Here is a 57,671-nt window from a genome sequence, read left to right on the forward strand (position 1 = left end):
GCCGAACTGCCGCATCGACAACCCCGTGAAGGTCGGCACCCAGACCCTGTCCTCAGCGTTGATCGCTTGATCCACACCAAGATCATCGATCAAGATCCACAACCGTTACGGGACAGGCTCTAGGGTAGCCAAGAGGCCTCCAGCTATGGGTTCTTCCTGGCCGATGAACCATCTACCGGAAACCTCACTGCGTCCGGCTCATGGAACGCTGTGCCAGCAGCGTTTGCCGAAACAATACACATCAAGATGGCGGCTGGCCTTTGTTCTGTTCGAGGGCCTCCGCCATGGCGTTGAACTCAGCGAGGGCGGCCGTCAGGTCCTCCACAATCTCGCGAGCGATGACCTCGGGCGGTAGGAGGCTGTCGGCGTCCGCCAGGCTCGGGTCCTTGAGCCACGTGATATCGAGATTGACCTTGTCCCGCGCGATCAGTTCGTCATAGGTGAAGGGCTTGAACCGCTCGGTCTCGATGCGGCTCTCGCTCGGCTCGCCGGGCCGGTAGCACTTGACGAAGTCGTCCAGGTGCTCACGAGTGAGCCGGTTCTGTTTGAGCGTGAAGTGCTGGCCGGTCCGGAAGTCGTAAACCCACAGCTTGGAGGTCCAAGGGGCATCGGGCCGGGCCGGCTTCTTGTCGAAGAAGAGCACGTTGGCCTTGACGCCGCCCGCGTAGAAGATGCCAGTCGGAAGCCGCAGCAGGGTGTGTACATCGAACTGCTTGAGCAGCCGCCGCCGGATCGTCTCGCCGGCCCCGCCCTCGAACAACACGTTGTCGGGCAGGACGACGGCTGCACGACCGGGAATGCCGAGCATGGACGCGATGTGCTGGACGAAGTTGAGCTGCTTGTTCTTGGTGGTGACCCAGAAGTCCTGCCGGGAGTACTCGATGTCCTCCCGGCCGACCCGCCCGTCCTCCCCGACGACTGTGATGGAGGACTTGCGGCCGAAAGGCGGGTTGGCGAGAACCACGCTGGGATACATGTGGGACGGCTCGGCCAGTGCGTCCTTGACATCGATCAGCGACTGGCCGTTGGGTTTGCCGATTCCGTGGAGCAGCATGTTCATCGCTGCCAACCGGGCCGTGCCGTCCACCAGCTCAACTCCACGAATGCCTCCACCGACGAGCCGGTCGCGCTGCTCAGGTGTCAGGCTGTCGCCGTGGTGCCGCTGGATGTAGTCGTGAGCCGCCAGCAGGAAGCCGCCGGTGCCGCAGGACGGGTCGCAGACCACGTCATCTGGTCCAGGCTGGACGCAGTCGACCATGGCGGCGATGAGTTCGCGGGGGGTGAAGTACTGCCCGGCCCCCGACTTGATGTCCTCGGCTCCCTTGGCCAGCAGTTCTTCGTAGGCGTCGCCCTTAACGTCGACGCCCTGGCTGGACCACTGCTCCTTGTCGATCAGGTCGACGATCAGCTTCTTGAGCTTGGCTGGATCCTGGATCCGGTTCTGTGCCTTGCGGAAGATGACCCCGAGCGTGTCCTTGCGCTGCCCGAACTCCCGAAGAACGTGGTTGTAGGTGTCCTCCAACGCTTGGCCGTCGGAGTCAAGCAGCGATTGCCAGGCATCCCCCACCGGGCTGAGCGCCAGATCTGGAAAGCTCACGCGGCTGGACCGCTCGTGCCCCATCTTCAGGAACAGCAGAAATGTGAGCTGCTCGACGTAGTCGATCGTAGATACACCGTCGTCTCGCAGCACATCGCAGTAGTTCCACAGCTTCGCGACCAGCCGCCGCGTCTCCGAGGTACTCACAACAGCGTCTCTTTCTGAGGTGCCTTCTCGCCCTTGCCTCGCCGCGTCCGCCGCACTGGCCCCTGCACCACTCGCTCCGCCCGGATCCGTTCGAGCAGTACCGAGGCAGGCTCATCCGCTGGATCCTGCTCCACCAAACGCCCCGCGAACGCCTCGGTTAGCAGCGACTTCCGCAACTCGTAAGCGCGGGATAGGGAGGCTCGAGCCGTCCGCTCCGCGTTATCAAGGAGCGTTAGGTATTGTTCCGCCTCGGCGACCAACTGTTTCTGTTCCTCGATAGGCGGCAGAGGAAGTGGCAGCATCTTGATCTTGGCGAGGCTGATTGAAGCGAGGTTCACACTCTGCTTTCCGTTGACCTCACACCAGCGTTTACCGAAGCCGTTGGCGTGCCAGGCCAGCAGCTTGGGATGGAGAACACTATCCAATACGCGAGCACGGAACACATGATTTTGGTGGATGCAGCCGGGAATCTGCCCCTCCCAAATCCAGCCACGGCCAAGCTTGTCCCGGTCCCCGCCTTCATTGAGAAGGACATCGCCGGGGCGAAGCTCCAACTGCCTTGCCTTCTGTGGGGGCACACGAATGTAGGATACATTCGCGAGATCAAGCCGCCCCCTTTGAACGTTGGCGACCCGGAGGTAGGGCACTTCGGGTAGCGCAGGGTCACTCTGCTTCTTGCTGTCTTTGGTTACACCGCCAACCACCTCGGCTATCTCACTCAGCCGAGCCCAACTCCAGTGGCTCGGGATATCCGGTAGATCACCATCAATTGAATCCGCTGACGCAAGCTTGACAGCGGCAAAATCGTAATATGAGTCACCCTTAAGTCGCCCCGTGCAGGCAGCAGCCATCAGCGCATCACGGAACCGATCGATACGCCGAATCAGCTTCGCAACTTGCTCTGTTCCTCGTTCAAGGCGAGAGAGAAGCCCCTCCAGGGCAGCGACGATACGGCATTGTTCGGGGGTCGGCGGTATCACGATCGGCAGGCGACGAAGTTGCTGTTGAGAAAGATGCTTGATGGTACTCCCCGTAGAATATGGAACAAGCATCCTTGACAGGCTCATGTATTCCATTAGATAGCGCAAGTACTTAACTTCGATTCCCGCGTGCGGTCGAACTCGATGGAGCGCTTTTTGGAATGCCATGTATTCGGCGTCGCCTGCCCATATGGCACAACGGCCCACTTCGCCGCCCTCGCATACAAGAAGGTCACGGGGCTCCAACTTAAAGAAATCCTGCTCCTCGGGCGGGATCTCCATGGTCAGGACGTCGTCGAGATCGATCCGTCCCCACTGGACGTTCACGTTCCTCAGGTAGGGAACGGTATGTTTACCGGTGGCCTTGCCTCGGTCGAGCATCTTCCCGAGGGATGTATCGGCGATCTCTCCAAGAGATGCTTCAGCCCAGCCGGGGGGAAGGTCGTTCATGCGGTGAGGTTCCGGTTCAGGTCGGTGAGGAGGTTTTCAGCTTTGTCGTCGCCGAAGGTGCGCAGGAAGCCGTCGATGCCGCCGCGGTTGGTGAAGGGGGGCTTGTCGAGTTCGGTGTGGTCGACGGCGGCGTGGGTGATGACCACGTCGCGGATGTGGTCCAGCCACCACCGCTGATCAGCGGTGAACGCGGCTCCGGCCTGCTGTTGCTTCACAAGCCAGGCAGCGTACCGCTCCTCTACGACGCTGCGGTGCGGTTTGGGCTCTGTGTCCAGGCCGAGCTCGTAGCGGATGAGGCTGATGAGATCGACGGGTCCGTGCTTGGCGCCGCGCTTGTCAGCCGCGAGGTTGAGGCGTTCGTAGGACGTCCACAGCTCCTCGGGCGTCCACTCGTGCGGGGGACGGGCGATACGTGCCGCCAGTTCCTTGAGCTTGGCGTAGGCGGCGCGGCCAGGCTGCCCGCTGCGGTAAGCGGCCTCGATCGCCGTGATCTCGTCGCTGTGCTCGGCCAGGTAGGAGCGCCAGGAGGTGACGACCTCTTGAGCGCGCAGTTTGGGGTCCCGGCCCGCAGCGTCGATGAGGGTGTCGCGGTTGACCTCGTCCCAGTAGATGTCGTGGGCGCGGCGGATCTCCAAGAGGCGACGGCGCAGCTCGGCGTTCTCAGCCAGCGGCCGGACGGCCCGGACGACTAGAGCATGGACGGCGGCCTTCCCCTCCGGCCCGCCTTCACCGTACGCCTTTTGCAGTGCGTCGGGGTCGGCGCAGCTGGACACGGACGCGATCACCTCGGCGAGCGGGCGGCCGGCCAGGTTCTCCAGTTCGGCGCGCTCGTCGGGGGTGATCTGCTTGTTCAGGCGGGCAAGCCGTCCGGCCAGGGTGGATGCCTCGTCTGGGCTGATGGTCAGGTTGCCGGCCTTCTTCAGCAGAGCCTCGAAGCTGATCTGTTTCTCGCTGTGCTGCACCAGCGGGGTCGCCTCCACGCGCGGGGAGTCGGTGACACCGACGGCGTCGATGATGACGAACCTGGTCTTCTCCTCCACGTCTGGGGTGACCTGCTTGAGCTCGGCCGAGTCGACGGTTCGGGCACCTCGGCCCTTCATCTGCTCGAACAGGGCCCAGCTCTTGACCTCGTTGAGGAAGAACACGCACTCCAGCGGCCGGATGTCGGTGCCGGTGGCGATCATGTTAACAGTGACGGCGATCCGCAGGTCCGGGGAGTTTCGGAACTCTGCGATCAGCGCGTCCGGGTCGGCGGCCTTGTAAGTGATCTTCTTGCAGAAGTCGTTGCCCTGGCCGAACACGATGCGGGTCATGTTCACGATCTCTTCGGCGTGGTTGTCGTCCACAGCGAAGATCAACGTCTTGGGGACGTAGCTGCGGCCCGGGAAGATCTCGGTGAACAGCCGGTCCCTGAAGGTCTCCAGCACGAGGCGGAGCTGACCTGTGCTGATGACTTTGCGCCCCAGTTGGGTGCCGGTCCAGGTGAGGTCGTCGTCGAGTTCCTCGTAGCGTTTGCGGCGGGTGGGGCGGCTCATGATGGGGACCACGGTGCCGCGGTCGATGATGGCGCCTTGCTCGGCGTGCTCGGTCCGGATCCGGTAGACGTCGAAGTCGACGTTGACGGCGTCGGCGATCGACTCGCGGTAGGTGTACTCGCTGACCAGGTTCTGGCCGAAGAATCCGAAGGTCTGCTTGACCGGCGTCGCGGTGAGGCCGACCAGGTAGGCGTCGAAGTACTCCAGCACCTGGCGCCACACGCCGTAGATCGACCGGTGGCACTCGTCCACGATGATGAGGTCGAACGTCTCCGGTGGCATGTCGGCGCTGTAGCTGACTTCGACGACGTCGTCGGCGTCGTAGCTGTCGTAGCTTTCGTCCTCGGCCTCGGGGTCGACCGGTTCGCCGCGCAGCCGGGCGTACAGGCGCTGGACGGTGGAGATGACGACCTTGGTCGAGTCCTTCATGGCCGCACCGCCGAGTCGCTCGACGTTGTACAGCTCTGTGAACTTGCGGCCGTCATCGGGCGTGAGGAAGTTGTCGAACTCGGTGTAGGCCTGCTTGCCGAGGTTGTTGCGGTCGACCAGGAACAGCACCCGCCGCGCTTTGGCGTAGTTCAGCAGCCGGTAGGTCTGTGTGACTGCCATGTAGGTCTTGCCGGCCCCGGTGGCCATCTGGACGAGCCCGCGTGGCTCGTCCCGCACCAATGACTCCTCCAAGCCCGTGATGGCGCGGATCTGTGCCGTGCGCAAGCCCCGCGTGTCGAGGGGCGGCAGGGCGCGGAGCCGTCCGCGCAACGTGGGGGTGTCGGGTTCGGCGTCGGCTTCGCGCATCCAGCGGGCCAGCGTTTCGGGCCGGTGGAAGGAGAAGACCGAGCGGGCGCGCGGCGCCGGGTCGAGGGTGTTGGTGAAGTGGGTTTCGTTCGCGGTGGTCTCATACCGGAACGGCAGCGGAATCCGCCAGGCAGCGAACTGCTGTGAGGCGGTGAGGGTGTCGGCGTAGCGGGCCGACTGCGTCTCGACCGGGGTGAGGATGACGCCTTCACGCTTGGCCTCGATCACTCCGACGATCTTCTGATCCACCCACAGGAGGTAATCGGCAACGCCCTTGGCCGTGGGTACCTCGCGTACGGCCACTCCTTGGGCGGCGAACAGGTTCGTTTCGCTGGCGTCCTGGACCGCCCAGCCGGCGAGGCGCAGCATCTCGTCTACTCGCTGGCGGACCTCGGCCTCGGTCAGCGGTTCGGTGGCCGCGTGCTGGGCGCGCGCGATGAACGCATCGCGTTGGGCGGCGCTGACTCTGGGTGCGTTGGCGTTATCGGCTGCGAACCGGGCTTCGGCGGCAGCCAAGTCCTGCTGGCTCTGCTCAACTAGCGCGAGAAGGTCGTCGCGCTGCTCCAACACTCGGGCGAGTTCTTCTTGGGCTTGGAGGCGCGCTTGGGTCTCCGCCTCCAGTTTGGTCAGCTGGCCATCCCGGCTTACCTTGACGGCGGCCAGCCGTTCACGGAGGCGTTCCAGCTCTCGGCGTAGTTCCTTTAGTTCGGCGCGCTCGTTCGCCGACTCCGGAGCTTCCGTCGTCGGATCGGGCGGTGGCACGAAGCCCAGTGGCGGAGGATCTTTTGGAGCATTGGTCTTGTGGAACCAGACTCCGAGGTCAAAGCATGTCCGCACGCACGCCAGCGCCGCTCGTACGTTGCCCCAGTGAGTGTGGACAGCCCGGTTCCCCGATTTACGGACGTCATCAAAATCCTGCCGGACCTTGAGAGGAATCACTCCGGCCTGAGCGAGCGCATTGATCCTGACGGCGTGCGACGCAGAGGCGGCCACGCCGGTCTGTGTCTGTCTGACCAGCAGCTTCACCATCGTCTCGGTAAACTTTCGTGCCTTGAACATCGCCGCGTCCGGATCGCTGTAGACGTACGCCTCGGCAGAGGAACCGTCCAGTACGAGCAACGGCTCGTGCTGGAACAGGTAGCCGAAGTTGCGCGACTGTCCTGCCAGCTCTTCGATCGGGTCGACCATGTACCCTCATTCCGCATCTGGACGTTGCGAAGAACATCGCAGAATATCTAATTCTGCCGCCTCTTCCCAGAGGTTTGCGGGAGCCAGTCGAACAAGGTTGCAGCATGCGAGAGCACGCGACAGGTCAACGGCTCTGTGAGCCACCTGCCGCCGTTCCCTTGGAAGGAGGAGGCAGGAGATCCGAGCAGCGGCGCCGCCCTCCCCTCGGCGCCCGTACGATGCTCGCAAAGAGCTTGGAGGGAAGGTTGAAGATCGGTGCTGGTGACAGCCTGTCGGCAAGTGTGGTCATCCCTGACTCAGCCCAGGACCCGATCGAGGTCTACATCGATCACGTCGCCCTGTGCGTAGCCGTCGTGGAGCGCAACGGCGTCAGATCGCTCGGCTCCGACTGGGACGTACCGGGCGTCTACGTGCTTCTTGACCCTGCAAGCCAGGACGGGACGTGGGGTGGCTACGTCGGCAAGGCTCCCGCAGGCATCAAGTCTCGGCTGTCGACTCACCTCAGCCAGAAAGATCATTGGTCCCGCGCGGTACTTGTCCGCAGGGACACCAAGTACGGGTTCCACTCGGCTCAAGTCGGGTGGCTGGAAGGACGCCTGTACGACCTGTTGCAGGCGGCCACGAACGCCCGCCTCCACAACATCCGGCGCCCGATCGACGAGACGCTGCCGCCACACGATCGCCAGATGCTCGAATCCTGCGTCATGCCGTTCGTCCGCGTCCTGCGCCTTCTCGGCTACGACCCGACGCACCCAACGCCGCCACGAGGACACGAGTCGGCAGTCCCGCCCGCCCGAACACCGGCTGCGGCCAGCAAACCTGCGAGACGAGTGATTCGAGGCACGGTGCAAGATCTTCTAAGCGCTGGCCTGCTTCAAGCACACGCGAAACTGGTCTCCACCAGCAGCGCTTGGCCAGCCGAGGCGACGGTCCTGCCGGACGGCCGCATCGAGTATGACGAACGCTCCTTCAACAGCCCGTCGGGCGCGGCGGACTATGTCACCAGCGGGTCCGTAAACGGTTGGTCCTTCTGGGCGGCAGAGACCGAAACCGGCAGAGTCACCCTCGCTACCCTCCGCCAGCGCCTCAACACGTCATCCACAGACTGACCCTTTTTCTTCCTCGGGTGGTTTCGTGGTTCTCCAGCACGGCAATCACCTTGACCAGGTGGCCGGCCTTGCTGGGACTGAAGCGCGCCGGTTCGGTGGAGGCTCTGATGTGCCTCGCCGCCCGGAGCGACATCCGGGCCACCAGCTTTTACCACTCAGCAAAACCAAACAACGATCAGGCCGCTACATAACCCCGTCGGCGCCGTGAAAATCGAGGCTAAGGTTTTCTGCTGCGCCTCTTTTGCTTTTGCTTAAAAATGTCACTCCAGAGATTTCGCCCAGCCCAGCGAATTCCTATGGAAGTTGCCACTATGGCCGATGCTGCAAGCATGAGGTCGAGGGGAAGTTGAACAAGAAGAACTGGCCACGGATTGCTGCTCTTGGCGTTAAGTATCTGGGATATCAGGAGTAGGCATACTGCCCCTACGATCACTTTGATCGCAAGCTCAATGGGAACCTTAGTTGAATACTCTCTAAGTGCCGCTCCCTTGAGAGTGCTGTGACACTCGATGGTTGCTTCGCCATCAACCATGGCGGTTATCACGATACCCTGCCTCTTGCCGATTAGATCGGGCCCGAGCAAGACGCGCGTCCCGTCGGCGGTCACGTTCTGCGGAGGTGGAGAAGAGGGGGACCGCACTTCGATGCCAATGATGGAAATTACTCGAGTATTAAGCTCAAAGACGATCGGTCGATCATTATCATACGAGTCACTGGGAAAATCAGCGTCACCGGACATTAGTCCGATTTTTATTATTCGAGGGTCCTCGATTTCTTGATCCTGAAATAAGACCTTGAGTTCTCCTTTGTCTTTCACTTCCTCTGCTATCAGCTTTGGGGTTGCGGTCATTCCATACAGGAGTTGTCGCTTAGGAAGGATCGGGCGGTATCTGTTGAGTATCGCAATAATTAGCGAAATAGTTGCCGCGACGGCCGCGACGGCGCCCAGGATGACCGTTATCTTTGGTGCTCCTTGGACTGCCTGCAGCGCATAGGTGTCGATCACGGATCCAAGTAAATCAGCAAGTATCCTTAGCAGGTGCAGTGAACCCATTTCTTCCCTGCGGCGGCAGTCCGCTGGTCACAGTGTGATCGCGATGCATCGGTTGGGGCCCGAGGCAGAGAGACCCCTGGTAGACGGGTTGATCACCACAATCGCGTTGTCTGAACCAGAGGTCTCTACGTTTTTTTCGACGGGGCTGGCCTGGACCTGTCACGTTCAACGCTGAACTATGTCGCCGGACTGATGAACGTGCAGGTCATCGGCAGCTCTGGACGGCGCGATCTTGCGGATGTCTTTAGTCGCCGCACCCAACACCCCGACCTGCCCACCCTGAACAGCGAGCACCTGGCCCAACTCCCTGGCCCACCACCTCCCCGGCTGACCCGTCGTAGCCGTAAAGATTCCAGAGTCCGGAATCCGGAGCGTTGCCCGCCCCACAGAAACCCGATCCAGGCGCCGCGCTCACTACTTGGCCGGACTGGCCAGCCCCTACTGTTTGTGTCCTGGTTTGTGCTCGGCCTTCTTCTCGCTCGCAGCCTTCGAGCTTCTGGTCGAGGCGGCATGACTTCCGTCGGTCCAGTCCCCAGCTTCCTTCCCTCGTGCCAGTCCGGGTAGCCGGTGCCAGCCGACCCTCTCGATGACGCTCTCCACATCCGGGGGCAGGTGGTCGAGCACGAGCAGCTCGCCCGCCGGAAGGACGGCGGCGTGCTGCGCCAGCAGGTTCAGGCCGCCGAGGTCGATGAACGCGAGCCGAGACAGATCCAGGTGGACGCTGTGGCAGTCCTTGCTCACCTGGGTGAGCTGCTCAGCGAACACGGCGTACCGGACGGCGTCGAATTCCCCTTCGACCCGCAGCCCGTTCGGCTCGAAGGTGCGGACGATCTTCAGGATCCCGTCGTCGAACTCGGGGTTCACTTCCACGAGCACCTCGTGCAAGTGGCGCAGGGCGACAAGCTCGTCGGGCGGGCACGCGTGCCTGTCGATCTGGCAGATCGACATCGCCATGGTGCTGGACGAGACGGCGTCGCCCACCTGGTGCTCGCAGCCCAGCATCTCGCCGATGTCGGGGCGGCCCGGCTCGCTGAGGAGCCAGCTGTAGTCGGTGGTCAGTCGGACGGCGCGGAAGCCCTCACCGAACGCCGCCTCCACCTCCCGGCCGATCGTCTCCGCCATCCGGCCGGGCTGGAAGGCGCCGCGCCGGTCGAGGTAGGCGTCGCGCCGGGAGAGCACCCGGAGCTGGCCCGTCCTGCTGTAGGCCTGCACGTCCGCGCGGTGCCGGGGACCGATGCCGGGCAACCGCTCGGCGGGCGCGTCGGTCACATAGACAACCTTCTCGTTGGTCTCGAAACCCTCGCGGACGAAGTGGCCGATGACCCTGTCGCGCTCTTCATGGCTGCTGTAGGCCAGCCAGCCGTGATCTCCCGGACTCATGGCGCTGACGGATCGTCTGGTCGCCCACAGTGGGACCGATGCCTGCTTGTCCCTGGCCTCTTCGAACACAGCGGCGAGCCCCGCGGGCTGATCGACCGTACGTCGCAGCGTCTCGGCCAGTTGCGCGTCCGACGCGGAGAGCAGCGAATCCAATTCGGCGTCTGTGAGGAGAGACGACGGTTCCGCATCATGATGACGGCTCATCACGGTGTCCCCCTCTCCAGTTGCTCTGCCAGCAGCTTCTTCAGCCGCTCCCGTGCTCGTTGCAGTGCTTTGCGGACATTCTCGGCGGTCAACCCGAGTTCGCGGGCGATCTGCTCAGGTTCATATCCGTCGACATGCCACGCCATCACCTCCCGCTGTCTGACCGGGAGCGTCGCCAGCGCGGCCAGCACCTGGTCGCAGCCGGCCGCGTGATCAGCCGGGTCGACCGCCGGCGTCGATGCAGGGGACCACTGTTCTCTCAGACGGCTGGCCCTCCTTACCTCCTGGTAGTAGATGCGGAAAACGACGCGGCGAAGCCACGCGTGGGGATGGGTGATCCGGCTCCATTGGACGCAGGCCTGGGCGAAGGCTGCCTGGGCTACGTCTTCCGCGGTCGACTGCTGGGCACCGAGTCTCATGACGAACCCGACAAGCTGGTTGTAGTCCTGCTCGAAGTACTCGCTGATTTCATTTTGCACGAGGGTGTTCCAGCCACCCACCGGCGACTGCTTGGCACCGTCCGTCGTCGGACTGTCGGGACAGCGCGGCCAACAGTGGGACAGTCAGGTCGTGTGGGCGCATGCGCTCCCCGACCTCGATCACGAGAAGGCGGCCGTTCAGGACATCGATGAGGCGGCCGCCCTTGGGGGTAAGCCGGCGCACCATGGCCTCGCGGGTGCTCATCTGCTCTCGGTGGAACCGCTCCAGCGAGCGTGTCCGTAGCCACGTCGTAACCACGCCCGCGACGATGGTCGTTACGATCACCGCCGCACCGATCAGTGTTGGATCTCCGATCATGGCCCACCTTCCTCAGTCCGATCGCCTGCCGGTCGACAGCGGTCGAATCACCTCAGTTGACAGTGGTGAGTGGGATCGAGATGAGACGTGCGTGACGCTCCGGCCACAAAAAAGTTGAAAGCGATGCCTCCAGGGGGAGGATTCTCACACCGAGGAGAAGAAACCCCTCCGAACGAGCCCTGGCGAGCTCCCAGGCCCCTAGGGCGGGCGTGTCTCAAAGGCAGATCAGCCAGTCGTTGATGACGGCGATGTGGAGGGTGGCTTCGTAGCGGACGGCGAGCTTGTCATACCGTGTGGCCACGGCCCGGCGGCGTTTGAGGCGGTTGATGGCGCACTCGACGGCGTGCCGCTGCCGGTAGTCCAGCGGGCAGAACACCGGCGGGCGCCCTTCCCGGCTGCCACGCTTTGCGCGATTGCAGGCCTGGTCGGCCTTGACCGGGATCGTGCAGCCGATCCCGCGTCTGCGCAGGTTGGCGCGGGAACTGTAGGCATTGTCGGCCCGGACGCGCTCCGGTCGGGTGCGGGGGCCGCCCCGGCCACCCGCCGCACCTCGATCCACTCCAGGACAGGCCGCAACTGCGGCGAGTCTCCCCGCTGACCGGCGGTGACCAGCAGCGACAACACCTTCTGCTCCTGCTCGCACGACAAATGGATCTTGATGGTGAACCCGCCACGCGATCGTCCCAGCGCGTAATCGGCAGGCTCACCGCCGACCTCATCGGGAGGTTCGGCCTGCTCATCGGGCCGGGTGCGAGCACCGGCGGCGTGCTGATGGGCCCGAGCGATGGTGGAATCCACACCCACCTCCCAGGTGATCAGCCCGGCCGGCGTCCGCACGGCCTTGCAGCCCGGCCACGACCCGCGCCCACACGCCCGCCCGCTGCCAGCGGCGAAACAGCGAGTACACCCCCTGCCAGGACCCGTAACACCCCGGGACGTCCCGCCAGGGCGCACCGACCCGCACTTGCCACCGAATCCCATCGATGAGCTGCCTTTTCGTCCACTTCGACGGCCGACCCGGTTCCTTGGGCGCCGGCAGCAGTGGCTCCAGCACCGCCCACTGCCCATCGGTCAGGTCCAACCGCCGCGTCACCGCTAGGGTGGCCACGAGGTCTCCGGTATTCCTGGCTCTTCTTGGTCGATGAACCCTCTACCGGAGACCTCGCTGTCTAAGGATCACGACACACCGTTACACGCCGGAGTTCGAGACCGACCCTAGTTGTCCTCGGTCATGACGTTGGTGACAGGCGGCTGTTGGGTGCTCCTCCGCCCCAGCCGCAGCACCGCTTCGGAACCGATCACCTAGCGCTGGTCGGCTGCCACCGACACAGCAGGGCCCCGCCATGCCCCCTGGCGCGCGCCGGACTCAACGTCATGCTCCGTTTACGGAGCACCCCTGGGCGTGTTCCCAGAACACCGTGCCTGCGGTCCGACGTCAGCGAGACGGCCGGTGAGTTGCCGGTCAGTCTCGGCGCTGTCCTCGGCCAGAAGGCGAGGAACGCAGCGCCACATCGAGGGGGCACTGCTGCGGAACGTCTCTCCGGATATGACGGCTTGGTGGTTACGTCAGAACTCTGCACAGCCCGGATGCCCCCACTTGTCGTCAGAGCCTTGGGCGATCTTGTCCCCGGGCTTGATTTTCTCTCCGCAGCGGCAGGTACCAGGGAACTTGGCCGTGATGTCAGACGATCCAGCAGCCTTTTTGGACGCAGATCTACGACGACGGGGCCGAACGTTGTCGGCTTCCTGTGGGATCTCGTCAGCACTGGTGCCGTTGGCGACCCGCTGACTGGTCGCGGCGGCGTTGGCCGCGCGGTCGGCAAGCGCGTTGAGGATATCCCCGTCCTCTTGATGTGCCGCGACGTGCACGAACACGGCTTTGCGCCCGGTCAGCAGACCATCAATCGCCTCGATGAGGTCGCGGTTGGCGACGGGCTTCTTGGACGCAGTCTTCCACCCTCTGGCCTTCCAGCCGGGCAGCCACTTTGTCACGGCGTTGATCGCGTATGTGGAGTCCATGCGGATCTCCAGATCAGTGTCAGGGGCGGTGGCCAGTAAGAGTTGCTGCAGGGCCGCCAACTCGGCGACGTTGTTGGTCCCGTCGCCGAGTGGCCCGCACGCCCACTGCACGACGCGCTCATCGGCGTTGGCGATGACCCACCCCCACCCGGCGGGACCCGGGTTGTTCTTGCACGCGCCGTCGCAGGCGGCGATAAGGCGATTTGGCATCCGCCCATGCTTGCAGGCCGCTGGTCGCAAGGAGAGCCGATCGAGATTACTCCGTGCTGTCCGCTGTCCTCCCGCTGATGACTTCCGTGGATACCAGGCGCTTGATCACTGGCGTGTCCGGCCAGCAGCCCTAAGAGGTCATAACAGAATGCGCATGTAGCGCGACATGTAATGGCGGGCGGGTGTGGTGTGGGCGGGTGCGTAAGGGCGAGCAACCCCCATGGATCGTGCCCGACAGCCTGTGGGAGCGGATCGAGCCGCTGCTGCCGAAGGTGGAGCGCCGTAAGCGCCACGCCGGGCGGAAGCGGCTGGAGGACCGCCGGGTGTTGTGCGGGATCTTGTTCGTCCTGCATACGGGGAACCGGTGGGAGTTCCTGCCTCAAGAGCTGGGGTTCGGGTCGGGCATGACGTGCTGGCGGCGGCTGGCCGAGTGGCACCGGGCGGGCGTGTGGGACAGGTTGCACCGGCTGCTGCTGGAGGAGTGGCACGCCGCCGGGCAACTGGACTGGTCCAGGGCGGTGATCGACAGCTCCCACGTCCGGGCATTGAAGGGCGACCCAAAACCGGTCCGAGCCCGGTCGACCGCGGGCGGCCGGGCTCCAAACACCATCTGCTGACCGAGGGCCATGGCATCCCGCTCGTGGTGTCGTTGACCGGCGGAAACCGTAACGACGTCACCCAGTTGATGCCGCTGCTGGAGGCGGTGCCACCGGTCCGGGGCCGGGTCGGCCGGCCTCGGCGAAGACCCGGGCGGCTGCTGGCCGACCGCGGCTACGACCCCGGCAAGTACCGCCGCCTGGTCGGGGCCAAGGGCATCAAACCGATCATCGCCCGCCGCGGCAGCCCCCACGGGTCAGGGCTGGGCGTCCACCGCTACATCGTCGAGCAGACCATCGGCCTGCTGCACTGGTTCCGCCGCTTACGCATCCGCTGGGAGGTCCGCGACGACATCCACCAAGCCTTCATGACCCTCGCCGCAGCCATCATCAGCCGACGACGCCTCGTCCGCTGATTCTGTTACGACCTCTAAGAGCGTGTCTCACGTGGGTGCGGTGTGGTCTGCGGGATAATGAGGGATCGTGTCGTCGGATCTTGCGTTGCGGCTGGCGCCGGATGAGTTGTGGGAGCTTGCCGAGCCGCTGATCCCCAAGTTCGCGCCGCGGCGGCAGGGTGGCGGGACGGCGGCGGTGAGCGATCGGGCGGTGTTCGCCGCGATCGTGTACGTGCTGACCAGCGAGTGTGCGTGGCGGCATCTGCCCGCGGAGTTCGGTGTCAGTGTGCCGACCGCGCATCGCCGGTTCACCGCCCGGACGCGGGCGGGGCTGTGGCCGCGCCTGCACCGGGCGGTGCTGGACGAGCTGGGTGCGCGCGGGCAGGTGGACTGGGCGTCGGTGATCGTGGACGCCGCGGCCGTCCGCGCGAAAAGGGGGGCACGCTGACGGGCCCCAATCCAGTCGATCGGGGCAAGAAGGGCAGCAAGGTCCACGTACTGTCCGATGCTGTGGGGTTGCCATTGGTGGTCGCGGTGTCGGCGGCCAACGTCCACGACAGCCAGGCGCTCAAGCCGCTGCTGATGGCGTTGCCGGCGATCCGATCGCGCCGTGGCCCGCGTCGGCGGCGGCCGGTGAAGATACGCGCCGACAAGGCGTACCACTCCGCCGACCACCGGGCCTGGCTGCGGCGACGCGGAATCGTGCCGCGCATCGCCCGGCCCGGCATCGAGTCCGGCGAACGCCTGGGCCGCCACCGCTGGGTCATCGAGCGGACGCCGGCCTGGCTGTTGGGCTACCGGCGCCTGACCATCCGCTACGAACGCCACGGCCACCTGTTCAACGCCTTCCTCGTCCTCGCCGCCACCATCACCTGCTACAGGAAGCTCACCAAACAGCCCACATGAGACACACTCTGAGTAAGAGACTCGCCGCACCCAATCCTTGGACATCGGACGCCTGCGGAACGCCAAGGTCGTCCTTCACCGGCGGCGATAAGTCTCCGCCGAGCAGGAGGAGCCGACGACGAAGGCTTGGGGCCTCTACCGGTTAGGGCAGTAGCGCCAGCCGGCCCCCGGTTTACGGTACGAGCATCGGCTGGACGCGTACTGCCGTCCACCGAGCCTGTACAGCGCCCACGTCGCTACGGGTGTCGAGGTCAAGGCCCTTCGAGGCCCGCGCAGAGAAGCCGTCGTGATGCACGACCGTCCGGCGAGCACGTGGGGTCCGCCAGGAACTGGAGCATCATGTCGCACAAGAAGCAGTCCACCGACCGGCTGCGTGCCCGCCGAGCAGCGCGTGGTGGCAAAAAGTACACCCGGGCTCTACGCGCCGGTGGAAACCGCGTAACGGTGAACTCCGAAACCATGGCCGGCGCCTCGCCGAAGTCGCTCGCGGATCCGACTTTTGCCACCGTGCGAGAGCAGACGCTGGAGTTGGCGGCCAGCCTGGCCGTCAACAGGGGAGGCTCTGACTAGGTGTCCATGCAGGTCAGCGCGGTTTCGAGCCTCGGAAACAAAGACCCGGGCAGACGTCGCGACAAGACGGTATTGAAGGCCAATCATTTCGACCTCGCCTACCCAATCGACCTTGATCGGACAGTCGAAGGCAATATACCCGACCTAACCACCATTCAGCAGCTACTTAGAGAGTGTCTCATGTGGTTTGTGGGCGGCCTGCGGGATAATGCGGGACTGTGTCGTCGAATCTTGCGTTGCGGCTGGTGCCGGATGAGCTGTGGGAGCTTGCCGAGCCGTTGATCCCCAGGTTCGCGTCCCGGCGGCAGGGCGGCGGGACCGCAGGGGTGGACGATCGGGCGGTGTTCACCGCGATCGTGTACGTGTTGACCAGCGGCTGCGCGTGGCGGCATCTGCCGGCGGAGTTCGGGGTGAGCGTGCCGACCGCGCACCGCCGGTTCAGCGCCTGGACCAAGGCCGGGCTGTGGCCGCGGCTGCACCACGCCGTCCTGGACGAGCTCGGTGCCCGCGGACAGGTGGACTGGACGTCGGCGATCGTGGACGCCGCCGCCGTCCGCGCCAAAAAAGGGGCACGCTGACCGGCCCCAACCCGGTCGATCGCGGCAAGAAGGGCAGCAAACTCCACATCCTGTCGGACGCCGCCGGGCTGCCGCTGGTGGTCGGTGTCTCGGCCGCCAACCTCCACGACGGCCAAGCCCTCAAGCCACTGCTGATGGCGCTGCCGGCGATCCGGTCCCGGCGCGGCCCACGCCGCCGACGACCGGTCAAGCTCCGCGCCGACAAGGCCTACCACTCCGCCGAGCACCTGAGCTGGCTGCGGCAACGCGGTATCACCCCGCGCATCGCCAGGCCCGGCATCGAGTCCGGCGAACGCCTGGGCCGCCACCGCTGGAAGATCGAGCGGACGCCGGCCTGGCTGTTGGGCTACCGGCGCCTGACCATCCGCTACGAACGCCACAGCCACCTGTTCAACGCCTTCCTCGTCCTCGCCGCCGCCATCACCTGCTACAAGAAGCTCGCCAAACAGCCCACATGAGACACGCTCTTAAGGTCATCAAAACAGGCCTGCCATACAATTTTTGCTATAAAGACGACTCGGACCTTAAAAACATCTTTATAGAGGTCCCGTCCGGCGATTTCACAGCCGACGAAGCTTTCAGGCTGATCATAGATACCATAGCCGGCCGATGGCAGGTGGTCGCCCTACCCGGCTACGCGATCATGTACGGTGATGCGCCGGAGAAATATCCAAGTGCCTTTCGGTACTACAGGAATCAAGTCGCGCAGGACGTTGCTCCCAAAAGTGCACCTGCAGGCGACATCGAGGAGGCGGAAGAAGGATAGAGCTGACCCGCCGCGGGGTCGATGTGGATTTCTGATCGCCAGCTAAAGTGACGGTGCGGCAATTTTATCGACCTATTCCGCTGGCAAGAAACAGAGCCGTCCACCCTACTTGTAGCCGCCAAGAATAGTCCACTCCCTGACTCTACTTTCCCAGTGCTGCATCTATCTGTATGTCAATTGAGCGCTCAATGTTTGCGACCACATTCTGCACCGCAGTCTCGAGCGGTTCAAATTCATCTTCAATCAACCCGTATTTGGACAGCAACTCGTGTTTGTCTTGCATTGATCGTACTTCCGCAGCAGCTGTGCGCCATCCGGCAATAGTTTCGTAGGTGACAGGAAAGCTGCGCTTGTGGAATTCTTTTGGATTCGCAAAGAAGGACAGGTCTTCCCTTTGGCGTTGGACATACCGGAGCACGTCACCTTCTTCGTCCATGAAGCCATTAGCATATTCCAGCTCCTCGATAAAGGTTTCGATCCGCGCGAGCAAGTGCTCGCTTAGCGCCTCGGCTACTTTATGAGTGTCCAACCCGATCTCCGCCCTAAGGGTTTCGGCAATTTTTTCAGGAAGATCGAAATAAGCAGGATTGAAGTGCCGCACATCCTCTTCGATGAATTTCTTCAGTTCTGGGCCGATGTCTGAACTCGTGCCAGCAACTATGGGTCTAAAAATCCCGAACATGTCGCACGCCGAATCGAAATACACCATCGCGGCGGGCGCCAATATCTCCCTACGATGCTGATCGCGATGGTATGTCTCGTTCCGATACCCGTGCAACTTATGCAGAACTGGCTTGATCTCAGAAGGAAGCTTTCCTTTCTCGATTAGAAAGTCGACTTTACCGCCAAAGCTGCCCAGAACCTTCTTCCGGCGTGTTTTGGAGGTGAAACGCTGCTCCATGTCGGATATTTGCTCCCGGATTGCTTGCACTTGCTCCTCTGTCAGGTCCGCGCCGGGGTGTTTGAGACCGCGCCTAAAATTGTCGGCCATGTTGGCTACAGGCTGCTCCAGATAGAAAATCTGTGTCGCCATACGCTGCATGGACAACTCCACCACGTTATCGAGCAGGATCAAGGCCAGGCGCAGATGCGGCACCGTGTCGATCGTGACCAAGCGTTTGGCCTCCTCCATCTGGACAACGAGCAGTTCGAGGTCATGAAAATAGTTCCTGTCAGCCTGTTCGGTGTTCATATGCGCAACTCCCTGATCGGTCTGCCCTCGGTGTGCCCTGTGGTATAATACCGGAGTATCCGGATATCCTTCGGCGAACTCCTCCCTTCAATACCTGGCTAACCGGCATTTGGTCACCGGGCGCGGCGTACCAAGTTGCCGCTGGGGCCTGCACGGCGTCCGCTTTAGGGCACGTGCGCTCCGTCCGTCGGCTACGGAGGGAAGTAGTGAACGAGGGGAAGTCAAGGGTACTGTACGCCCTTATCGCGGTCCTCGTAGGTCTAATCACCGGGATGACCGCAGGTATTCTGAAGTCGATAGACGGGGGGACGGTAGCTAGCGCCTTCCTCTTCGGCGGCGGTGCGTTCGTGACCTCCGTAACGACGGTGCTCGCCCTAATGACCGTCGTTGGGCTATTTGAATCCACAAAGGGATGACACATTGGGTCCCCGGCCGCAATTGGCTGGGGACCCACTCTCAGATCTATCGGTCTCGGGACCGACGTAGGTCATTGTCATCAGGTAAATCCATGACTAATCCTGGCCGCTAACTTGCATGCGAAGCCGATTGGTCAGACTTCGTAGAATTTCCTTGGATCGTTTATTGCTTGTGCCAGTTCGCCGTATATCCGGCAGGGGCGAGAGTCAACGCCGGCTTCAATTTCGTGACTCATAGGGCAAAACCCGTGCGCTAGCTTATCTAGCGCATCCTGCGCTGACTCACGTGAAGCCCAGTATCCGAGCCCAGGGAGCCCAATGACCTCCACCCCCGGCAACATTCGGCTTTCAGTTGCAACGATAGTACCCGGCCAGGATGTGCTGGGCAGCGCCGCGCGGGACGTTCTACGGCAGAGCGCCTCGTGGCGTGCTCGGCGCCGTAGACCGACTACGGTCAGCGTACGCGAGTGATCGTGGTCAGCGGCGTCGTTGGGCATCGCCGACGGTGAACGTTCGCGTGATCGTCAGCCGCCCGGCCGACGGATGGGTGTCGGGTGTGCGCCCATGCTGTATATACCCCTAGGGGGTACCACGCGCATGGCTGCAAGATCGCCATCCGCCCCACCACCATCCCCCGCGATCGCCACGTTCGCGGCCCGTAGCTGCGTGTCCGCCATCTCCGACGTAATCGTGACCTGAACGTCCACCTGGTTGCCCTGCTTGTCGTGACGCATCTGGACGGCGAAGGCGTCCAACAGACGCCGCAAGATCGGCTCAGGCAGCAGCTCAAGGTCGACCGTCCCCGTCGGGCACTGCTCCAGCAGCTCGGGACAGGGCGCCACCGGAGTCGCCTCCCGAAGTTCACGCAGTGCAGCCTGCTTGGCCTCCAGGTCCGCGCCGATACGCGTGGTGCGCTCATTGATGGAATTCACGAACGCAGGCGTAGGCTCCTCGGCGGCCTCCAACGAGTCCAGGACGCGTTCCTTGCGCCGCTTCAACTCCGCGATCTGCCGCTCGACCGCCACCAGCCGCTCCCGGTGCTCGATGAGATGGCTGTCATCAAGCCGGGCGATCATCGCGCGCAGCCGTTCACGACGATGAGGCCCGAACACCTCACGGTTGAAGAACTCGATCAAGCCTGCCGTGGTTAGGGGATCTGGAACTGGGACGAACTGTTCCAGGCAGATGGTCTGCCGTCGGAATTCATATGCCGAGGGTGATCAGATCGATCGCATGTAGGCCCTACGGCATCCGCGTTCACCGGCGGGGTTATCACGTGGCCTTCGGCCGTGGAGGCACAGATGCTTCTGGGGGGTGAGAAGGTGCGGCAATGCGAGACACGAGAAACCTTTTGGCTGGCCCGTTGGGCGGTCGCCATGCCCTACGGGCTGCCGTGTGTCCTCGCGGACGTGCCAGCTGTCCCTCGCAGGAATCGCGTCCTCTCAACGACAACCGGGCCGATCCGGGATTGCGATCACTTGGCCGGGCGGTTCCCGAACTGGTCGAGGTGCTCTTTCATGACGTCGAGCGCGGGTTCTGCGAAGCCGTCCGGCTGCAACTGGAAGGAGTGGAGGCGGGGCTGGGCGCCCTTGTTGTAGCCCATAACCTTGCCGTCGCCGTGGCGTCCCTCGTCGGACTCGACCTTCAGCAGACCAAAGGCACGGAGGGTCTTGTGCGCCTGGTACGTGTCCCGGCCGATGCCATAGTGCAGGAGCCGTTCCTCGGCTGCGATCTTGACCCATGCGCCCTGGTGGCCATGCTGGGTGACCGCGGTGAGCATCATTAGGAGAGCGAGCTCGGCGTCCTCCAGGAGGTGGATCCAGCCGTTGCTAAACAGGCCGGAGGGCAGGGCGAAGGTCTTCTCTCCCCGCGGCGGGACGACATAGGGGGCCGGGTCTCCCAGGTCTCGGGCCCCGCCTTCGTCGAGGAGCCGGAAGCCGTGGTACTTGTCGTACCGCTTGTTCTTGTTGGGCAGATGGACAAGTTGGACGTCGGAGCTGGAAAGCGTCCGGAGGGCTGATACGACCTGGCGCCGCTTCTTGCTGGCCCTGTCGACGGCGACGGAGCCAGCCATCTGGGGCTCCACCGGGACTGCTACCAGGTCGATCCAGCCGACGTCGCCCCCGGTCGCGATCAGTGGAAGGTCGTTTCCGGGCTGCCCGCGTCTCGTCTGCATCTGAGCCGCGCAGAGCGCGATCAGGTAGAAGCGCAGGGCGAGACCGGCCTTTAGCAGACGTGTCGCCGGGGGGCGTTCTTCGGGAGACGGAAGGGCTCGGTCCGAGACCCCATCCTTGGCTGGCTCGCTGCGGTAGATGAAGTGCACGCGTACACGCACGTTCTCCGGCCACTTGCGGCTCAGGCGGCTCAGACTCGATGCGGCTTTGTCGAGGTAGGGCTCGGTGCGGACGAGACGGTCGTGGCGCGTGCCATCCGTTCGCGTTCCTTCGGCGACGCCATGAGGTAGGCGAAAGAGTTTTTCGCCATGGAGACTGACCTCCTGAACTCAACGTCATAACCCGCCTGATTTCTGGCTACGTGTGACTATGTTGACATCTCATCCTCTGGCGGGTTACCGCGCGCTCTCAGCCTACTCGCGTGCGGGGGCGTTCGTCCGAATGATGGAGGTCAGCACCGCCCGCCAAGACGAACGTGGCGGGCCCGACGCCCGGGGCCATCCGGGGCCGGGCCCAGTGCGGCGCATCCTCCGAGTGATGGGAAGACGCATGCCCAGAGTAGACGTACCTCACAACCGGACTCCAAAGCCCCCGTTCACGACACGCACCCTGCTGATCGTGGTCCTGACCCTGGTGACCGGCGGCATCGTCGGCCTCGGCGTCGGCATTTCGTCCGCCGTCGGGGCCGTCCTGATGCGGGGCGTCGGCCTCCCCACCGCCCTCGCGATCGGTTGTGTCGTCGGCATTGGTACCGCGATCTTCACGGGGCTGAAGGCGGCCGTCTTGCTGAACCAGCTCGTGGCGGAGAAGCCCGCCTGACCTGCGGTCGGACTGTGTCGCTGTCGCGTGTGGACGCGCCAGCGGCACGGTCCGTTCGGGAGTCGGCTGCTGCCCATGCGTTCGGTGAGGGTCTCCTTCCAGGTCTTCAGCTTGTCGCCCTTCTCGGGGCTTCTTGTTCGCGCCGCCGACCTCCTCGGTGGAGGCCGGTCCCCCGTCGCCGTCGCCTGGGCGGCTGTGGCGCACGGAGACGCACTCAGGAAGTCCTCCCGGATCTGTTCATCTGGTCGTCCAGCCCGATCGGCTCGCCGTGGTCGAGGTCGATCTCGTCTAGGTCGATGAGCTTCATCACCCGGTCGAGGGACTTCCCGTTGAAGTTCGCGCGCGCCAAGGCGACCTCGACAGCGGAGCGCGCGAGGGGCAGTTCGTAGCGCAGCTCGGTGTGCGCGATGGCGCGGCCCTCGGCGCGCTTCACCCTGGCGTATACCTGCTCCCCGATAAATCCGCCGGTGTCGTCCTTCTGGTCGTCGTCGTTCTTGCCGCCCTCCTTCTTCTTGGCCGCGGTCTTCTTCAGGGCCGGGCCGCCGTCGGCGTCGGCGTCGTCCTTGCGGGCCTTGCCGGTGTGGGGGTCGATGTCGTGGTCGTCCAGCCAGCGGCGGCGCGTGGCGCTCTCGCGGTTGGCGCGCTTCAGCTTCGCCTGCGCGCGCTCCCCCTCCTCCCGCGTCGGCGGGGTGTAGTCGTCCTCCTCATCGTCTGAGCCGCTGCCCTCCCCGCCGCTATTGTTGTTGTCGTCGGGGCTGTCCGCGAGACATGCTCGACCACGTCCCGGCAGACGTCGAGCACTACCAGGGCGCGATGCTTTGGGAAGTCCCTGCGGCCGCTGTGCTCGGTGAGCGTGACCGCTGGGGAAATCGCTGGCCATCGTGTTCAGGGCCTGACCGTTCCCTGCCGCCCATGGGTCGACCCCTGGTCTGTTGGCGATGCTCTTGCTGGTGGCGCGGGCAAGCAGGGTAGCGCTCAGAGGATGAACCAGATTGTCAGTGGCGGCTGGTAGGTCTGTTGCTCTGTCGATCAGCTTCTCCGGGGGGAGGACGTACAGGTATGGCGGGAGAGCGCTACGTCGACCACGAGATCCTCAAAACCTTCGCGCAGCGCAAGGTAAACGTGCCGACGGAGGAGGCAAAGGAGCGCCGCCGTCAGGTGAACCACCTGCGGGAGCGGCTGGAGGACTACATCGCGGACCACCCGGACTTTGACCTGGTGAAGCTCCGCGCGTCTGGCAGCACAGCCAAGCACACGGCGATCCGGCGTAGAAGTGGCACGGGGTCCGATGCGGACGTTGCCGCCTATCTACAGACCACGGATACCGACATCGAGGTTTCGACGATGCTGAGCTGGCTCCGAGACCGCTGCATCGAGGTCTATGGGGCCACGAAGGAAGTGGACGACTTCAAGCTGTCGGACCATGCCGTTGGGATCACCATGCGTGGCAGTGGTTTGAAGATCGACGTCGTGCCGGTGCTGTACACCGGCGAGCCGGATGACAGGGGGTACCTGGTCACCGCCGACGGCATCAAGGTGCTCACCTCGGTCACGCTCCACCTGCAGTTCATCCAGACGCGTAAGGACAAGGCCGGCGGCGGATACCGGGAGGTTATCCGGCTGCTGAAGGCGTGGATCCGCGAGAACAAGGAGATTGACCCAGAGCTGCGTTGCAAATCGTTCCTGCTCGAACTCCTGGTGGCCCACCTCTGGGACGTCGGCTGGAACGGCAAGCCGCTCCAGGTCGAGGACTATCCGGCAGCGATTGAGCAGGTTCTCTCCTACATCGTCCACACCGGCCTGAGGACGCCGATCGTGTTCACCGACTACTACAAGGCCGAGGCGGTGGAGGCGACGGCGCACCCGATCCAGGTCTGGGACCCGGTTAACCCGGAGAACAACGTCGCGTGCGGCTACATCGAGCAGGACCGGCAACGGCTGGTGAACCACGCCACGATCGCCCTGGAGACCATCTCGATGGCCGCCTACGCGGCCACCAAGAGCGAGGCGCTCGATGCCTGGCGCGAGCTGTTCGGTCCCGCCTTCCCGGGAGAGGGATCATGACTGGTTCCTACACGAGATCCGCTTCCGCTTCGTTCACGATCACCGACGCCCGGTATGTCGGAGGCAGAGTCGGCGCCGATCTGCGTCTCCTGCACAACCTCTACGGCAAGCCCGGCCTCGATAACATCGAGAACTACGCCGAGGAGGTCGCGGTCCTCTTGGACCGCGGATTCCTCGACACCGTGGACTACGGCTTCCGCGATACAACGACTAACGCTTGGAAGTTCCGCCTGCGATACAAGGCGACGGTCGGCGGCCAGCTCACGGACTCACGGCCAGGAAGCTTTCCGGACCCGGTCGACCTCACCGGCCACGGCTTCCACAGCCACCTGGCCCACAGCTCTTCCTTCTGGCTCCTGACCAGCAGTGAGCAGGCCGAGTTTGAGCAGAGCCTCCCGATCTCCCGGACGACAGGCACTGCCCCGAGCGCTCTCACGGGCATCACCACTACGGGGCACGGCTACGCCCGCAATGGCGCTGGCGTGTCCCGCGACGTCTACGTCGCCTACTAGTCCAGCGTCATCGGCAGGAAGAATAAATACGTGACCAGCCAAGACGACCTGTTCCACCCCGTCATCGAACTGCCCGAGCCCACCCGCCGCGCACGCTACGACCGCCTAGTTGGCCTCGACGACACAAAACTCCGCCTGCGCAAAGAATCTGCTCTCCTCGCGGACCCCCACCGGCTCCAGGCTTGGGCCGCCGCCTATCACGGCGGGGAGGTCGCTGCTCTCACCCTCTTTGCGGATCGGGCGCCGCTGTTCATCTTCGGCGGCGACGTCGGCTCCGGTAAGTCGGCCCTGGCCGAGTCCTTCGGCTGTGACCTCGCCGACTTTCTCGAACTGCCCGTATACCTGTACCGGCTCAAGCTCGCCACTCGTGGCAGCGGCCTGGTCGGTGAGATGACCTCACTCATCGGCGACGCCTTCACCCACATGCACATGATGGGCAAGCGCGTCTCCGGCTCTCGCGGTGCGCGCGCCGTGCAAATCCTCCTCGTCGACGAGGCCGATGCCCTTGTGCAGTCCCGCGGGGCCCAGCAGATGCATCACGAGGACCGAGCCGGCGTTGACGCGTTCCTGGCCGGCATCGACAGCCTCGCTGGTGCCCGACTCCCGGTCGTCGTGGTGCTGTGCACTAACCGGCTCGCCGCTCTCGACCCCGCCATCATGCGTCGCGCAGCGGCCACCTTCACCTTCAGTCGCCCCAGCGATGAGCAGCGCTACGCGGTCCTCAGCCAGGCACTCGACGGGCTCGGCATCCGGCCGGAAACCGTCCGCAAGGTCGTTGAGCTCACCGGCCCTAACGGCGACCAGCCCGGCTACACGTTCTCCGACCTGACCCAGCGCCTCGTCCCGGCCGCCGTCTTCCGCGCTTTTCCCGACCGGTCGGTCACTGATGAAGACCTCCTCGCCCTCGCCGAGGAGCTGGAGCCGACCCCTGTCTTCACCGAGAGACGCTGATGACCCATCTGCCCGCGGCTGGGCCTACCAGCGTTCGCACCACCGGCGACTACTACCAATGGCTCGTCGCATGGGATGCCTGCCTGTCCCTTCTTCGGGAGACCGCCGCCCACTCGCACAACCCCGTCCGCGCAGTCGGCGTCGAACTTGAGGGCGCGGGCAATCTCGACGACGTTGTCCTGCTACGTGAAGCACCTCCAAACACCTACAAGCAAGTCAAATACGCAGTTGACAGCGCTACACCAGTCAACGAGGATTATTTGACCAAGCCCAGCGCCAACGGTGGTCCGTCGATCCTCACCAAGATCGCCAGGACATGGAAGATGCTCACGGCGGACAGCGGCAGCGCCGACCTACGCCTGGTCAGTAACCGGGCGGCCGACGCCGCAGACGTCCTAATGGCGGGCCGCGACGCCCGCACCGGCCTCCTGATGCCCAAGGCGGCCATGGGCGGGACCAGGTCCGACCGAGGCAGGGCCCGCGCCCGGTGGGCACAGGAAGCCGAGCTAACCGAGGCCGAGCTCATCGATCTCCTGTCGGTGCTGCGCTTTGACCTGCCTCTGGACATGGTCTGGTATCAGGAGAACCTCCGACTCCTAATGGCTGTCACCGGGCTTCGCCACGACCAGCGGGCGCTTGAGGAAGGAGCCGCCTGGGTCGCCAAAGTGGTCCGCGAAGGTCGACGTGAACTCACGTTGACAATGGTCACGGCCGCCGTCGCCGAGCTAAACCTGAAGGCTGGCCCAGCCCGGGCAGTACTGTCAATCGCTACCCTCAAGCCGGACCCGTTGGCGTCGGACGCCGACCATGCCATCGACTGGGTCGACCGCTTCGAGGGCGACTCCGACTATGCCAAACGTCGTCCCCTGTCGCCGAATACCTGGGCGCAGCTACAGGCAGACATTGAGGCTGCACCGGGAGCCCTGCCTGCCGGGACTACCGCCGTCTCCGTCACGGGCAGTATCCGTCTCGCGCCGGCCTTCCTAGTCGGTACCACCTTCCGCATGGTCACCGGTACCGACCTCGCGGTGGTCCAGCGCGGGAGGACCGGTAGTCAGCTCTGGTCCACCTCCGACCCATTCAACACCGCGTTGGCCCCGGGAGTCGACGAGTACGAGATCGGCCAAGGCGACGAGGTCGCCATCGCCATCGCCGTCGCGACGGACCCCACTGAGGACGTCCTGAATTACCTGCGTGAGCAGAATGTCCCCGTCAGCAAGCTCATCGTCCTCACCCCGTCGAGCGGCACAGCGAACGACGGCTCCGTCCCCGACAGCATCGCCGCAAATGCCTTGGCTGTTGGCATCCGCGATCATCTACGCCGCTCTACTCGGCGGGTGCAGCGAATGTACCTCTTCCTCGCTTGCCCGATGGGACTTGCTGTTTTGCTAGGCAACCGATGGAATCGACTATGTCAGACCGTCGTGTATGAGGACATCAAAGTTGAGAACGGATATGAACCTGCATTCATTGTGGAAGCATAGAGTGGCCCGACTTGAGAAGCCACAGCCAAATTGACGATTTACAACGAGAGTCGCGATGACCTGAATTTTCCCCAGCAACGTCGACAGATTCGATCGACTGCACAAAGTCTCAACATCGTTGCTTATCGTGCGAGTGCAAAGTGAATAAGGTCAAGCTTTACCAAAGACGTAGCCGTGAGTCTATTCTGTTCGAATTGCTAAAACAATCTTGGTTGATCGTATTGGGCATTGCAGACAGGACCCAACCATCGGCTCTATCGAGAATAATTAGAGGTTTGACGAGGGTGAGCGAAGTTCCAGCCCCTAACCAAACCCCTGCAGGCGTAAGACTTCAGCGGTCCGCCCCGAACATTCTGGTAGCTGCCCGATAGCACTGGCCGCTTGATATGTCAGCATCGAAATTCTGGGTCCTCCGATCCCTCACCCACACCTAAGCCCTCCGCGCCATCGACCCCTTCAACAACCGCGTCCGCTCCCCCGCAAGCACACCCGTCCAAGCAAGCTAACCTCTGCACGGCAAATCTACCTCCGACCCTAATTCACCCAGGCGAGGTCGAAATAGGAGATCGTTCCTCTCACATGGAGAGATACCACTTGGTCGTCAAGAAGAACGTACACCCACGGGGGGACCACTGCCAGCACGAAGCGGGTAAACGGAATGCGACCCAACGCCTCTAACTACTCTCACGCCCCCTCGTGATTGACCGAACTGCGCAGACTATCAACGAGCACCATACAGGCCATGTCGGGTAGCCACTGATCAACTGAGCGCGAGGCCCATACACGGCCATACCATGTATCGGCCCAGGATGGCGCAACGACAGGTCGTAGCTATCAACTAGGACGCGCTAGACATCATCGACCGGGGTTACGGCGACCATGCACAAACGGTTGTGATCACCCCGGCGACATGGGCCGCGCGGTTAGGGGATTGGGAAGTGGGACGGGATCGTTATTTGGCAGCGGTGGGCGGTCGGGTTGTGGGTGCAGCCATGCGCATGGTTTCCCGTAGGGGGTACCACATAGACCGGCACGCGCTTCCATCGCGCCGGTGTCGATCGCCGTGCATGCCGCGTCATGCTGGGTGCCTGCGATTTCGGACGTGATGATGACTTCACACTCCGCCCAACCCAACGTTGTGGGGGTCGATGAGCACCTCGGCCTTGGACTGCTTGGTCCATACCTCGAACCCGGTGTAGCGCGGATTCCTCAGCAACGCCAGCACTGTCCCCACCGTCCAGCCCGCTCCGTTCCGGTGCCGGTTACAGGCAGGATCATGCGCCGAGGGACACGGGACGCCGTCGGCGTCCAGTACTCCGGCGATGCGCCGCGCGCCGTACCCCGCAAGACGCAGGGCGAAGGTCTGCTCCACGATCGGCGCCGCCTCCAAGTCGAGTTCCAGCCGATGGCTCCGCGCCCCCAAGCCACCATCGCCGGGTGGGGATGCGGGCCCGCATCGGCCAGCCGATACACATAAGGCGGCCGACCGCCCAGGAAACGTCCCTCGAACTCAGCCTGCGCCGACATGGCCGTCCGGACCCTCTCTACCAACAGGTAGTCGACGCCATCGAGGACCAGATCGCCAAAGGCGAGCTCGGCCCCGACGACAAGGTCCCCTCAGCGAAAGTCATCTCCGAGACCTTCAACGTCGCCAACATGACCGCCCAACGCGCCCTCCGCGAACTCCAACAGCGAGGCGTCGCCGGCCGCGGCAGCTTCGTCCGCCCCGACGCCGTCACCCGCCTGGCCAAAACAGCACAGCCGATCACCGTCGACGCCCAATACCGCGCCGCCATGAACGACCTCCGCGAAGCCTCCCGACAGGTCAACGCCGCCTTCGAAGAGGCCGTCGCATCGACAAGATCCTCCAAGCCCGCCGCGACGTCGACGACTACTGGAGCGCCCAACACCCCCAGGTCGTCGAACTCACCCTGTACAGCCACCGCGTCAGCCAAGCCGGACGCAAGATCGAAGGCGTCCTCAACGAGGACTGAAAGCTCCTGAACCACACCCCGAACCGAGGTAGCTGGCTGAAAACTTTTCTACAAGTATCAAAAGCGCGCCTCCGGCGCGCCGCAGGCTACGCCCGCCCGGGACGGGCACGCCTCCTGCCTCCGGCCCAGCAGCCCGCCCGGCAACAAGGCCACAGTGACCCGCACAGCCTCGGCAGCCCGAGGCAAGGGGCAGCTGACTGCGGAAGCGTCAGAGAGAGCTGACGAACGACCGCTGTCAGCCCACCCAGCCTTCCCTCCGACGGCAGCGACATCGGTCGAGCAAAGTACGGCCGGGCGCCACTGGGGCGAGGCGAGGACGTACCTTGGCCCTAGCGAGCACCGCTCCGACACCGCGACGCCTACGCAGCTCCGGCGGGTTGTAGGAACCCTACAACCCGAACCACAGCTTGACGGCAACGGGGGCGGACGAAACCCCGCCCTACCTGCAGGTCATCACCAGCGTGTCATCAGCCACCATCCGGGAAAAGGCGCCGAATATGATCAACGTCTGAACCCGCCTGGATAACGGCATCGAAGCTGTATGTATCGTCACAGAGAACTAGCTCGATTTGTGGCGGTATGAGGCCTCGAAACCAAGCAACGAAATCGGCCACAGCACCCTCTTGTCCATCAAGATAGACACATTGACCCGATTCGTGCATGGACCCTTCGACTTCAGCGTCCCCCTGACCGTAGTTCCAAGTCACGTCGAGAACTGGATCACTCCGATCGGCCGGCCCACCTATTTGAGCTTCGGTCCATCGCGATGCGATCTTCTCAATCAGAGACTCCCTCTGCACTGACCACGAGTCGTCCTGGACGACCAGCAAGTACGTCATGTCACCCTACCCTACGACCACTTGGCCAGGGATACCGTACCTGGCCATGAGGCCCTCGAAGTACGGTACAGCCCCAGACTCGTTCGTGATCACCCGCAGATTGGTGAAGGGATTTGATGAATCACCGATCACATCAGCATATCTACTGAATTCGCTTTCGGTTTTTGTGTTGATAAAGCCTCTGATCTTATCCGGGATTCCAGACCCAGGCACGAACGGACTCCGCCCGGGATTGCCTACGTACTTCGCGTCGAGAAGTGTCGTGGTTCCTTCGATCCCGTCCGCCCAAACCTGGGACCCGCCTCCGACACAGAGTTGTTCGCACGGGCCCGTATGCGCCACTTGATACCCATGGCTTGGACCACTTCCTACCGCAGGCCGTGTCTTTTCCACTCCCGGAAGAAGCGGACCCATTCCGCAGTTGTGGACTAGAACCGAGGTGTCGCCGGCCAGTACGTAGTAGGTGTGGGTGTCGGCGATGGTGAGGTCGTGGACGTAGGGGTGCGTCGCCAGCTGGGTGGTGTGGGTGACCTGGCGGGTTTCACCGGAGGGAGTGCGGAGTTTGGTGCCGGGCTTGAGGTGGTCGACACGGATCCAGGTGTTGTGTCCGGCGTCCCAGAAGCGGTGATGTTCGGTGGCGAGGATGACACCGGCCTTGCGGTGCTTGCCGCTGGCCACGGTGATCTGGAAGAGGCCGGTGTAGTTGGTGCCGCCGAACGCGGCGAGGACCGTCTTGGTCGTGGTCTTGCCCGTCTTGGGGTCGGTGGAGGTGACCTTGTCGCCGACCTTGACCTTCTCGATCGGCTTGGACGAGCCGTTGGCGAGCAGGACCATGGTGCCCGCGGGAAAACTGTTGAGGCAGCGCCCGGCGCTTTGGGCGCCGCGTCTCAGTCCCACCTTCGACGCGGCGCGGCCCGCGGCACCGCTCGCGCTACGGCCGAGAGCTGCCTTGGCGCTGCCCGCCGCCTTGCCTACGGCGCCGCCGACGACCCGTCCGGCGGCCGTGCCGGCGAGTTTGCCCAGTAGGGCGCCGGCGCCTCTGCCTATTCCCCAGCCCACGGCGCCCCCGACGCCGCCGATGAGGGCCTGTTTGGCGGCTCCGCCCGCGGACCATTTGTCGGGTTTGTTGGAGACCGCGTAGCCGGCCAGGTTGCCCGCGGCGCCACCGGCGATGGCGCAGCCGACGCTGCCGAATCCGCTGGTCACGACCTCGCAGCCTGTGGTGACCACGACGGCGACGGTGACCGTGACGATGACGGCCTTGTGCTCATTCCAGAGGTTTTTGGCCTTGCAGCCGAAGTCCCATCGGCCGCAGTGCTGGGGAGCTGGGGCGGGCGGGCTGGTCACCGGCGGGGCGCCGCCACCACCGCCACCACCACCGCCCCCACCGCCGCCTCCTCCGCCGACCCCTTCACCGCAGCTCCAGCCGCAGCCGGGGGAGTCGAACATCAGGCCGCTGGGGTCAGAGTTGGTGACCGGGTTGTTGCCCGCGTAGGCGTAGCCGTTCCAGGACTGGGGGTTGGAGCCGTCGAAGACGGGGTCGACGGAGATGAACCGGCCCGTATCCGAGTCGTACTTGCGGGCGCCGAGGGTCGTCAGGCCGGTGTTGCCGTTGACGGTGCCGCCGACGAAGCCGCGCTCGCCCTGCCAGTTCGTCGGGATGGTCCCGCGGGCTTGCCCGAACGGGGTGAATCGGCGGTGGGTGACGTCCTGGGTGGACTCGGCGATGGAGATGTCGGACGAACCGTGGGGGTCGCTGCGCAGCCAGGTCAGGCCGGCGGTCGTGCGGGACGCGACTGGGTCGTCGCCGAGGTTGTAGTACCGGGTGGCGCTGGTCTTGCCGGTCGACTGGGTATAGCGCACCTCCATCCCGGCGACGGCGAGGGTGGCGCTGCCGTCGGGGTCACGGCGGATGAGCTGGTTGCCGTCGGCGTCGTAGAGGAAGGTGGTGTCGGTCCCGCCTTCGGTGATCTTGGACAGGTGTCCTTCGACGTCCCAGCTGAGCGTCTGGCCGGCGGTGGCGCCGGGGCGCGTGGTGGTGTTGCCGTCGGCGTCGTAGCCGTAGGCGTCCGTCTGGCCGTTGCGCGGGCCGCCCTGGAAGGAGACCGAGGTCAGGGTGTGCGGCTGGGAGTGGCCGGCGCCCGGGTAGTTGAAGGTCTTGTTGATGTCCTTGGTGGTGTCGCCCGTGATGTCGTGGTTGGTCTCGCTTGTGCGGTTGCCGACCAGGTCGTAGCCGAACGACTGCCAGTACGGTTGCGCGCCGCCGAGCAGGGAGTTGGCGTTGGACGCGGTGGGCGTGGTCCCGCAGTCGTCGGTGGAGGGCGTCCAGGCGTCGGTGAGGCGTTGCAGGTGGTCGTGGGCGAAGCACTGGACGTCGGGTGTCTGGCCTGTCGGGGTGTCGGCGACGCGCTTGACGTCGCCGATGTCGTTATAGGTGTAGTTGAGGTCGCCGACGGGAGTGGGTGAGACCTCGCGCTGGGTGGTGGTGCGGGTGAGGCGGTTGGTGCCCTGCTCGTAGTAGTTGGTCTCCTGGACGCGTTTGCCGCCGGTGGAGTAGGTCTGCTGGAGCTTCTGGCCGAGCTTGGAGTAGCTGGTGTTGGTGACGTACCAGGTCAGGCCGTGCAGGGTGGTGGGGTTGCCGAGCTCGTCGTAGCCGTAGAGGAGCGTCTCGGACGGAAGTCCGCCCGAGCCGATCTGGCCCCCCGCGGGCAGGACGGACTGATGGGGCGTTCCGTCCAGGTTGTAGGTGTTCGTCGTCTTGTAGGTGCCGCCCAGCCCCGTCTCGGACGTGGGGATGGTGACCTTGGAGCTGAGGGTGCGGTACGCGTCGTCATAGCCCAGGACCTCGTTCTTGTAGGCCTGCCCGTTGACCCAGCGGGTGGACGAGGCGGGCTTGCCCTTGACCGAGGTGCCGTCGGTGAGGGTGTCGTAGGTCCACTCGGCCAGCTTTGTACCGCTGGTGCCGATTCCTGAGTATTCGCCGGTCTTGCGGCCGAGGACGTCGTGCGTGTACGTCACGCTCTGGTTCCTGGCGTCGGTGACCGTCTTGACCAGGTCGGTGCCGTCGTCGTAGACGAGGCTGGTGGTACCCCGGTCCGGGTCGTCGATCGACGTGGGACGGCCGCGCTGGTCGTAGTGGTAGGTCCAGGTGCTGCCGGCGGCGTCGGTGATCGTGGCGGGCTGGCCGTCGGGAGCGTAGGTGTACCTGGTCGCGTCGAAGTGGGTCGCGTCCTTGTACTGGTCGACCTCGGTCTTCTGGCCGCGCGCGTCCACGAGCGTGGTGGTCTTGGTGCCGCCCTGCGGCGGCGTGACCGTAATGCGGTCGCCGCCATAGACGGTGCCCGTGCGCCACTTCTCGTTTCCGCCGACACGGAAGATCTCGGCGGTTCTCCACTCCATGCCGTCGTACTGGTTGACCGTCTGCGAAGGGATGTCGTCGTCGCTGGCCGGGACGAACAGGGTCCCGCCCGGCGCGCTCGCGTTGTAGTAGCTGTTGTTGGTCTTGGCGACCAGGCCGCGGGTGTCGTAGACGGTGTCGCTGATCAGGCGGCCACCGCCGGGCGCCGGCTCCTGGGTCTGCCGGGGGCGTAGATGCCCGTCGTACAGCGCGTACCCGGTGGTGTAGGCGCCCTCAGCGCGCAAGGTGGACGTCGAGACGACGGTGGGGGCATTGACGCTGACCGCGTAGCCGAACTTGAGGCTCGGAGTCGCGGTCGTGGCTCGTCCGGGCAGCCATACGCTCGTCAGCCTGCCGAGCGGATCGTAGGCCAGGCTGGTGCGCTTGTTGTTCTCGTCCACGGTGGCGGTGCTGAGGCCGGACGCGGGATCGATCTCGGTCCTGGTGACGAAGTTCGCCGGGTCGGTGACCGTGGCCGCGGTAACGACCCCGGTCGCCGGCGTGTAGGCGTTGACGGTCTTGCGACCGGCCTGGTCGTAGACGGTGGTGGGCCGCCCGTAGGGGTCCGGGGACGGGTTGGTGCCGACGGTGACGTAGCGCGGGCTCCCGTCCTGGAAGCCGTCGAGCTTGTCGGTCTTGGTGACGTCGCCCTTGGTCGGCGCCACGTTCCAGGACTGCCCGTCGTAGAACTTCCGGGTGTCGGTGATCACGTCGTCGGGACGGGAGGTGGACGCCCCGCACCCCTTGGCGACGGTCTCCTCGCGGGAGGCGAAGGAGACGAGCCACTTGTCGTCATCGCGGGCGTAGGTGGTCCGGGTGCACCGGTCGTCGGCGGTGGTGGAGGTGTCGCCCCGGTCGTCGACCAGGCTGATCATCCCGTAGTCGTCGTAGGTGTTGCCGATCTCGGTACGCCGGTACCCGCCGCCCCCCAGCGCCCGGCGGGTCCGGATCTTGTCCTGGTAGACCCGGTCGGCGGTGGTCGTCCCCCACGGGCGGACGCGCTTGGCGGTCTGGTGGACCGACACGTCGGTGATCGTGGCGGTGACCTCGTTGCTGCCCGGACCGTTGTAGTGGATTTCCTCGCGCTCCTGGCCGGCCAGCGGCTCGGCGTCGGTGACGTCGTGACCCTCGGAGTCGGTGACCTTCGCCGCGCGGGTCGACCCGTCTGGCTGCTCGTCGCCGTCCATGCCCTGGAAGTACAGGTACTTGGTCTGCGAACGCTGTTCGGCGACGTCGCCATGGGTCACGATGGCCTCGCCGAAGCCACGCCACTGCGACCAGGTCTTGTACTTCTCCGGGGACAGGCCGTCGTCATCGTCGTGATGCCAGGCCGCGTTCTTGTAGGAGTAGGTGGTCACTTCGGGCAGGCCGCCGCCGACACGGTCGTAGGCGGTCACCGCGGTCACCACGTACTTGTGGAACCAGTCCCGTTGCGGCGTGTCACCGCCCTCGGGCGTCCAGTACTGCGGGAAGCAGCGTTTGTGGTTGCTGCCGATCGACGGATAGTCGGCCGGTGTGCAGTCCTTGTCGGAATAGCTGATCGAGTGGGAGCCGCCGGTCTCGTTGTCGATCGTCGCGAGCCGCAACTTGGCCATCGGCGGATAGGAGCTGGAGTCGACCCGGTTGTCGAGCTTGATGGGGCCGAAGCGCACGGCCGGCATGGCCTCTGTTCCGCCGTTCATGCCGGTGTGCTGGACGGAATCCAGCCAGAGCGTGTCGGCCCTGCCGTAGTCGGTGGGCACGAACGTGTGCTCGAACTTCCAGTTGTCGGCGTTCTTGGTGGTCGTTCCCGACAGAACCTGAGTGGTGATTCCGCCGAGCATCTTGCGCGTCCAGAAAGTGGGCGCATAATTTCCAGTGCAGGTCGTCCCGGACGCGCAGTTCTGGTCGAAGGGCACGTCCGGCCAGTGCGCGGCGCCGGCGGCGTTCAGCTTGTTCTCGGCGCAGTCGAAGGACGCGTCGGGCAGGCACCGCTCGACGTTGGCGAAGACCACCTGCGCGGGAGCCTGGACGAACAGATCGCCGCGCTGCCCGTAACCGATCTTCTTCAGGTAGCCGCCGCGCACGTACTCGGTCGGCGTGCCGTTGGGCACGCCGTCGGTCAGCGTGGTGGTGTTGCGCTGGTAGTAGTTGGTCTCCTTGCCGTACCAGAACGTCGATGCCGTGCCGTGCGGATCGACGACGTAGTCCAGGTTCCACCGCCATGCCTGCTGGCACCACGAAGCATCGAACCCGCTGTCCTTGTTGCACGGTTCATCGGGGTCGTTGCCGTAAACCGGGACCGTCCAGGCGGAGTTCGTCTCCGCCTTCCCCTTCTCCCACCCGGGAAGGTGGTTGAGACCGAAGAAGTACTGGACGCCGTCGGGCGCCGTGACCTTCCAGTGCTCGCCGTTGTCGTCACCGTTGGTGCCCCCGGTGAGCTTCTCGACCTTCATTCCGTCGTCGCGCTTGGGTTTCCAGAAACCCTTCTCGTCGTCGCGAATGAGTTCGGTCGCATTACCATTCAGCGTCAGGATGGCGTTGTCATAACGCCAGCAGTTGTCGGCCCGTTTGGGCCTGACACCGTCGTCGGCGCAGGAACGGTACCGGCGTTCGATGTAACCGGGCCAGTAGTCGAAGCCCTCACCGACCCAGGACGCCTGGTTGTTCGTGCTGGACGTCCGTCCGTCAACGCCGCCGGACGAGTAGGCCAGCTTCAGCGTCGGGGTGGGCCCGCCGGGGACCGGCGGGGCGCGCATCGGATAGTCCCACCCGAACGAACCGGTCTGCGTGGAGACATCCCAGGTCGAGGAGGGTGAGAGAGACGTGGCCTTGTAGTCGCCGGACGGGCCGGACGGGCCGGCGGTCGCCGCCAGGGTCAGCGGCGTGACGCTGGACGGCGCGGAACGCGGCACCGCCTGCCCGGTCGCGGACGTGGCCGGCAGCAGAACATCGGCGGACAGCGTCCCGGACTTGATGTCGTTGGTGGTCTTCAAGGGCTTCTGCACCTGGCATTCCGGGCGCTGCGGGGTCGTCGCGGCGCACGCCGGCAACGCGACCAGCCGCAGGCGCGACGCCCAGTCACCGCCATAGGCAGACGCGAAACCCTGGTAGTCGAGCCGCACCGACACCGCGCCGCCCTTGGCGGCCGCAGGGTCGAGGTTCGTCAGGGCCAACCCCAGGCCCCGCACGTTCATCTGCTGCGAGGCGGACTGGTCGAGTACCTGGACGCGGACCTGCCGCGGGGTCGGCTGCCCGGAACCGGGCACGGCGCCCTTGGGTTTGGCCGTGGCCGCCTTCGGCACGTTGAGCCAGATCGGCAGCTTGCCGGCCCGTGCGCCGCCGTCGCGTCCTGGAGCCGCCTGCCTGGCCGAGGAGGAGGCCGAGTTGTTCCCGCTGGAGATCGCGGCACGCAGGTCCACGGTCTCCGACGTCGCCTGGGGCCAGGTGACCTTGGGCGCCGAACGCCGGGCGCTGTTCTCGGACGGGGCGGGCTTGCGCGGCCGGGGTTTCCACCGGCTTCCGGGCACCGACTTCTGTGACTGTGGCTTGGGAGGCTTCCACCCGAACTCCGCGGCTTCCACCCGCCCGGGGGCCATCAGGCTGGTTCCCAGTGTGATGGCCGTTGCGATGGCCAGCCAGGAGAACAGAACGACCCGGCGACGCATCCGCGTCAATCCCCATCCGGACCACAACACGGCAGACCTCCATCACCGGCACGACGCCCAGCGCGTGCGAGGAATGAGCAAGTGCGAAGTAGCGCCGGGCGGCCGCGGTCACAGCCGTCCCCGCTCCGGACGGCTAGGTCGGGGGACTGCCGAAGAAGAGCGAGACCACCTGGCTGTCGGTGAGCGTGCCGATGTAGATCCGCACATCGTCGATCTCACCGGACCAGAAATCGGTTGCAGCTGCCCTGTACCAGGCCGAGCCGATACGTAGCGCGCCCCCGGAATTCCACGCGGGGGTGAAGGGCGCAGTGTCGGTCAGCTGCCCGTTCACATAAAGGCGCATCTCTCGTGCCGGGCGATCGTAGACGCCGACGAGATGGGTGAAGGCACCCGCCGCACCCTCACAGTCGACGGGTTCGGCCGAGATCGCGCTCGCCCACACCGCGCCGGTGTCCTGGTCGAGGGACGGCGCGGTGAAGGCCCATCGCCCCACCGTCGCACCGTTCTCGGTATAGGTGCGATAACCCAGGTAATATCCGCTCAGCCGGTTGCCCATCTGCGCCACGGCCGTGGTCGCGTGATCCGGCAACGTGCAGGAGTCGGCCGTGCCGGGCAGCTTCACCCAGGCCGAGACCGCATAGCTGCCGTCCGACCGCACGATTGGATGGTCCGTCATCGCGGTGGATGTCGCCTGCCCGTTGAACGAGAGCGCCGACGAGCCGTCGAAACCGTCCGTTCCCCACGTGGTGGTAGAACCCAGGGCCAGCGGGTGAGCGAAGCCCGAACCGTCCGCGGAGGCCGTTCCGGCCGCTTCGTTCAGCGCCCAGTATCCGCGCGGGGATGGAGGCTGCTTGGTGATAGCGGCGACCTCATTGCCCAAAAAGGGGTCGATGACGCTGCCCGGGGAGTCCGAGAGGATCCGGTCCCAGATCTGGATATCGTCCACTTCGCCGGGGAAGTAGTTCTGCTGGACGCCCTGGTAGAGCTCGCGTCCGATCACGGTGTTGCCCGTCGCGTCCCAAAGCTTGGTGTGGACACCGGTCTTGGACTGCAGAATTCCGTTAACGTACAAGCGAAGCTGCTGATGGGTCGGGTCATAGACCCCCACCAGGTGGGTCCACGAGTTCAGCAGCGCGTCGGCATCGGACTCGGCATAGTCTATTACCGGATTCATGCCGTCGGTCTGCTGCATGTTGAACCGCCAGCGCTTGGCCCCGCTGGAATAGTAGAGGACGAAGGCGCTTGTGGTGGTGCCCTGCTGGCTCACGAGCGTCGCATTGTGCGTGTTGCTGGTCATCCGCGCCCATCCCGACACGGTGAACGCCTTGTCGGTGTGAACAGGGGAACCGGTCGCCGTCGCGATACCGCTGGTGCCATCCAGGAGCACTGCCCTGCCCAAGCGCCCGCCGTATGTCCAGGTGGTGCCGCCGCTTAGTGTCGCCGGGTGCGCGGCGCCGTCGGACGAGTCCGCGGCGGTCGTCCCGCTGGTCTCGTCCAGGCGCCATCGCGCCAGGGATGCCGCTCCCTGTTTCACCTTGAAGGTGTAGGTCGTGCACTTGGTTCCAACATTCCCAGCGGTGTCCACGGGGAGAACACTGAGGAAGTTGTCCCAGTCTCGATTCGGCGCGATCTGCGCTCTCAGCGGCTGCCCTGGCCCCGGCGCGGAAACGGTCGGTGCTGACTGGGCCACACTACAGGTGTCGTTCAGCGCCCACTTGTAGCCGGCCACGTCCGTCTCTCCCGTACCCGGCGCAAAGACGAACTCGCCAGGAACCCCCACACCGCCGTGATAGTCGTCAGTGCTCGTAGGCTGATCGTCCGGATACAGCACGGACGAGACCTGCGGCGCCAGCTGCGGATCGAACGTATCGACGGAAAATTCGCACCACGGCGTGTAGCCGCTGGCGTTGGTCCCGTCGTAGGCCCGGACGCGCCATGAATAGGCATCGCCGTTGGTCATCCCCGGCAACCTGATGTTCAACGGCGTGGGCTTGCTGAGCGACGTCATCGCGGTCTTGCCGCCATTGGGCAACTGCGAAGTGATGTCGTCCCAGACGGCCGTGCTCTTGTTGTAATGGTGGAAGGTGAACTCCGCCCGCACCGGATCAGCGGACTTGTCAGGGTCGTACACGGTGGCGTTCAGGTACATCGGCGACGCCGTGGAGCCGTCCGCATTGGCCGTCGGACGCCCATCACCGGTCACGCAACGCGTCCCCGGGGTGGTCGCATAGCCGGTGGGCACAGCCGGCGGATGGTTGTAGTGGACAACGAGCTTGGGATCGTTGACAAAGCCCTTCCATCCCCACTCGCTGCTGTTGGTGTCGTCGTAGTCGCGCAGTCCGAAGGTCGTGTTGGACCAGCCACCTTTCGTGCGCGCCATCAGAGACTTGACGTCGAACTTCAAGCCCGCGTCCGGACAGGAGGAGTTGTAGCCGCCATCCGAGTGGATGGACCCCAGCTTCTGGCTCCACGACGGCTGGTTGTTCCAACTCGTAGACGACGAGATCGCACCGGTCAGGTAGAGGTCGACGGCTTGCGGGTTGCTGGTGCACCCCCAGGACTTGTTCTGGGTGATATAGAACGCGGCGTCGATCACGTTGGTGCCGCTTCCGAATGCCGACGCCATCCGGAAGAAGGACCGTTTGAGACCCGACCCGTAGTTCCCCGCTTCCGGCTGGTGCGTCGAGTTCCAGTACTTGGTCGAAGGGTAGGCCCGGTCGACGTAGGTCCAGGCCAGCTTCTTGCCCGCGAACTCGGGTACGACGTCCGGGTCTATGTAGAGCGGGAACTTCACCGAGCCACTGGTGAGCATGGCAGGATCCGGCACCACCGACACCTGCGTCGAAGTGACGTCCAATCCGACACGGGATCGCCGCGCCCCCAACTTGGGCGCCGCCGCCAACACACCGCCGTTCGCGTCGGGGACGACCGCGGCCCCCTTCCCCGAGGAATCCCACATCATCGGTGGCGAGGAGTGGAACACTCGAACTCCGCCTGCGGTCACCGCGTCAAACCCACCTGAATCGTTCTTACGCGCGGTCACCCCCTCGGCATCCAGACCGAACGTCAGCCTCGCAAGATCTGGGTTGGCGGCGGCCTCGGCCGTCTTGACCACCAGGACCTCAGACCAGCCCAACTCCGAGGCGGTCATCCTCAGATCGACATCGGAGAGAACATTCGGATAGATCGCGGTGCTCCCGTCCAAGGTCGGTTTTGGAAGCTTGGACGACCAGTTGAACGCCAGCGACCGCCCCGCATCGGTAATCTTCGCCAGCGCGCTGTCCCCGCCCCCCGACAGCCGGACGTTCAACGTGCTCGACACCGGCCCGACCGTCCCATCGGACTTGCGCTCCAAGGTGTCGTCCACGGCCGCCCATGAACCATCCGACCTGTGCACCCGCCTGGGCAGCAGAGTCGATTCAAAGGTGAGCGACCCGTCCGGCTCGGCGAAAAGTTGCTCGGTCTCACTACGCCGGTCCAGCACTTCAACGCGCTGATCCGACTTGCGCGCAGCCGCCAGCGCCCTCGCTTCGGTCGAAGCCGTCGAAGTCTTGTCAGCCCTCGCCTTGCCCTGGTCGACGGGGGGCACGATCACCAACGTCGAAGCAACCAGCAGAGGCACCGTCCACGCAGCCCCACGACGCACGCCGTACCTCCATCGACCGATCAAGCGCGTCCGCCGCACCCGGAACGGCCTCCCCACAACGATCAAGGAGCGCAGGCTGATATTCCGTTGCCGAACATCAGCCGTCAACAGGGTCAGGATCCGTGTAACTACAGTCACTGACAGTTGAGATTCCCATGTCAACCGGTACAGCTCCTCCGCCACCCCATCCCCACCGACGCATCAATGTGATGTAGATCACAAAAATTCTCTTCCAGCACGGGAACCCAGCCTTCCGAGCACCAGGCATCGTTAGCGATGCCCAGGCCAGGCGAGCGCCGCCGTCACACCGGACATCACTCACGACAAAACATCACAGCAGGCGAAGATCATAAAAGCGCTTTCACCGGAATGAGTCGGCAATGGCGAGTGTGGTGGTGAACGTGAGGCCAGGGGAGCAAGTAATCGTCGATCACGTCAAGATGGTGCTGGATCACTTTGAGTCAGTCATTATCACGCCAGTCAAATGGTACAGGCCGGTGAACGCTCGTTACACTCGCCCACATTGAGCCCACCAATTAGATAATGGCCTTCGATGTGCGTGACGGTGGAGTCTTACGGCTCCCCTAAGTGGCTTGAGCATGCACTTGCTGGAGGCTACGGCGGTGGTGCGGCGGCCGGATAAAGCTTCTGCCAGCTCGGAGGATGGCCAGGATCGCATCGGGCCCGCTCACTACGGCATCATATAGAAAAATACCTACCCAGCGATAAGGGTATTGGCCAGCGGCGCGAGGTATGGCCTTCGACACGAAGTTCGATTACATGAATGGGCATAGGAACCGCCCACGAAAGGCAGGGGGTGATGTCGCAGAACGAGGTGGCGCAGGCCAAGTACGCGCGACTGCGGGAGGGCGCGATCCGTGTCCTGGACGCCTTGCCGGACGCGGAGAACCGGTAGACACAGGCCGATGCCGCGCTCCGAAACTTGCGTTTCCTGGTCAGCGGTGAGGCACCCCGAGAATTGTCCACCGGACCGGCAACGATTGATCCGTTTGATCACGTACTCTCGGCCAGTCGATTTACGGGCGATCAGGCGGTGCCGATATCGCTTTCACAACGGGCGGCGGATCTGGGCCGACAGCTTGGCGGTGACCGCGGCCTGGATGAGCGACTGCCCGATGAGCCGTCCAGCAACGTGGTCATCACGGAGTTGCGTGCAATGATCATCGCCAGGCTTCTGGAGGAACTGGCCGCCAGGCTCGCTCCCGGGGCCGCGTTCGGCCCGGGCGGGAACGGCGAGGCGCTGGCTGGGCTGGCCAAGGAACTGGCGAAGGAGTTGCTCGACCAGACATTCGTCGGCGAGTGAGTCCTCCCGCACTCTGGGTCCGGCGGCGGGTCAGCCGATGCTGAGGAAGGTCTGGGCCTGGCGCCCCAGCGACGCGGGCGCGGCCGACCGACCAGGCAGGGGTTCGCGTCACTTCGCGCAGTTCGACCTCCTTGACCGCCCGGGGGCGCGTCTCTGCGCAGGCCGACGTGCTGCTACAGCAAGTCGAGGTTCTCGTAGGGAAGATCCCACGCGACTCCAACGGTGGCCGCGGACCCGCCCGGCATCGGTGGCACGACGCGGGCCTTGTCGGCGGCCACGGCGGGGCTGTTCTCGACGACCGTTAGGCCGGTCTAACCCGCTCGCTGGCAGGCTATGTTCGCTCGTTGCTCGCTCAGCGGTTTGAAACGGGACGGCAGGCGGCGACATCTTGCGGCACGGGGACGGCCCTGGATGCTGCCAGAGCGGTACAGACTGGCGCCGGGAGCACCGCGCTGGCATGAGAGCTCCGGACTTTTAATCCGCAGGTTGTGCATAAGCTCTCAGGGCCCATCGTCCGGCGCGCTCCGTGGCTGATGTCGAACCTGTCGTTCAGCACGCGCGATCACGTGATCCTGAAGTGGGACGGAATGGTGAGGGGCGGAGCCGGTCTGCGAAGGACCCAGTAGGGGGTACACAAAGCAAGGGCGCAAGCCCGTCACCCCTGGGGCAGCCGATCTCCGGACGCTCGAGGACGCCGCACTGAGAGGGCTGGACGACCCGTAGTCGGGGACACCGGCGGCTGGTCCGACTTGGCGGAGCGGTCACCCGGTCGTGAACCATCCGTTGCCGACCGCCCTGATCTTCTCTCCCTCTCCAACTCAGCGCAGGCATCCTCCAGTTCCCGCTCCGATGGGGCCTCGGTACCTCGAAGGCTCTGCGCGTAGCCCAGCACGCGCCAGGCATTGAACGTCTCCACACCATCGTCCAGAACGTCTATGTCGACTTCATGTCCGGAGGGAAGCACGAACAACAGGCGACACCATGAACCGAATACTCGCCACCTGCGGAAAAACTGCCCTTGCGAGGCATTTTTCGCCCCTGCGCGAAGAACACGAGGTCGCCGATCGACGTGATGCCCGGGAATTCGGCGACCAGCAGGTGTCTGACTTCCACCAGATCGCGCACGAAAGACGGGACATGATTCCTGGGCGACACTTCAGTCTCCACTTCAGGGGTCCTGGAGGTCCTTGACCGAGGCGGTGAGCGCTTCGGTGTCGATGGCGTCTGTGGGTGCTGCCTCGGGGGCTTGGACGCGTACTTGGTCCAAGGCAACGTTGACCGCAGTGGTCAGCTGCTCAGCCAGTTCCCGTGAGGCCAGTCGCATCACGCGCGGGTCGAGCTCGAACCGGTCGATACGTCCACCTGTGCCGACGACGGCCCGCACCTTTCCATCGGCTGCATGGCCGACCGCCTGCGCGGGAAGGTTCTCGTTACCGGCGGCGTCCGTCCGGCCGGCGCGCATTTGCTCCAGCATCCGGCGGGACTCCGACAGCATCGATTCCAGATCCGAAGAGGGAAAATCCGCCACGCAACCTGCACCACCATCCGGGTTCGGGCTAATTGTGGTTACGACCTAAACGCCGAGGGTCGGGCGGGGTCAGTATGTCGAGCTCATGAGACCGCCGGTCAGGAGGTGGAGATTTCATCCCGCCCGCCGAACCAAACTCCTGAGATCCGGCTGGGGTAATTCGATCGCCCACAACCGGACAGAGCTTCCGCAGCGCCAACAGACGGAGAACCGCTGGACTGGCTCGGGTACCGGTCGTGCTGGAAAGCCGGCGTGACTCGAAACCACTGTGTCGGGCCTCCCCAGCGAGCAGAGGGCTCACTTTACCGAACGCCGGGCCGTGCTGCGTTCGTTGGGTGTGCTAGCGGTTCCTTTCTGCGCGTCTCACCACCCAGAAGATGCGGGCGGTGACCGCGAACGCCAGTACTCCGGCCAGGAGGCAGACCGTCGCGATTGGCCAGTCCCCGGCGGATACTCCGGTCCAGATCAGTGTTGCTTCGGTGATCGAGACAATGCCGACGGCCACGATCGGCGCCACGCCCTTGTAGAGCATGGAGCGTGGGAGAGGCGTCTTCTCCACTAGCGTGTTTCCTCCCTCGAGCTGCGGCGGACGTTCCCTCCGACACGCGGGCTGCCGCCCAGGTCGGTGAGCGGGGCACGGTGTACTGCGCCGGTCGCTAGCGGGTGCGCCGGATGAGGTATGGCCCGCGGTGGACGAAGCCACCGCGGGCCAAACTTTCGTGTACGTGCCGCCGTGCCCCGTGCTCAGTTCTTCTGCTTCAGTGAAGCTCTCACCCTCCAAAGGATGTAACCGGTCGAGCCGATTATGAAGGCGCCCACCAGTAGGCCGCCTATGGCCATCTCCCAGTCGCCTTCGTCATAAACGCCGGTCAGGATCAGCGCTCCGTCCGCGAGCGCCAGTAGGCCGAGGACGAAGAAGGGGAGCAGACCCTTGAACAGCATCGTTTTCGTCGGTTTCACTCTGAGGCGCCTTGTAGGGCATGAAGCGTGGGAGCGGTATTCTCCTGGGCGTCGTCCCTACCCTCGTTCGGGATCGGGCTCAACGTTCCGGATGGCCGGAGCGGCGGCGAGAATAGCCGACCATCCGCACGCCCAGGTATGCCATCCAGTAGCTGCTGAGCGTCCCGATGGCCACAATGACCTCTATGACGGGATTTCCGTTCGGCACCCATCCGGCGATGAACGCGATGAGAAGCAGAGTAAGCCCCAGGGCGGCCAGCAGGAAACCGACCATGAATAGGCCGTACTGATACGTGGGCATCAGACTCAAGACCGGTAGGTCCTGGTCGGAGCGCCGTAGGGCCATGGCTCTGTCCTTTCGGTGTTGTTGCTGGGACGCCACTGGCATAGGCGAGCTGCGTGAGCGCGACGGGACCGGGCCAGGTTGGGTAAGCCATCGGCCGTCCCCTCGGTGGGGACGGCCGATGGGCAGTCAGTCAGTTCTTTGTTCAGGTCGGTGCACCATGAGCCTCACGAGGCTGATGGTGAGCCACGCGGCGATCAGCGCGAGCACGCCTGCGATGATTTGGGAGAGAAGGTTGCCGCTCCTTGTCCACCCCAGGGTGGGGCCGACCGTGAAAAAGAGCAGGACAAGCGTCATGCCTCCGAACAACGCAGCGGTGCAAGCAAGCCGCACGGGACCATAGTGATCCATCCGGGGGCTATTACGGCTCTTGTTCCTCATTGTTCCGCTCTTCCCCGATGGCGTGGGCTGACACCGACGTCATGGAGTGCCGGTGATGGCGTTCATATCGATTTCCCATGAGCTGTATGCGGCGACACCGCACCCGACCGCCGCGGCGCCGGCTTCCACGGCGCCTGCACCTATCCCGCCTGACGCGGCTCCGATCCCTGCGGCGAAGGGGGAGACCGCCTCAGCCGCTGCAAGGCCGCCCTCGAGGCACGCAGCCCCGGCTTGCAGTGTCTTTAGCCAGGGGAAGCGACCGGTGGGGTCGGTGTTGTTGGTGGGGTTGTCGGCGGCGTAGGCGTAGCGGTTGGCGTTGGTGGGGTCGCCGATGGTGTTGAGGGCGTCCTGTTGGGTGAAGCGGGCTCGGCCGGTGTCGTAGAAGCGGCGGCCGAGTTTGAGCAGTCCGGTGTTGGGTTCGTGGAAGCCGCCGGTGTAGCGGATGAGGTTGACGGCGGCTTCCCAGCCGGTGTCGGGGGTCGTCTCGCCGAACGGGCCGTAGGTGTAGGCGGCGGCCTGGGTGCCCGACGGGGAGACGATGGAGGTGGTGGAGCCCAGGCCGTCGGTGCCGAAGGCGTAGGGGTTGGAGCCGTCGGAGTAGCCGAGCGGGGTGCCGGTGCTGTCGTGGATCATCCATACCGAGCTGCTGCCCTGGCTGTAGGAGATGATCCCGGCGCTGGTGTCGCCGGTGCGCCCGTAGACGAGGGTGGTTCCCTTGGCGGTGACCATTTCGGCTTGGTCGGTGCCCGCGTAGGTGAAGGGAATGGTGGTGGTGCCCTTGGTGAACTGGGTGGTCTGCCCGGCGCCGTTGTAGGCGCCCTTCAGGCCGCCTGAGCCGGTGGTGGCGGTGAGGTTGCCCGCGGCGTCGTAGGCCTCGCCGGAGGAGGTCGCCTAATTGGCGGAGTTGAACGTCAGCGACTGGGTCTGGGTGCCGTCGGTGGTGACGGTGGTGCGGTTGCCGCGGTCGTCGTATTCGTAGGTGAGGTCGTGGCCGGCGGCGTTGGTGGCCTTGGTGAGGCGGTTGCCCTTGTCATAGGTGTAGTCGCTGATGGTGCCCGACACGTTGTTCTTGGACCATTGCCGTAGCCCGGTGTCGTTGGCCTTGGCGGTGTCGCAGGAGGTCGCGGTGCCGCGCTTGGAATAGCAGTACGACACGTCCGAGACGATCTTGGAGTCGCTGCCCGCGCGGGTGGTGACGATGCGGGTGATGCGGCTGGAGTCGTCGTAGCTGTGCTTGGTGTGCATGGACCAGGCGGTGTCGGAGGTCTTGTTGAAGTAGGTGTGGGTGCGGTTGCCGTCGTCGTCGTAGTCGAATTCCCACTTCTTGCCCGAGTAGTCGGTCATGCTGGCCAGCAGATTGCGGGTGGAGTGCACGTAGTGCAGCGTCCCCGCCTGGTTGAGCTGGTTGACCAGGTTGCCGGACGGGTCGTACTGCCAGTCGATTTCCCCGCCGCCGCCGGTGGAGTGGCGGGCGGCCATCAGGTTGCGCTGGGTATAGGACCAGGTGGTGGTCCCCGACGCATCGGTGCGGAGTTTGAGGTTCCCGGCCTTGTCGTAGGTGAAGGCGACGGTCGGGGTGCCGTCGGAATAGGCGACGCTCAGGACGCGGTCGTCGTCATCGTAGGTGTAGGACGTCTTCCTGCCGTTGCCGTCGGTCGCGGTGTCCAGCCGTCCGTACCCGTCATAGGTGAAGGTCTTCTTCTTCAGGGTGTTGCCGGTGGGCGGAGTGACCGAGGTGACCTGGTGGTTGCCGTCGTAGCCGTAGGCGGTGGAATTGGAGCCGTTGCCCGGGTCGGTGGATTTCTCGGCGGTGCCGTCGGAGTTGTAGGTGACCTTGGCCTCGGCGGCGAGCGCGTTCTTGGCCGAAGACAGGTTGCCGGGCCCGTCGTAGGTGAACGTGGTCGAGTTCCCCTGGGTGTCCGATCCGGCCGAGGGCTGGTAGGCGGCCGTCGGGTTCTGGCTGGTGGGCGAGTTGCCGTAAGTCAGCGACGCCGACGCGCCGGTCGGGGAGGCGGACCTCGTCTGGGACTCGCCGCCGTTGGCGCCGAAGGTGTTGCTGGTCAGCCCCTGATTGGCGTTTTCGTAGGACGCGATGTCGCTGAAGGGCGTGTAGCTCTTGGAACGGGTCTTGCCGGCCGGGTCGACGGTCTTGGTGACCCGGTCGTTGGAGTTCAGGGTGTAGGTGGTGTGCGGGACGTCCGCGACGGGCTTGGACTGGTCGGTGTTGGGGTCGGCCACCTGCGACTGGGTGTCGGAGGCATAGGCCAGCCTGGTCACCTGCTCGGCCGACTGCCCGACATGGGTCACCGACAGCACCCGGTGGTCGCCGTCGTAGGCCAACCGCGTGATGGCGCCCTTGCCGTTGGTGATGGAGTTCAGATTCCCCGAGGCGTCGTAGCCGAACTTGGCGACCTCGCCCGCCGGTTCCTGGATCTGGGCCAGCCGTCCCGAATCGTCGTAGCTGTAGACCGCGATGCGACTGCCGCCACCGGCCTTGTCCTGCGTGTAGGACGTGATGTGGTCGCCGTTGTACATCCCGACCTTGATGACCCGGCCGCTCGTCTCACCCTTGGGCTTGTAGGTGATCGTCGAAATGTCGCCGGAGGTGTAGCCGAAGTCGGTGGTGTTGCCGTTGCGGTCTTCGAGCCTGGTCGGCAGCCCCGAGGCGTTGAAGTACGACTCGGTGCCCGAACCGTGGTCGGTGTATTTCCAGCCGCCGCCGGACTGGGTGACCAGATCGCCCTTGAACTCCTTGGGCGTGGAGTAACCGGAACCCGAGACGGTGAACACTCCCGAGGTGCCGTCCGGGCCGGTCATGGTGACCGAGTCGTCGCTGTTCTTGTACAGCCGGACGTCCTGCCCGAGCCGGGTGCGCCAACCGGCCGAGATGACGCCGGTGCCCACACCGGCGGCGTGCAGCAGGCTGTTGTAGGCCGCTCCCACAGTGACGTTGCCGCCAATGCCCGGCAGCGACATGTCGGTGGTGCGCACCATCGCGTTGCCGGACCCGACGTTCACCTTCAATTGCAGGTAGTCGGCCAGGTTGAACGACAGGAACGTGCCGTTGCGCACCGGGCCGATCCCCACCGGCACCGACGCCGCCGCAGCAGGTTTCACCGTCGGCTGCCCGGCGTTACCCGCGCCGGACGGCGCACGGGCGGGGATCTTCGTTTTGGCAGGGTCTCCGATGGTGCCCGGGCTGACCAGCCGGACCCCCGCCCGATTCGAGGGGCCGAGCTTCGAGGAGCCGGCGTTGGGCGAGCCGAGCTCGGGATACAGATGCTGGAACTGGTACTCCTCGGCCGCGGCGGGTGTCCGGGCCTGAGCGGCGACGGGCATTCCCAGGCCGGTGACGACGAGCGTCGAAACGGCGACCCATCTTAAAGAGCGTCTTGACATGAAGGCCTCTTCCTTTTCTACGGGGCAAATGATTGATAATTGGGCATGACGAGGAGAACGATCGGGGATATTGCTGCGGCCACGGAACGGCGCCAGGAGGCCGGGAAGGGAAGGCTCGGGCGGAGAGGGCAAGGGGTGGGCGATCGTTCTATCGGGGGAGCGAAGAAAGCTGTGCGAGGCGGAGAAGAACGACAGAAATAATGTTCGCCTATCGCACTGGATCAGCAAAGCCCCTTTCTCCGTCACGAACTATCACCGAAAGTGATCGTTTGGTTGGCCGTAGGCGAAGAACCGCACTTCAGCCGCCTTTTCGACCCCGGGCGGCCGAACAGTTCGCGCACGCATCGGCCACCGCAATCTGGGTCGTAGACGAGTTTCCTTTCCACAATCAACGTCGCTGATTCGTGTAGGCCCGAATTGACGACGGCCTTTGGCCCATCGCAACCGTCCTTCACCGGGTGTGCGAGAGCGGCTTGCCGCAGCGTCGGGAGGGCCGAGAACGGACGCTCGCCGAACCGCCCCTCGGCGAACCGCCCCCCAGCAGCGGTCACGCTCCCGGGCGGCGTCCCCGTTGGGTGCTGTTTGCCTGGTGTTACGTGTTTGCCGCCTGATGGTTGATTTCGGGCAAGCTGCGAAGCCTTTGATGATCGCGCCGTTACTGTTTTGCCTGATCAGAGAGGCTCTTCATGCGTCCCAAACCCGTCTCCGCCCTGGCCGCGGTCGTGGCCGTGCTGGCCGTCGGCACGCCGGTCGCGACGGCCGCGCAGTCCGCGCCGATCCCGCAGGGGGGCCGGGCCGCGCCGGAGTCCTTCTTCGGTGGCAAGATTCCGCTGAGCGCCCCGCCGGTGACCACCACAGTGGCGCGCGGAGTCACGCTGACCACGATGTCGCTCGGGGCCAAGGACGCCGACGACTACTGGACCGTCCACGTGTACCTGCCGGCCACGGTCGACGGGCCGCTGAACAAGGCGGGCACGGCACTGGGTTCGGAGGAGATCGCCCGCCGGGTGGCCGACGCGGTGCGGGACAAGGGGTTCGAGCCGCGGCTGGAGCGGGTGTCCTCGCCCGCGTTCGCCGACCGTCCCGCCGGGACCCTCGGGTGGACGGTCCGGGTCGGCCGGTACGCCACCGACGCCGAGGCGTCCGCCGCGCTCGCCAAGGTCAAGGCCGCGGGTTTCGCGGGCGGCACGCGCTACACCGCCCAGGACGGCACGGACCCGCGCGCGCCCCAGAAGGTGCACATGATCCGCGTGGACTTCGACAGGTTCCGCGGCACGGTCGGCACCGACTTCGGCCCGACCCTGAACGGCACCGAGAAGCTGACCGACCTGGTCGACGCGACGGGCGCGGTGGCGGGGATCAACGCGCAGTGGTTCTACAACAGCGCGCCAGGCGGCATGTACGTCAAGGACGGCAAGCTGATCGGCGGGGCCACGCAGGGCCGCGCCGGCATCAAGCTCACCAAGGACGGACGCAGGGCCGACGTCGACGCCTACACCGCGCACGTGACGATGCGGGTGGGGCGGACCACCGTCGAGCTCGACGGCGTCAACCGGGTGCCGGGCGAGATCTGGAACTGCGGCGGCGTGGGCGGCGACCAGCCGACGGAGAAGCCGCAGCACGACCTGAAGTGCACCGATGACGACGAGTTGGTGCGGTTCACGCCCGAGTGGGGCGTCCCGCCGAAGGGCGCGGGCGCCGAGGCCGTCCTGGACGCCAAGGGCAGGGTGACGGCGGTGAACACCTCGCGCGGCGCGGCCGTGCCCGCCGAGGGGTCCACCGTTCAGGCGACCGGCCAGAGCGCCGCCTGGCTGCTCGACCACGTCAAGGTGGGCGACCGGCTCCGGATCCGCGAGCGGGTCGAGGACAGCCGGGGCCACCGGGTGTCGCTGAAGCGCGGCACCACGATCCTCCAGGTCGGGCCCACGCTGGTGCAGGACGGGCGCGTATCGGTGAACGCGCAGGCCGATGGGCTGATCCGCGAGGGCAGCGACCAGACGTTCACCTACAACTGGACGCTGCGCGCCAACCCGCGCTCGATGATCGGTATGGACCGGGAGGGACGGCTCATGCTGGTCGTCGTCGACGGCCGCAGGGACGGCTACAGCGAGGGGCTCGGGATCGCCCAGACCGGCGAGCTCATGAAGCTGCTCGGCGCCGAGGAGGCGATGAACCTCGACGGCGGCGGCTCCAGCGTCCTCGCCACCAAGGACGGCGGGATCGTGAACCGCCCGTCGGACGCGACGGGCCAGCGCTCGCTCGGCAACGTCTTCCTCGTCCGCCCATAACCGGAACCTGGCGGAATGCCCACCGTGCGGCCCATCGGGGGGACGCACGGTGGGACGGCCCCCACGATGATCGTTTTCGCTGCCGGGTACGGCCGGTTGGATATAGCGTCCTCCAAGGTAGGTTTCGGACATCTGATCTTCTGGAGGCGGGCATGACGGCAGTGAGCCGGCGGGACTTCGGCCGGGCGGCCGCACTGGCGGGGCTCGGGGCCGGCGCACCGGCGCTGCTGGCGGGCTGCGGGTCCGGCGGGTCGGCCGAGGCGACGCGGGCCGGGGCGGCGGGGGCGGCCGCCGCTCGGACGTGGCGGGCGACCGGTCCGCTGCCGGCGGCTCTCGCGGGTTTCGACTCGACCATGAAGAGCTTCATGCAGGCCCGCAACATCCCGTCGGGGCAGCTCGCCGTCGTCCGGAAAGGCAGGCTCGTGCTCGCCCGCGGCTACACCTGGAGCGCGGACACGGCCTTCACCACGCAGCCGACCTCGCTGTTCCGTGTCGCCAGCCTCAGCAAGCCGGTGACGGCGACGGCGGTGCTGCGGCTTGTCCAGGACGGCAAACTGAAGCTCACCGACCGCGCGGCCCCCCTGCTCGGGCTCCCGACGACCGCCGATCCCCGGCTGAAGGACGTCACGGTGCTGCGCCTGCTCCAGCACCTCGGCGGCTGGGACAGCTCCGTCTCCGCGGACCCCATGTTCCAGGACGCGACGATCGCCAAGGCACTCGGCGTGTCCCTGCCCGTCTCGCAGGCCAACATCATGAAGTACACGTCGGGCCGCAAGCTCGACCACACGCCGGGCACGAAGTACGCGTACTCCAACTACGGGTTCCTGCTGCTCGGACGCATCATCGAGAAGGTCACCGGAAAGAGCTACGCGTCCTACGTCCAGCAGGCCGTGCTCACGCCGCGTGCCATCAAGCGGATGAAGCTCGGGCATTCCCGCACCGCCGCGAGCGGTGAGGTCCATTACTACTCCGGCTACACCGGGCCGACCGTTTTCGACAACAGCGGGAAGACGGTGGCCTATCCGTATGGCGCGTTCAACCTGGAGAACATGGACGCGCACGGCGGCTGGCTCGCCACCGCCCTGGACCTCACGCGCTTCGCGGGCATTTACGACGGCGGCACGAGCGTCCTGAACTCCACGTCGGTCAAGCGCGCGTTCGCCAAGCCGGAGACCGGGATCAACGGCGACGGCTACTACTACGGCTGCGGGTGGATGGTCCGGCCCGTCACCGGCGGCACCGGCATGAACACCTGGCACACGGGCTCTCTCGCCGGGACGTACACGCTGCTCGTCCGCCGCAACGACGGGCTGGCCTGGGCCGCCCTGTTCGACCAGCGGCAGGAGGGCGACGCGCCCGGCTACGGCGACATCGACCCGGCCCTGCACAAGGCCGCCAACGCCGTGCGGACCTGGCCGACCGGCGACCTGTCGTCCCGCTACTTCTAGGACGGCGGGGACGCGCCTCAGAACGCCAGGGTGATCTTTCCGGCCAGGCCGCCCCGGCGGAAGCGTTCGTGTGCGGTCCCGATTTCGTGCAGGCCGAAAGTCGAGTGCACGCGCGGCCGCAGCACGCCCTCGTCGACGAGCCCGGCGAGTTCGCGCAGGCCCGCGCCGTCCTCGCGCACCTGGTTGACGGTGGTCCGGACGCCGCGCGAGGACAGGTCCGGAACCGGACCGGCCTGGGTGGCGATCGACGCGTACCGGCCGCCGTCGGCCACCGCCTCGGTCACGAAGGCGCCGAAGGTGTCGAAGACCGCGTCATAGCGACGGTTCTGAAGAGTGTGCGCGTCGGTGGTGACGAGGCCGGCGCCGTGGTCACGGGCGAAGCCGAGCTGCGCGTCCCGGGAGACCAGGGCGTCGACCTCGACGCCTCGCGCTCGGGCGATCTGCAACGCCAGCCCCCCGACCGCGCCCGCGGCACCGGCGATCAGCAGCCGCTCTCCGGCGGACACCGCGAGCCAGTCCAGCGTCTGCCAGGCCGTCAGCCCGGGAAGCGGCAGGGTGGCGGCCTCGTTCAGGCTGACCGCCTGCGGTGCCGGGGCGACCGCCCGCGCGGGCAGCGCGACCAGATCGGCCCAGGTGCCGCGAGCGGAACCCAGCTGGTGCGACATCGCGATCACCCGGTCCCCGGTGCGCAGGCCGCTGCCGCCGCCCTCGACCACGATGCCCGCCAGGTCCCAGCCGAGCGTCATCGGCAGCGGCGGCGTCCCCTCGCCGATGGCCCCCTCCCGCGTCTTGTCGTCGACGGGGTTGATGCTGGACGCGATGGTCCGGATCAGCACGTCTCCCGGTCCCGGTTCGGGTCGGGGTGCCTCGACGATGCCGAGGACGTCGGGTGTTCCGAACCGGTCGATCTGTATGGCGCGCACGGAGAGCCCTTCGCGAAACTGCCGCTGACCAGCGCTGAAACGCGTCCTTTGAGGACGGGATTCCCGGTGGTGGACGCCGCGTCCGGTGAAACGGTGTGGGGTGGCCGGACGTTCAGGCCCACAGCCCGGTTTGCGCCAGCGCTTCGGCGGGTGTGTCGGCGTAGTCGACACCCGGCACCAGGTCGCCGTCGGGGCCCACGACCCGCCAGCCGCCGAGCTGCACCACGGGCACGCCGCCCCGGCGCTTCGCGAGAGCGAGTTCCGACAGGGTGCCCCAGGAGCCGCCGATGACGATCACCGCGTCCCCGCTGTTCACGATGATGCTGTTGCGGGCCTCGCCGACTCCGGTGGCGATGGCGATGGTGAGATCGGGGCCGGCGCCCTCGCGGTCGGCGCGCGACAGCACCCCGACGACCGTCCCACCGGCGGCCTTCGCACCGGCGGCGACCTCGGCCATCACGCCGGTGTAGCCGCCGCAGATCACCACCGCGCCCCGCTCGGCGAGCAGCCGTCCGACCTCGCGGGCGTGCCGGCGGTCGTCGTCGGTGCAGTCGCGGGGGCCGCACACCGATACCTGTATCGCCACTGGACCTCACCCCGAAGCCGACCTTACCCACCAGGCGGCGCGCAACCGGACGGCCTCGTGCCATTCCCGGAGCACAAGACGTGCTGATCAGCGAATAGTAAGTGGCGCTCCGGCGATTTCGCCGTTCACTTCGAATGATTGACGATTGTCGTTAGGCGAGGGGGGCAATGCCACAGTTATCCATATATTTCACCACACAGGATCTCGCGCGTCTGCGCGTCTGCCCGGGCCCGCACACGTTGTGGGAGCTGGTGCTGAGCCTGCACCGGCTCCAGCCCTGCCGTCCGTCCGGGGCGCCCGCCCCGCGGATGCCGCCCGGGGTGGCGCGGTGGCGCGCCGACACCCTGTCCGCCCTGGCCGGACGGCGGCTGGGCCACCACGTCCAGCGGCACCTGCTGCCCCTGACGCCCGTTTCGTCCTACTTCCCGGACTTCCTCACCCCCTACGCCGGGACGGACGGCCTCGACCAGGGCCTGGACACGCTCCTGTCCACCCCTCGCCGGCGCATCGAGGACGAGTTGGACCGGCTCGCCACACGCAGCGGGGCGCCGAGTTGGGGCGCCGAACTCGCGGCAGGCGACCTCTCCGCGCTGCACCTGCTCGGCGACACCATGCGCGCCTACTTCAACACCGCCCTCGCGCCGTCCTGGCCTGCCATCGCCGACCGGATCGCCGTCGAACGCACCCGGCTCACCGGCATTCGCACCACCAGCGGCATCGACGCCATGCTCAGCCACTTGAGCCCCACCACGATCTGGCATCCTCGCGAACGAATTCTGCGCGCCCCGTACCCGGTCTCGCATTCCATCCGATTGCAGGGCCGCGGGCTCACGTTGATCCCCTCGTGGTTCTGTAGCGGTCCACCCGTCGCATTCGCCGATCCGGCCCTGCCTCCCGTGCTGCTCTACAGCGTCGGGCATACGCCTGCCCAGCTCGCGGAATCCGACCCCGACGCACTGGCCAAACTCATCGGCCATACCCGTGCGGCCATCCTCCTGGCCATCACCACCGGTACGCCCACGGACGCCATTCTGCGCCGCACCGCGATCTCCGCCTCGCAACTGTCCCGCCACGCGGCCGTCCTGAAGAACAACAACCTCATCACCGAGGCCCGCCACGCCGGCCGCACCTTCTACACCCGGACCCCGCTCGGCAACGCCCTCACCGCTTCCGCATAACCCGCGACGCCATTCCGACTCCGTCCCGTCGGACGAGCCGGACGCGCCGTCCGAACACCTCGTGCGGGCTTCGTTGGGCGTGGTTCGGACCGGGCCCATCTGGACGGTGTTCGACCTGGTGAACGGGCTGTTCCGGGGGGTCGGACGAACGAGCCGTGGACGGCGTCCACCGCTCCGTCCGCTGTCAGATCCGTGTTCGGCGTACAGGCTGACAACAGAGATCATCTTGTGAACACGTGAGCTGATCCGTGACGTTGGTCCCCGGCGGGCCCCGCTCCCCCACTGCCCGCGACCAGGAGGGACGATGAAAGTATCCTCACGTGTCGCCGCCCTTGTGGCGGCCGCGCTACTCGGCTCTCTGAGTACGGCGTCCGGAATCTCCACGGCGCGGGCGGCCGGGGTCCCGGTTCTGCCCGGCGTGAATATGGAGGCCACCGTCAAGGCGGCCCAGATCGATCCGCGCCGGGACGACAACACGTTGACGCCGGGTGCCAAGGCGAGCGTGCTCCTGGTCGAGGAGGCGTTGCGCGACCGGAATCTGCTGGACGCCAAATGGGTGGACGGCTACTTCGGCACCACCACGATCGCCGCGTTCGCCGAATACCAGGAGTCGCTCGGCTACAGCGGGCTCGACGCCTCCGGGCTGCCGGGAAAGGCGTCGCTCACCAAACTCGGCGCCGGGCGTTTCACGGTCAACCACGTTCTCGTGCCGGGTGCACGCGTCGCCGTTGGGGACGTCGTCATCAACACCCGGACGCAGAGCATGCTGGCCGAAGCGAAAAGGCTCCTCGGCCGGGATCTCGCGCTGGATCAGGGTTCCTACAACCCCGGTGGCGACCCGACGTCCGCCGGTACCCACGACGGCGGGGGCGTCGTCGATATCTCGGTCGCGGACATGAGCCCCGCCACCCGCACCACCGTTGCCCGCACACTGCGCCGCGTCGGATTCGCGGCGTGGGTGCGCAGCCCCGAACAGGGCGACTGGCCGTGGCACATCCACGCGGTCGCCATCAGCGACACCGACCTCTCCGCACAGGCTCAGCACCAGGTCGGTGACTACTACCTCGGCATGAACGGGCTCGCGGACCGCGGCCCGGACGACGGGCCGAGGCTGCCCATTCGTACCTGGGAGGAATACCGGCTCGGCTGATCCATCCGTAACTCAAGGCCCCCCGGACGAAGGCCTCACGAACAAGGGCGCACGGACGAAGGCCCTACGCACAAAGGCCCCACGGACAAGGAGAACGGTATGAGAACGCTCAACAGGATCCTCACCGCAGCGACCGCCGCCCTGGCGCTCACCGGAGCGGCGGCCGCGACCTTCACCTCGACCGCTTCGGCGGCCGGTCGTGACGGCGTCTGCGACGACGGTGAGTTCTGCTACTACTTCAACAGCGACAACCAGGGGTCCGTCTCGGACTTCACCGGGTCCGTCGCCGACTACGGCACCGAACAACCCTCCTGCTACGACTTCAAGGGCCCCGGGGCGGGCCAGGGGCAGTGCATCAAGAACGCCGCCGCATCCGTCTGGAACCGCAGCAGCCAGACCGTTCGCGTCCACTACAACACGGGCTACGGCGGCGCGCACCAGGACTTCGCGCCGGGCGCCAAGGCCAACCTGAACCCCACCATGAAGAACCAGAACGCCTCGCACGAGTTCAACCCGACGACGCGGACGAACATGTCGTTCGGCCTTTACGAGTTGAGCGGCGGCTCCATCACCTGCGGCTTCGACGGCTACACCACCACCCCCGGACGGCACGAGGGCATCGACATCGCCCGCGGCATCGGGTCGGACGTGCACGCGCTGGTGCCCGGCGAGGTCATCTACATCGCGCGCGGCGCCAATGGCAGTAGCGGGCTCTCCACGATCTCCGTCTACAACTCCTCGCTGGGCAAGACGGTCATCTACCTGCACTCCGCTCCGCGCTCCGGGCTGGCCGTGGGCCAGCAGGTCAGTCGCGGCCAGGTCATCGCCGACGAGGCATGGCGCGGGATCTCCTCCAGTTCGGGCGCGCACACCCACGTCGAAATGCGGCCCGGACGGCAGACGCACGCCGCCAAGAGCGTCAACGACTACACGCTCGACAACCCCAACCCGACCTCGTTCTGGAACTCCCAGGGCTACAACGTCCGCTAGCGCGTTGCCACAGCAGAGGACGGTGACTGTGTCGAAACGAATGTCGAAACGAATCAGGCGGTTCGCCGCGGCGGCGGCCGCGATGACGATCGGCGGAATGGTCTTCATCCCGGGGACGTCCGCTTCGGCGGCGGGCCGTGACGGTGTGTGCGACGACGGCGAGTTCTGCTACTACTTCAACAGCGACAACCAGGGGTCCGTCTCGGACTTCACCGGTTCCGTCGCCGACTACGGCACCGAACAGCCCACCTGTTACGACTTCAAGGGGCCCGGGGCGGGCCAGGGGCAGTGCGTCAAGAACGCCGCCGCATCCGTCTGGAACCGCACCGGAAAAATCGTCCGCGTCTACTACAACAGTGACTACGGAGGCAACTCGCAGGACTTCGCGTCCGGCGCCAAGGAGAACCTGGGCTCCGCCCTGAAGAACCAGAACGCCTCGCACCAGCTCTTCGACTCCGCGCCGCCGACCGGGTGCAAGACCGACGGCTCGAACAGCGAACTGCCCTCGACGATCCTCGTCTACCGGGTGTCGCTGAACCGCGTCGAGCGGGTGGCGTTCAAGACCTACGTGCAGAACGTCCTGCCCAACGAATGGGTGCCGAGTTGGCCGGCCGAATCCCTCAAGGCGGGGGCGATGGCGGTCAAGAGCTTCGGCTGGTACTGGGCACTGCATTCGACGAACAAGACCTCGGGCGGGCAATGCTTCGACGTCTATGACACGACGTCGAGCCAGGTGTACAAGCCGGGCTCGGCGAAGGCGT

General features: G+C 65.4%; 45 protein-coding genes and 2 pseudogenes (1 of these 47 running past the window's edge). 20 read left to right on the plus strand and 27 right to left on the minus strand.

The genetic code is table 11. From position 1 onward, the window contains the following. Positions 1-241 precede the first annotated feature (241 nt). From K2F47_RS24705 to K2F47_RS24715, 3 genes are read right to left on the minus strand one after another with little or no spacing between them, the layout of a single operon-like run. Positions 242-1,744 carry a class I SAM-dependent DNA methyltransferase gene (locus K2F47_RS24705; RefSeq protein WP_242907567.1) on the minus strand — a complete coding sequence of 501 codons (1,503 nt, stop codon included), beginning with the start codon at positions 1,742-1,744 and terminating at the stop codon, positions 242-244. After that, a complete protein-coding gene (locus K2F47_RS24710) occupies positions 1,741-3,174 on the minus strand; it encodes a restriction endonuclease subunit S (protein WP_242907569.1) in 1,434 nt (477 codons plus the stop codon). Before K2F47_RS24710 ends, K2F47_RS24705 begins: the two co-directional genes overlap by 4 nt. Further along, positions 3,171-6,692, minus strand: coding sequence for a DEAD/DEAH box helicase family protein (locus K2F47_RS24715; RefSeq protein ID WP_242907571.1), 3,522 nt, complete (start codon positions 6,690-6,692; stop codon positions 3,171-3,173). Before K2F47_RS24715 ends, K2F47_RS24710 begins: the two co-directional genes overlap by 4 nt. Positions 6,693-6,937: 245 nt before the next feature. Here K2F47_RS24715 and K2F47_RS24720 point away from each other — a divergent pair, with 245 nt between their 5' ends. Then, positions 6,938-7,801 (plus strand): restriction system modified-DNA reader domain-containing protein, encoded by an 864-nt coding sequence (locus K2F47_RS24720; protein WP_242907573.1) that lies wholly within the window; start codon positions 6,938-6,940, stop codon positions 7,799-7,801. 217 nt (positions 7,802-8,018) lie between these two features. Here K2F47_RS24720 and K2F47_RS24725 read toward each other — a convergent pair whose 3' ends face one another. The 6 genes and pseudogenes from K2F47_RS24725 to K2F47_RS24750 form a co-directional block, all read right to left on the minus strand. Next, positions 8,019-8,807, minus strand: a complete 789-nt coding sequence (locus K2F47_RS24725; protein WP_242907574.1) for a hypothetical protein — start codon at positions 8,805-8,807, stop codon at positions 8,019-8,021. Positions 8,808-9,293: 486 nt separating this feature from the next. Beyond that, on the minus strand, positions 9,294-10,235 hold the full coding sequence (locus K2F47_RS24730) for an MEDS and STAS domain-containing protein (RefSeq protein ID WP_242907576.1): 942 nt from the start codon (positions 10,233-10,235) through the stop codon (positions 9,294-9,296). A 203-nt stretch (positions 10,236-10,438) separates the two neighbouring features. Continuing rightward, on the minus strand, positions 10,439-10,939 hold the full coding sequence (locus K2F47_RS24735; protein ID WP_242907578.1) for an RNA polymerase sigma factor: 501 nt from the start codon (positions 10,937-10,939) through the stop codon (positions 10,439-10,441). Next, complete coding sequence (locus K2F47_RS24740) at positions 10,908-11,237, minus strand: hypothetical protein (RefSeq protein WP_242907580.1); 330 nt, start codon at positions 11,235-11,237, stop codon at positions 10,908-10,910. Before K2F47_RS24740 ends, K2F47_RS24735 begins: the two co-directional genes overlap by 32 nt. 214 nt (positions 11,238-11,451) lie before the next feature. Beyond that, positions 11,452-12,330: pseudogene (locus K2F47_RS24745) on the minus strand (IS5 family transposase). A 473-nt stretch (positions 12,331-12,803) separates the two neighbouring features. Next, the gene (locus K2F47_RS24750) at positions 12,804-13,466 is read right to left on the minus strand and encodes a ribonuclease H family protein (protein ID WP_242907582.1); all 663 of its coding nucleotides are present in this window, start codon (positions 13,464-13,466) and stop codon (positions 12,804-12,806) included. A gap of 224 nt (positions 13,467-13,690) precedes the next feature. Here K2F47_RS24750 and K2F47_RS24755 point away from each other — a divergent pair. From K2F47_RS24755 to K2F47_RS24775, 5 genes are all read left to right on the plus strand, one after another. Next, a protein-coding gene (locus K2F47_RS24755) for an IS5 family transposase (RefSeq protein WP_372490931.1) occupies positions 13,691-14,478 on the plus strand; the annotation gives its coding sequence in 2 pieces (ribosomal slippage) (positions 13,691-14,015 and positions 14,015-14,478; 789 coding nt in all). 67 nt (positions 14,479-14,545) lie between these two features. After that, a protein-coding gene (locus K2F47_RS24760) for an IS5 family transposase (protein ID WP_242907584.1) occupies positions 14,546-15,363 on the plus strand; the annotation gives its coding sequence in 2 pieces (ribosomal slippage) (positions 14,546-14,893 and positions 14,896-15,363; 816 coding nt in all). Positions 15,364-15,702: 339 nt separating this feature from the next. Continuing rightward, positions 15,703-15,933, plus strand: a complete 231-nt coding sequence (locus tag K2F47_RS24765) for a hypothetical protein (protein WP_242907585.1) — start codon at positions 15,703-15,705, stop codon at positions 15,931-15,933. Between the two features lie 218 nt (positions 15,934-16,151). Then, a protein-coding gene (locus K2F47_RS24770; RefSeq protein WP_242907586.1) for an IS5 family transposase occupies positions 16,152-16,969 on the plus strand; the annotation gives its coding sequence in 2 pieces (ribosomal slippage) (positions 16,152-16,499 and positions 16,502-16,969; 816 coding nt in all). Next, positions 16,966-17,277, plus strand: a complete 312-nt coding sequence (locus tag K2F47_RS24775; RefSeq protein ID WP_242907587.1) for a hypothetical protein — start codon at positions 16,966-16,968, stop codon at positions 17,275-17,277. The genes K2F47_RS24770 and K2F47_RS24775 overlap by 4 nt, the downstream gene beginning before the upstream one ends. A gap of 142 nt (positions 17,278-17,419) precedes the next feature. Here K2F47_RS24775 and K2F47_RS24780 read toward each other — a convergent pair whose 3' ends face one another. Further along, on the minus strand, positions 17,420-18,469 hold the full coding sequence (locus tag K2F47_RS24780; RefSeq protein WP_242907588.1) for a hypothetical protein: 1,050 nt from the start codon (positions 18,467-18,469) through the stop codon (positions 17,420-17,422). A gap of 206 nt (positions 18,470-18,675) precedes the next feature. Between K2F47_RS24780 and K2F47_RS24785 the strand changes: the two genes are divergently transcribed. Then, positions 18,676-18,885: a hypothetical protein gene (locus K2F47_RS24785; protein WP_242907589.1), complete on the plus strand. Its 210-nt coding sequence runs from the start codon at positions 18,676-18,678 to the stop codon at positions 18,883-18,885. A gap of 524 nt (positions 18,886-19,409) precedes the next feature. Here the strand turns inward: K2F47_RS24785 and K2F47_RS24790 are convergent. Continuing rightward, complete coding sequence (locus tag K2F47_RS24790) at positions 19,410-20,021, minus strand: hypothetical protein (RefSeq protein WP_242907590.1); 612 nt, start codon at positions 20,019-20,021, stop codon at positions 19,410-19,412. 338 nt (positions 20,022-20,359) lie between these two features. After that, a complete protein-coding gene (locus tag K2F47_RS24795; protein WP_242907591.1) occupies positions 20,360-21,208 on the minus strand; it encodes a hypothetical protein in 849 nt (282 codons plus the stop codon). Between the two features lie 469 nt (positions 21,209-21,677). On the opposite strand from K2F47_RS24795, the gene K2F47_RS24800 reads away from it, so the two are divergent. Beyond that, positions 21,678-21,878: a hypothetical protein gene (locus K2F47_RS24800; RefSeq protein WP_242907593.1), complete on the plus strand. Its 201-nt coding sequence runs from the start codon at positions 21,678-21,680 to the stop codon at positions 21,876-21,878. Between the two features lie 214 nt (positions 21,879-22,092). Here K2F47_RS24800 and K2F47_RS24805 read toward each other — a convergent pair whose 3' ends face one another. Then, entirely contained in the window at positions 22,093-22,758 is a 666-nt protein-coding gene (locus K2F47_RS24805; RefSeq protein WP_242907595.1) for a hypothetical protein, read from the minus strand. Between the two features lie 179 nt (positions 22,759-22,937). On the opposite strand from K2F47_RS24805, the gene K2F47_RS24810 reads away from it, so the two are divergent. The 4 genes from K2F47_RS24810 to K2F47_RS24825 are packed head-to-tail and all read left to right on the plus strand — an operon-like array spanning position 22,938 to position 26,889. Continuing rightward, a complete protein-coding gene (locus K2F47_RS24810; RefSeq protein ID WP_242907597.1) occupies positions 22,938-23,942 on the plus strand; it encodes a CBASS oligonucleotide cyclase in 1,005 nt (334 codons plus the stop codon). Further along, positions 23,939-24,454 carry an HORMA-1 domain-containing protein gene (locus K2F47_RS24815; protein WP_242907599.1) on the plus strand — a complete coding sequence of 172 codons (516 nt, stop codon included), beginning with the start codon at positions 23,939-23,941 and terminating at the stop codon, positions 24,452-24,454. Before K2F47_RS24810 ends, K2F47_RS24815 begins: the two co-directional genes overlap by 4 nt. Before the next feature lie 30 nt (positions 24,455-24,484). After that, positions 24,485-25,405: an AAA family ATPase gene (locus tag K2F47_RS24820; protein WP_242907600.1), complete on the plus strand. Its 921-nt coding sequence runs from the start codon at positions 24,485-24,487 to the stop codon at positions 25,403-25,405. Next, positions 25,405-26,889 (plus strand): SAVED domain-containing protein, encoded by a 1,485-nt coding sequence (locus K2F47_RS24825; RefSeq protein WP_242907601.1) that lies wholly within the window; start codon positions 25,405-25,407, stop codon positions 26,887-26,889. Before K2F47_RS24820 ends, K2F47_RS24825 begins: the two co-directional genes overlap by 1 nt. Positions 26,890-28,003: 1,114 nt before the next feature. Here the strand turns inward: K2F47_RS24825 and K2F47_RS24830 are convergent. Next, the gene (locus tag K2F47_RS24830; protein ID WP_242907602.1) at positions 28,004-28,312 is read right to left on the minus strand and encodes a recombinase family protein; all 309 of its coding nucleotides are present in this window, start codon (positions 28,310-28,312) and stop codon (positions 28,004-28,006) included. A 20-nt stretch (positions 28,313-28,332) separates the two neighbouring features. Between K2F47_RS24830 and K2F47_RS24835 the strand changes: the two genes are divergently transcribed. After that, positions 28,333-28,893: a GntR family transcriptional regulator gene (locus K2F47_RS24835; protein ID WP_242908770.1), complete on the plus strand. Its 561-nt coding sequence runs from the start codon at positions 28,333-28,335 to the stop codon at positions 28,891-28,893. Between the two features lie 457 nt (positions 28,894-29,350). On the opposite strand, the gene K2F47_RS24840 is transcribed toward K2F47_RS24835, so the two are convergent. The 3 genes from K2F47_RS24840 to K2F47_RS24850 all read right to left on the minus strand — a co-directional run bounded on the left by K2F47_RS24840 (position 29,351) and on the right by K2F47_RS24850 (position 40,388). Next, positions 29,351-29,722: a hypothetical protein gene (locus K2F47_RS24840; protein ID WP_242907603.1), complete on the minus strand. Its 372-nt coding sequence runs from the start codon at positions 29,720-29,722 to the stop codon at positions 29,351-29,353. 6 nt (positions 29,723-29,728) lie between these two features. After that, positions 29,729-36,628, minus strand: coding sequence for a restriction endonuclease fold toxin-2 domain-containing protein (locus K2F47_RS41495; RefSeq protein ID WP_242907604.1), 6,900 nt, complete (start codon positions 36,626-36,628; stop codon positions 29,729-29,731). A 271-nt stretch (positions 36,629-36,899) separates the two neighbouring features. Further along, on the minus strand, positions 36,900-40,388 hold the full coding sequence (locus K2F47_RS24850) for a LamG-like jellyroll fold domain-containing protein (RefSeq protein WP_242907605.1): 3,489 nt from the start codon (positions 40,386-40,388) through the stop codon (positions 36,900-36,902). A gap of 967 nt (positions 40,389-41,355) precedes the next feature. On the opposite strand from K2F47_RS24850, the gene K2F47_RS24855 reads away from it, so the two are divergent. Next, positions 41,356-41,736 (plus strand): hypothetical protein, encoded by a 381-nt coding sequence (locus K2F47_RS24855; RefSeq protein WP_242907607.1) that lies wholly within the window; start codon positions 41,356-41,358, stop codon positions 41,734-41,736. A gap of 933 nt (positions 41,737-42,669) precedes the next feature. Here K2F47_RS24855 and K2F47_RS24860 read toward each other — a convergent pair. The 8 genes and pseudogenes from K2F47_RS24860 to K2F47_RS24895 form a co-directional block, all read right to left on the minus strand. Further along, the gene (locus K2F47_RS24860; RefSeq protein WP_242907609.1) at positions 42,670-42,903 is read right to left on the minus strand and encodes a hypothetical protein; all 234 of its coding nucleotides are present in this window, start codon (positions 42,901-42,903) and stop codon (positions 42,670-42,672) included. A 1-nt stretch (position 42,904) separates the two neighbouring features. Then, positions 42,905-43,264, minus strand: a complete 360-nt coding sequence (locus K2F47_RS24865; protein ID WP_242907611.1) for a YbaB/EbfC family nucleoid-associated protein — start codon at positions 43,262-43,264, stop codon at positions 42,905-42,907. Positions 43,265-43,604: 340 nt separating this feature from the next. After that, the gene (locus K2F47_RS24870) at positions 43,605-43,796 is read right to left on the minus strand and encodes a hypothetical protein (RefSeq protein WP_242907613.1); all 192 of its coding nucleotides are present in this window, start codon (positions 43,794-43,796) and stop codon (positions 43,605-43,607) included. Positions 43,797-44,008: 212 nt separating this feature from the next. Next, a complete protein-coding gene (locus tag K2F47_RS24875; RefSeq protein WP_242907615.1) occupies positions 44,009-44,224 on the minus strand; it encodes a hypothetical protein in 216 nt (71 codons plus the stop codon). 79 nt (positions 44,225-44,303) lie between these two features. Beyond that, positions 44,304-44,570: a hypothetical protein gene (locus K2F47_RS24880; RefSeq protein WP_242907617.1), complete on the minus strand. Its 267-nt coding sequence runs from the start codon at positions 44,568-44,570 to the stop codon at positions 44,304-44,306. 126 nt (positions 44,571-44,696) lie between these two features. Then, positions 44,697-44,864, minus strand: a complete 168-nt coding sequence (locus tag K2F47_RS24885; protein WP_242907619.1) for an aluminum activated malate transporter family protein — start codon at positions 44,862-44,864, stop codon at positions 44,697-44,699. Positions 44,865-44,987: 123 nt separating this feature from the next. Next, positions 44,988-45,806, minus strand: a pseudogene (locus K2F47_RS24890) (RHS repeat-associated core domain-containing protein); the annotation flags it as partial. 33 nt (positions 45,807-45,839) lie between these two features. Beyond that, positions 45,840-48,347 (minus strand): DUF6531 domain-containing protein, encoded by a 2,508-nt coding sequence (locus K2F47_RS24895; protein ID WP_242907621.1) that lies wholly within the window; start codon positions 48,345-48,347, stop codon positions 45,840-45,842. Positions 48,348-49,033: 686 nt separating this feature from the next. Between K2F47_RS24895 and K2F47_RS24900 the strand changes: the two genes are divergently transcribed. Then, complete coding sequence (locus tag K2F47_RS24900; protein ID WP_242907622.1) at positions 49,034-50,635, plus strand: phosphodiester glycosidase family protein; 1,602 nt, start codon at positions 49,034-49,036, stop codon at positions 50,633-50,635. A 152-nt stretch (positions 50,636-50,787) separates the two neighbouring features. Then, complete coding sequence (locus tag K2F47_RS24905) at positions 50,788-52,083, plus strand: serine hydrolase domain-containing protein (RefSeq protein ID WP_242907623.1); 1,296 nt, start codon at positions 50,788-50,790, stop codon at positions 52,081-52,083. Between the two features lie 17 nt (positions 52,084-52,100). Here the strand turns inward: K2F47_RS24905 and K2F47_RS24910 are convergent, their stop codons facing one another. Both K2F47_RS24910 and K2F47_RS24915 read right to left on the minus strand, forming a co-directional pair. Further along, positions 52,101-53,006 (minus strand): NADP-dependent oxidoreductase, encoded by a 906-nt coding sequence (locus K2F47_RS24910; RefSeq protein ID WP_242907624.1) that lies wholly within the window; start codon positions 53,004-53,006, stop codon positions 52,101-52,103. A gap of 112 nt (positions 53,007-53,118) precedes the next feature. After that, positions 53,119-53,592 carry an SLOG cluster 4 domain-containing protein gene (locus tag K2F47_RS24915; RefSeq protein ID WP_242907625.1) on the minus strand — a complete coding sequence of 158 codons (474 nt, stop codon included), beginning with the start codon at positions 53,590-53,592 and terminating at the stop codon, positions 53,119-53,121. A 167-nt stretch (positions 53,593-53,759) separates the two neighbouring features. On the opposite strand from K2F47_RS24915, the gene K2F47_RS24920 reads away from it, so the two are divergent. The 4 genes from K2F47_RS24920 to K2F47_RS24935 all read left to right on the plus strand — a co-directional run. Beyond that, positions 53,760-54,770, plus strand: coding sequence for an ArsR/SmtB family transcription factor (locus tag K2F47_RS24920; RefSeq protein WP_242907627.1), 1,011 nt, complete (start codon positions 53,760-53,762; stop codon positions 54,768-54,770). A 304-nt stretch (positions 54,771-55,074) separates the two neighbouring features. Then, on the plus strand, positions 55,075-55,920 hold the full coding sequence (locus K2F47_RS24925; RefSeq protein ID WP_242907629.1) for a peptidoglycan-binding domain-containing protein: 846 nt from the start codon (positions 55,075-55,077) through the stop codon (positions 55,918-55,920). 99 nt (positions 55,921-56,019) lie between these two features. Further along, entirely contained in the window at positions 56,020-56,910 is an 891-nt protein-coding gene (locus tag K2F47_RS24930) for a peptidase inhibitor family I36 protein (RefSeq protein ID WP_242907631.1), read from the plus strand. A gap of 40 nt (positions 56,911-56,950) precedes the next feature. Further along, positions 56,951-57,671, plus strand: partial view of a peptidase inhibitor family I36 protein gene (locus K2F47_RS24935; RefSeq protein WP_242907633.1) — the 5' portion only. 212 nt of this gene lie beyond the right edge of the window; 721 of the gene's 933 nt are visible here — the first part of the coding sequence; its start codon is at positions 56,951-56,953; its stop codon lies beyond the right edge, outside the window.

Origin of the sequence: Actinomadura terrae, from assembly GCF_022751215.1 — a bacterium.
GTDB classification, from domain to species: Bacteria; Actinomycetota; Actinomycetes; order Streptosporangiales; family Streptosporangiaceae; genus Spirillospora; species Spirillospora terrae.

Excerpts from the sequence above, each read along its gene's own strand:
- K2F47_RS24895 (WP_242907621.1), bottom strand. The coding sequence starts at position 48,347 with ATGTCAAGACGCTCTTTAAGATGGGTCGCCGTTTCGACGCTCGTCGTC.
- K2F47_RS24825 (WP_242907601.1), top strand. The coding sequence starts at position 25,405 with ATGACCCATCTGCCCGCGGCTGGGCCTACCAGCGTTCGCACCACCGGC.
- K2F47_RS24750 (WP_242907582.1), bottom strand. The coding sequence starts at position 13,466 with ATGCCAAATCGCCTTATCGCCGCCTGCGACGGCGCGTGCAAGAACAAC.
- K2F47_RS24885 (WP_242907619.1), bottom strand. The coding sequence starts at position 44,864 with ATGACGCTTGTCCTGCTCTTTTTCACGGTCGGCCCCACCCTGGGGTGG.
- K2F47_RS24835 (WP_242908770.1), top strand. The coding sequence starts at position 28,333 with ATGCGGGCCCGCATCGGCCAGCCGATACACATAAGGCGGCCGACCGCC.
- K2F47_RS24740 (WP_242907580.1), bottom strand. The coding sequence starts at position 11,237 with ATGATCGGAGATCCAACACTGATCGGTGCGGCGGTGATCGTAACGACC.
- K2F47_RS24870 (WP_242907613.1), bottom strand. The coding sequence starts at position 43,796 with ATGCTCTACAAGGGCGTGGCGCCGATCGTGGCCGTCGGCATTGTCTCG.
- K2F47_RS24900 (WP_242907622.1), top strand. The coding sequence starts at position 49,034 with ATGCGTCCCAAACCCGTCTCCGCCCTGGCCGCGGTCGTGGCCGTGCTG.
- K2F47_RS24775 (WP_242907587.1), top strand. The coding sequence starts at position 16,966 with ATGAGACACGCTCTTAAGGTCATCAAAACAGGCCTGCCATACAATTTT.
- K2F47_RS24780 (WP_242907588.1), bottom strand. The coding sequence starts at position 18,469 with ATGAACACCGAACAGGCTGACAGGAACTATTTTCATGACCTCGAACTG.
- K2F47_RS24810 (WP_242907597.1), top strand. The coding sequence starts at position 22,938 with ATGGCGGGAGAGCGCTACGTCGACCACGAGATCCTCAAAACCTTCGCG.
- K2F47_RS24925 (WP_242907629.1), top strand. The coding sequence starts at position 55,075 with ATGAAAGTATCCTCACGTGTCGCCGCCCTTGTGGCGGCCGCGCTACTC.
- K2F47_RS24920 (WP_242907627.1), top strand. The coding sequence starts at position 53,760 with ATGCCACAGTTATCCATATATTTCACCACACAGGATCTCGCGCGTCTG.
- K2F47_RS24930 (WP_242907631.1), top strand. The coding sequence starts at position 56,020 with ATGAGAACGCTCAACAGGATCCTCACCGCAGCGACCGCCGCCCTGGCG.
- K2F47_RS24710 (WP_242907569.1), bottom strand. The coding sequence starts at position 3,174 with ATGAACGACCTTCCCCCCGGCTGGGCTGAAGCATCTCTTGGAGAGATC.
- K2F47_RS24715 (WP_242907571.1), bottom strand. The coding sequence starts at position 6,692 with ATGGTCGACCCGATCGAAGAGCTGGCAGGACAGTCGCGCAACTTCGGC.
- K2F47_RS24805 (WP_242907595.1), bottom strand. The coding sequence starts at position 22,758 with ATGGCCAGCGATTTCCCCAGCGGTCACGCTCACCGAGCACAGCGGCCG.
- K2F47_RS24880 (WP_242907617.1), bottom strand. The coding sequence starts at position 44,570 with ATGGCCCTACGGCGCTCCGACCAGGACCTACCGGTCTTGAGTCTGATG.
- K2F47_RS24765 (WP_242907585.1), top strand. The coding sequence starts at position 15,703 with ATGTCGCACAAGAAGCAGTCCACCGACCGGCTGCGTGCCCGCCGAGCA.
- K2F47_RS24840 (WP_242907603.1), bottom strand. The coding sequence starts at position 29,722 with ATGACGTACTTGCTGGTCGTCCAGGACGACTCGTGGTCAGTGCAGAGG.
- K2F47_RS24905 (WP_242907623.1), top strand. The coding sequence starts at position 50,788 with ATGACGGCAGTGAGCCGGCGGGACTTCGGCCGGGCGGCCGCACTGGCG.
- K2F47_RS24730 (WP_242907576.1), bottom strand. The coding sequence starts at position 10,235 with ATGAGTCCGGGAGATCACGGCTGGCTGGCCTACAGCAGCCATGAAGAG.
- K2F47_RS24815 (WP_242907599.1), top strand. The coding sequence starts at position 23,939 with ATGACTGGTTCCTACACGAGATCCGCTTCCGCTTCGTTCACGATCACC.